Origin of the sequence: Shewanella sp. S23-S33 (assembly GCF_043359565.1) — a bacterium.
Lineage (GTDB): Bacteria > Pseudomonadota > Gammaproteobacteria > Enterobacterales > Shewanellaceae > Shewanella > Shewanella oncorhynchi.
In genome coordinates this window covers 57,672-109,534 of sequence record NZ_JBHFFD010000038.1, presented here as the reverse complement: position 1 = coordinate 109,534, position 51,863 = coordinate 57,672, and the positions used below count along the sequence as shown (strand labels likewise).

The window sequence follows — 51,863 nt, the reverse complement described above, 5'->3', positions numbered from 1 at the left end:
AAACGTAAGAAACCTAAGCAAATCATCAAGCCGGTTTCTGTCGATGATTTCATTGAAGATGCCAATAACTACGCTTTAGGTAAGGCGAGTTTATTAGCTGCGCCCACCACACACACCATAGTTAAGGGCTTAGATAAAAAATCGACTAAGATTTATCGCCACGCGACCTTTACCCTCACTGAAAACAGCATTTCCCAGCTTGACGCCCTATCGAAATCCACCAATATTGCAAAATCTCGATTACTGCGTATTTTGATCAATGAATTTACCCAACTCACTCCCGCACAGCAGGAGCAAATTGCAAATAAGCGCCACGATGAGACCTGAGCTTCAACAAAACGATTACACGTCTAGGCGGCTAAAAACTAATCAATAAAATACAAAAAAATAAAATGAGTACGCTATGGCACTGTGTATTATACCAATAATATTAAATGGTTAGTCAGTTCAGAGCCTCACTGGCATCTCAATCCAAGGCGCATTGACGCAGAAATGGTCATTCCCTATTAAGTCAATGCAACACCAGAGTGGAATGCCTGTGTGGCTCCCGAAGGGCGGCTGATGTTAACTACATGGCAACGCCCTTTATACTGCGTTTAAGGCTTTTGACAGAGCACCACTATGCCTTCAAGCCTTCGCCTTGTCTAAAGCGCTTTGAGCTCCCGCTGAATGAACAGATATTTAATACGATGGGTATTAATGCCCACACTTTCGCCCAGCTACAAGTTGAATACCTTGGGACGTTTCGTAAAACTTACCTTTACCTATGAGTAACTCAATTAATGCTTCGGCACTCAAATCAGTTGCACTACAAGTATGGTATCGAGCCGCCGAGCCAAACTTTTGCTCCATCATGGAAATTAATTCAGGCTTTATAATAGCGGCCCCTTGAGCTACCATCAGCGCCATAACATCATGACCGTGAACAGAATTGGACATATGTCCTCCTAAAGATGCAATATTATTGTTCTTTATATCCTAACGGTTAAATTCGAACCCTGATCTCGCGCACAAACTTTCAAATGAGGACGACTGCGCCGACATCTGTGACGATAATGTGAGCCATTATGTCTTTGATCCTATTACTGACCCAACAGATGTCGCTGTACTTAGTGATCGTTTACTTAGTCAGTAAAACGCCACTGTTTAAACTGTTTGCCGAAACGTCTCCTCGTCTGCCACATAAGATTTTTATGTATCTGATTTTTTCGAGTTTCTGCATCATGGCCACTTATTTTGGTGAGCAAACCTCAGGAGCGATTGCCAACACTCGTGCTATGGGCGCCGTTTTAGGCGGATTATTAGGAGGACCGGTTACTGGTTTTCTGGTGGGGCTGACTGGTGGGCTACACCGCTACAGTATGGGAGGCTTTACTGATATAGCCTGCGCCATCTCCACCACCTTAGAAGGCTTATCCGCAGGGATGATAAGCTTCTACTTAAGACGCGCAGATAAAAGTGAGCTCATCTACAATCCATTACTCGTTTGCCTAGTGACTTTTTATGCTGAAATGATGCAAATGAGCATCATACTTTTGGTTGCACGCCCCTTCGATGATGCATGGGAATTAGTACGTCAAATCGCGCCGCCCATGTTATTAGTCAATTCCGTGGGAGCGGCACTTTTTATGAGCATGATCCGTGACCAAAAAACCATGTTTGATAAACTCTCATCGAGCTTTTCGACTAAGGCATTAAAAATTGCCGAACGCAGTGTCGGATTACTATCCAAAGGATTTAACGAAGAAAGTAGTAGTCACGTCGCCCAAATCGTCATCGAAGAAACCAATGTTGGTGCAGTGGCCATCACGGACAGGGAAAAACTGTTAGCCTTTATTGGCATAGGCGCCGATCACCATCTCCCAGGTACACCGATTTCGTCCAAAATCACCTTAGAAGCCATCAATCAAAATAAGGTCATGTTCGCCGATGGCGTTGAAACGCCCTATGCATGCTCTATTTCTTCTCATTGCCGTCTAGGGTCAAGTCTAGTGATCCCGCTGCGCAGTGATACCGAAGTCATTGGCACGATTAAACTCTATGAGCCTAAGAATAAACTTTTTTTGAATATCAACCGTACTTTAGGTGAAGGTATTGCCCGTCTGTTATCAAACCAAATTCTTTATGGGCGTTTTGAGCAACAGCAAAATCTACTGACTCAAGCCGAACTTAAATTACTGCAGGCTCAAGTCAATCCGCACTTTTTATTTAATGCACTGAATACCATTAGCGCGATTATCAAACGTGATCCTGATATGTCTAAGCAGCTACTGCAGCAGTTATCGCAATTTTTACGGATCAATTTAAAGCGAACGACAGGCTTAGTGACGCTTGGGGACGAGCTAGATCACATAGCGTCCTATCTCACCATTGAAAAAGCGCGTTTTATTGATAAATTACAAGTCAGTATCGCGATACCTGAATCACTCTACCACTGCAAAGTACCAGCCTTTACCCTGCAGCCGATTATTGAGAATGCCGTAAAGCACGGCACTTCGCACATGATTGAGCAAGGGCAGATTAAAGTGACTGGCAAGCTCGAAAATGATGTGCTGGAGCTAGAAGTCACAGACAATGCAGGGTTGTATCAGCCCATTAAGGGCTCAGAAGGCCTAGGGATGAACTTAGTGCATAAGCGAATTCAAAATATTTTTGGCGAACAATACGGCGTGACAGTGGAGTGCGAGCCGGATCAATTGACTCGTGTCACCATAAGATTGCCCATAGAAAGCCCTGAAACATCAAATATGGATAACCGCACGTGATCACTTGTTTAATTGTCGATGATGAGCTGTTTGCTCGTGAAGAATTAGCTGACCTTTTGGGGCAAGAACACGACATCCAAATCGTCGGTCAATGCGCCAATGCTATTGAGGCATTACAGAGCATAACCAAAGAAAAACCTCAGTTAATCTTTCTTGATATCCAAATGCCACGCATTTCGGGCATGGAACTTATTGCAATGCTCGACCCCGATGACATGCCGAAAATCGTGTTTGTCACCGCCTACGACGAGTTTGCCGTCAAAGCCTTCGACAATCATGCCTTCGATTATTTACTCAAACCCATAGATGCCGACAGACTCAGTAAAACCCTCACTCGCGTACGTAAAAATCTAACGCCTCAGGCTATGGACTCCATTACCCCAAAGAGTCTTGAACATATTCCCTGCTACAGCGGCAATAAACTCAAAGTCATTGCAATCCAAGATGTGGAATATGTGTTCAGTGACTTAAGCGGCATCCATGTGGCCAGCACGAAAGGCAAAGTCCATACCCAGTTGACCTTGAAAGTGTTCGAAGAAAAAACCCCACTGGTGCGCTGCCATCGGCAGTATTTGATTTCACCTAAGGCGATTGCTGAAATTGAGCTGTTAGATACAGGGGCTGAAGTCACCACTCATTTAGGCGATAAAGTCCCCGTATCACGCCGCTATCTTAAAAGCCTTAAACAGCTATTTGGCTTTCAATAAACACAATCCAAAAGTCATCTTAGCGACGTATTTTTAGCCATAAGATGGCCAACAACACTCACAGTTAACATACAATGGTAACCACTTAAGCTCGCCTATTGCCGCTCACACTGCATTTTCGACCACTCATTTAGATTACAAAGTTTTATATCAACAACTTGTTTACACTCGCCAGAACTCAAATGGGGAGATAACAAAAATGATGTGGTTCCTACTCTGCGTCGGTCTACTGATCGGCGGCTACTTTATCTACGGCGCTTTTGTCGAGAAAGTCTTCGGCATTAACGCTAATCGTCAAACACCCGCTTTCAGTCAAACTGATGGCGTCGACTTTGTGCCTATGTCTAAAGGCAAAGTCTATCTAATTCAATTATTAAACATTGCAGGCGTAGGCCCAATCTTTGGTCCTATCTTAGGTGCACTCTATGGTCCTGCAGCCATGTTGTGGATTGTGGTTGGCTGTATCTTTGCAGGTGCAGTACATGACTACTTCTCCGGTATGTTGTCAGTGCGCAATGGCGGTCAATCCGTGCCAAACCTTGCGGGTAAGTATTTAGGTAAGAGCGCCAAACACTTCATGAACGTGTTTGCTATTGTGCTGTTACTGCTCGTCGGTGTGGTCTTTATCTCTGCGCCTGCTGGCTTACTTGGCAAGCTTACTGGCTGGGATGTCAGTATCTTCGTTGGTATAATCTTCGTCTATTACCTGATTGCAACTGTGGTACCTGTCGATAAAATTATCGGTCGTCTGTACCCCTTCTTTGGCGCTTTATTGTTCTTCATGTCGTTTGGTTTAGCTTTCGCAATTATGCTATCAAGCGAGCATACCTTACTGCCTAACGTACAAGCGGGCGATTTCTTCCAAAACTTAAATCCGAACGACATGCCACTTTGGCCTGCCCTATTCATCACTATTGCCTGTGGCGCAGTATCAGGTTTCCATGCTACTCAATCACCGTTAATGGCCCGTTGCGTTGAAAACGAGACTAATGGTCGCTTCGTCTTCTTTGGCGCCATGATTGGCGAAGGCATTATCGCATTGCTTTGGTGTGCCATCGCGTTGTCTTACTTTGGCGGAGTAGAAGGGTTAAGTGCGGGTATGTCAGGTAACCCTGCCAACGTCGTCTATGAGGCCTCTACTGGTCTGTTAGGCGCTATTGGTGGCTTTATGGCTATCCTAGGAGTGATTATTCTGCCGATTACCTCAGGCGATACGGCTTTTCGTTCTGCGCGTTTGATTCTGGCTGAATTTTTCAATATGCCACAAATCTCACTACCAAAGCGCTTAGTGCTAGCTCTCCCACTGTTTGTTATCGGCGGCATATTGACCCAAGTGGACTTTGGTGTGATTTGGCGCTACTTCGGTGTAGCAAACCAAGCCACTGCAGTATTAATGCTGTGGACGGCTTCGGCTTACCTGCTACGACATAACAAACTACATTGGATTGCGACAATTCCAGCGATGTTTATGACCACTGTGGTTATCACCTTCCTACTGAACTCGTCAACCTTAGGTGCCGGTTTACCTATGACGGTATCAACCATAGCGGGCATAGTCACAACCTTAGTGATTACAGCACTCTTGATTGTGAAAACCAAAGGTAAAGGCGAAATTGATTTACCGGTTGAAACTGAGCTTAAAGAGCCAGTCAAAGACTAGTCAAACAATCCAAATGACCAACCTAAAACAGGCGCTTTATTGCGCCTGTTTTGATCATACTGCTCCACCAATAACAGCTATCGCAGGTTTGAGCTAGCAAGGTATTCAAACTTGACTCAATACCATTCCACACTGTATCAGGCATACAAAACTGCTATACTTCCGCCATAGCACACTGCAACATGCATAATATGAATCAATCGAATAACCCGCTCCACGGCATTAAACTGGAAACGATCATCACTTATTTAGTCGAGAAATACGGCTGGGAAGAATTAGGTGAAAGAATTAATATCCGCTGTTTTACCCACGATCCCAGCATCAAATCCAGTTTACGTTTTTTGAGAAAAACAGAGTGGGCGCGGGATAAAGTTGAATATCTTTATTTAAGAGCCAATAAATTACCGTTACCGCCACCTAAAGCGGAAGCGAGTCAAACCGCTAAGAAGCCTGCGGCAAAAATTGCGACGAAGAAAACCAATCAAACTCCCCCTGACAAGTCAGCTAAAAGCGATAAACCTAGCACAGATGACAAAGTAAATAGCCATATTTGGGGTAACAGTTAATCTTCGCCCTCTGCAGCCATAAAACGTGAACAGTCCTCACTTGAGGGCTGTATTGTCATCAGCAATATCGCGCTTTTTGCCAAATAAGCCAAAAATTAGCTTCAGTTTTCCAATTAATGGCCGATAGCGATTTGAGTATCAACACAGTTTGCATCTAATGGAGTATGGAATGAGCATTAATGGAATAAACAGTGCCACAATCGGCTCAACTTTCACTCCGGTATCGAGCGCATATATCGCAGCAACTCCTGCCACAACAAAAACGGCGACTAATGAATCGACAGCAGATGCGCAGGATACTCAAGACACAGTCTCCATTTCTTCAGCCGGTCGCGCCGCATTGTCCGCAGATGTAGGAGCCCCTTTAAGAGACAATGCTGCAGCAAAAAAAGATGGAACAGAAAATGATGCGTCAGAAGAGCCCATGACGTTAATCGACCAACAGATCCAGAAAATAAAAGAGCAGATCAAAGCACTACAAAAAATGCTGGCCAAACTTAAAGGAGATGACTCTGAGGTTGCGGAGCAACAGCGTAAGTTAATCCAAGAACAAATAATGCAGCTAAGTAGTCAAATAGCGACCTTGACTGATAAGAAGATGCGCGACGCGCAAAAGTCAGCTTAGACAAAATAACTGACCAATAGTCTTTGTAATACAGCCCGTAATGGATGATAACCTAGATAGGAAAGCTAAACATTAAACGCCAAACATTGAGCCCATCGCCACGACGATAACTGAATCCGATGCGATCAACACTCAATAATTCACCGCCTAACGGCTTAGAAAAGGCAAGGGAGAAGCCTGCCTCATAGCTGCCAGAAACAATAGTATCTTGCTCTATCTCGCTAATAAATCTAAGTTCATTGAAATACCAATAGCCTACGGCAAAGATCCTTGGTTGCACCTGCAGATCCCACCATTGCCAGCGTGGTGCTAACCCTAAATCAACACCTGTTTGTAGTACTGCAAATTGATCAGAAAACTTACCATAGTGCTCGCTGTACCCAGCAAAGCGTAATCTCGATACCCACACAGCATCCTGCCCTGCTAAGGTAAAGTCATACAAGCTACTGATCCCTGAGGCGATAATAGCAACGTTATCGTTTTTATCGAAATTAGTGCCAAAACCGATATCTAAATACCCTTCCATTCGAGTATTTTCGCTCGCCTGCCAATGATGCTCAAAACCTGGGGTAACTGTCATAGTACCTATCGACGACGGCAACTCACCTTCAGTGATATCTTTGGCTAAATAATCAAAAAAGCCAAAGGAGATAGGTAACCGTAACCAAGTTTGGCTACCGCTATCTTTCTTCAAATCAAAGCTTAACGGAATGCTAACGACGGTGGCATTTTGGTTTGCAGCGCGGTAAACGCCAGTGCCAAGATAACTACCAAAGGCGTAAACAGAATTTGGATTAGTGCTAGTTTCTATCGGATTACTACCATTAGCATTACTATTCGGTGCATGATTGATAGAAAAGCCGGGATCATCCGCTTGAGATGCAGATATGAATGTATTTGTAGCGGAAATACTATCGGCAAAGGTAGTAGGAATAACGCTCAGTAATGCCAAGCACATTAGCGACAAGCTTAATAGCAACCGACTGAAACAATGGCTCAATTGACTTAAACCTTCCTCATTTTTAACTCAATCGGTCGACTCATCATGATGACAAAACTACTTATTTTCATCCATAAAATGATATTCAGACATCATGTGTCCAAGCTCAGTGGATTTAGTTTTTAAGTACGCTTCGTTATAACGATTTTTACCAACTTGCAGTGGTACGCGCTCAACCACTTCGATGCCAAACTCCTTCATCGCTTTCACTTTACGCGGATTATTGGTCATCAAACGCACATGCTTCACCCCTATCTGTTCCAGCATAGGCTTGATCATGTCGTATTTACGCATATCCGCTTCGAAACCGAGTTGCTCGTTGGCTTCAACCGTGTTAGCGCCTTTATCTTGCAGCTCATAGGCGCGAATTTTATTCAGCAAACCAATGCCACGGCCTTCTTGGCGTAAATAGAGGATAAAGCCACTGCCCGTTTCCGCAATATTTTGCATGGCTGCTTGTAACTGAAAACCACAGTCACAACGCAAGCTAAATAAAGCATCGCCGGTTAAACACTCGGAATGAATACGGCCCAACACAGGTTCATCCGCACTGAGCGTACCGAATGTGAGCGCAACATGCTCTTTACCTGATTCGGTATCTTCAAAACCATGCATGGCAAACACGCCCCAAGGAGTGGGTAACTTTGACGTCGCGACATATTTTATCGACATACTTAACCTTAACGACAACTCTCATTCCATGAGACGAATAAGATCCCTAGAAACAAAACGAGGATTAGGCACTTAGCCAACTAAGCTCACTATTCTAAAGTGTTTTCGAACAATCCAGAAATACTTTAGTGTTTTAATCAACTAAACCAAACATGAATGTCTTTTCGATGGGCAGCACGAAGGAATGGATTAAAACGAAGCAGTGCATAAAATACAAGGAGCACAAACACGCGATCGACACTCGATCCCGTGCCAGTGACATCCTATCCCACATTAAAATTTTGCGGGAGCGTATCCAGTAACTTCCGTTAGCCCCATTTCACGGCCGATAGCCGTCATAGGGTGGATTACCACAAGCCCTTTGACAGACTTTTTCAGTTTGCCCATGTCTGCTTGTTCCGCTTTTGTCAAAGCACGATGGAAAGGCAAACCTTTGATATCTGACCCTTGCTTATTCAATAAGCGGGTTTGTTGCCCTTTCACACTGCCGATTTGCTTAGTGACCGCAGCGATTTCGCGTTTGAACTGGGCAATAATGACGTCATCGCCTCTTTGTTCAGCCGCAGCAAGTTTACGACGAAATTTATCTAATTTATCGTTAAGCTGCTGCAGTTCTTGCTTTAAATTCATTCTGTTACCTTAAATTACCTAAGTTAGCCACAGTAAAATCTTAGCCTGATTATGCTAGCGTCTGTGTCAAGGCCTGAGATTATAGCAGCAAGTTACAGATCCTCGTTACCGCTTTTATAACAAACGAATGATCTGATTGCTGCTACCGCGAAACACGAGACTCGGATCGGCAAGACTTTGTTCAAATTTTCCGTCCACCAGCACATCAATATAGGCCAACACGGCGCGCTGTTCATCACTCAACTCATCGAGCACATAACCTGTCCACAGCCAAATATCTTTACCCGAACACTCAGTCTTGACTCGTTTGACGAGCGTCAAAATGGCACTGAGATTGACAGGCAATAAAGGATCTCCGCCCGAAAGCGATAAACCACGGCGCACAATCCGCTTATCATTAAGATCGGCAATAATCCTATCTTCCATCGTCCTATCAAATACATGCCCAGAACGGGGATCCCACGTGCTTTGGTTGTAACAACCGCGGCACTGGTGCTCACAGCCAGAGACAAACAAGGTCGCACGGGTACCAGGGCCATTGACCACATCGATAGGGAAATACTGATGGTAATTCATTGATGGTCACTCACAGTGCATTTCATCTTTTAACATTGGTACTTACCACATGACACCATTGATGCCACGGAATAAGTCTAACAGGCAGAATAAGGTAATAGTGTTACAAGTGTTTGATCCTGCGTTTTACTTCTTCTTGCTTGCCATAATTAAAGGGCCGCGCATCAGGACTGCCTAAGTAACCGCACACACGGCGCGTCACAGAAACCCGACTAGGCTCATGATTGCCACACTTAGGGCAAGTGAACCCTTTACTGGTACAACTAAATTCACCGGTAAAGCCACAGTCGTAGCATTCATCAATTGGCGTGTTAGTGCCATAGTAAGGCACGCGGCTGTAGCTATAATCCCAGACGTTTTCCAGCGCTTCGAGGTTATGCTGCATATTGGGATATTCGCCATAACAAATAAAGCCGCCGTTCGCGATAGCGGGATATGGCTGTTCAAAATCAATTTTATCGTAAGGATTTACGCTTTTTTCCACATCGAGGTGGAAACTATTAGTGTAATAGCCCTTGTCCGTCACCCCTGTGACTAGGCCAAATTGCTTCGCATCCAGTTTACAAAAACGGCTGCAAAGACTCTCACTTGGCGTGCTATACAGACTAAAGCCATAACCTGTTTCGGCCTTCCACGCATCGGTAGCCGCTTTAAGATAAGCAACAATAGCGACGGCTTTGTCCCTTAATTGTGCATCGTCAAATACATGGGTTTGGGTGCCATAGAGTGCATTCATGGTTTCATGCAGGCCAATGTAACCGAGTGAAATCGAAGCGCGACCATTTTTAAAGATTTGCGCCACATCATCATCAGCGCGCAAGCGTACACCACAGGCGCCTTCCATATAGAGGATAGGTGCCACGCGGGCTTTAACACCGTTCAGTCGCTCAATACGGGTATCCAGTGCTTTACGGGCTATTACTAATCTGTCATCTAAAATGCGATAAAATTCAGCCTCATCGCCATTGGCTTCTAAGGCAATCCGCGGCAGGTTTAAACTGACCACTCCCAAATTATTACGCCCTTCATGCACAAGCTCGCCATTTTCTTCATAGGTGCCTAAAAAGCTACGGCAGCCCATTGGGGTTTTAAATGAACCGGTAACTTTCTCGACTTGCTCGTAATTGAGGATGTCGGGATACATACGCATTGTCGCGCATTTGAGCGCCATCTGTTTTACATCGTAATTGCAATCGCCCGCTTTATGATTAATACCATCACGAATCGCAAACACTAGCTTAGGGAATACTGCAGTCTTGCGATTTTTACCCAATCCCGCCATCCGCACTTTGAGCATTGATTGCTGAATTAAGCGTGATTCCCATGACGTGCCTAAACCAAACCCGAAGGTCACGAACGGTGTTTGGCCATTGGCAGTGTGTAAGGTATTGACCTCATATTCCAAAGACTGGAATGCATCGTGACATTCTTTTTCAGTTTGCGCCGTGGCAAAGGCTTTGGCGTCGGTGATCTTCCAATTCAGTGCAATTTGGTAATGCTTGTCGTAGCTCTTAGCGACAAATGGCGCTAACACTTCATCGATACGGTTGATAGTAGTGCCGCCATAGATATGGCTCGCCACTTGGGCAATGATCTGCGCGGTCACCGCTGTCGCTGTTGAAATAGACTTAGGGGTTTCAATTTCGGCATTACCCATTTTAAAGCCGTGGGTCAACATGCCAGCTAAATCAATCAACATGCAGTTAAACATCGGGAAAAACGGCGAGTAATCTAGGTCGTGGTAATGGATCTCGCCCGCTTCATGGGCAGCGACCACATCCTTTGGCAAAATATGACTCTTGGCGTAATGTTTCGCGACTATGCCCGCGAGTAAATCCCGCTGAGTAGGAATGACTTTTGAATCTTTATTAGCATTTTCATTGAGTAAAGCCGCATTGCTTTGCTCAACTAAACCACGGATTTCGAGGTTGAGTTTACTGGTCGCTTCACGGCACACATCTCTGTCGTGACGGTATTCGATATACACCCGCGCCAGGGACTTGTACGGCCCTTCCATCAGTAAATTCTCAACCGCATCTTGTAGATGGTGGATATCGACTTCTGCTAATGGCGCGACGCTCTGACTGATACACGCTGCCACTGTCGCTGCATAGTCGCCATCCTCTATTCCAACTGAGTTTGCAGCGGCATTCACTGCATCCCGTATCCTTGTTTCATCAAAAGGTGTGCGGCAACCATCACGCTTAATTACGACTGGCATTGTTCAGTTCCTCTCCATCTCGCCTAAAAATTAACACTACATCTAGTGATTTTAAAAGCACAAAACACAATATGTAGAGCATTAGGCTACAATGACGGTAAGGAGTCCATGATCCAGATCATAGTTTTTAGGATGAAATAAAAGAACAAACAAGAACTGCAGCTAGGCCCAATTATCTGAAAATTGCGCCTTGACCTGCTGATTAAACCCAGCTAGTTGAATGCGTGACAATTTGCGTTTATCACGCACTATGGATGTGAATTAACGTTTAGCAAGCGCAAGATAACTACTGAGTTGGCCCGATGCAGATTGATGTGCCCCCATAGATGAAGCAAGTTGCATCATAGATTTTAGCCCCTGCCACTGCTGCTTTTGAGCATCCGTAAGCGGAGGTTCAGAATTCAAATAATCCGTCAATTGGCTAAGGACTTTCGTGGCCTTCTGGGCTAGCACCGGCGACTGAGCATCATCCATATTGGTTAAGACGCTCTTAGCATCAACTAAGGTATTGATAAGAGGATTATTGGGTGATTTTTTAGCTAATGATTTGATTTCATCATCTAAAAAATCTTGCAACGATTGTTTAGTCGGCGTTGTTGTGCTCGGCACTGTAATACCGTTTTTCGATAAACGCTCGAGTTGCACATCCGATAAAATGCCATCTTTTTGTAAGCGCGACACCAATGCGGGAATATCGGCGACGCCAAATTGACCATCGGCAAAAAAATCCTTCGCCATCGATTGAATTTTCTGTGCGCGTTGCGCCCGTGGCGACAGCGCTATCTCATCGGTTTTACCTTTATCGGGTTTGGTAGCATCCGTCTGCGTTTTATTTGTTTCTGTCGTAGTATCGGTTTTAGCCGTGCTCGTCTTTTGGCTATTTGCACCATAGGCATCGGCGATACTGGCACTGCTGCGATTAAGATTAAAGGCATTTAAAATAGAATTCATCGTCAAAAATTCGGCGTCTAAGACTCAATGACGGTTTTAAAGCAAAAACTAAGCCAATCAAGTATTAATCAGTGCAGATCCTGAATTTTCGGGTAGCGAACAGCACCAGTAGATTTATCTCTAGGACTGTAAATCTTCAATAAGGGCAAGACATTGCCGCCTCAGTAAATCGAGTGCCTCGGCATCCATCTGCACTTTATTCAGCAAGGTTTGCTTCAAGGCAAGAGCTTCGTGCCTGATACCCTCTCCTTGACTTGTCAGAGTGATCAGCTTTTTCCGCTCATCTTCAACGCAGGCTAATCGCGTAATCAACCCCTTCAACTCTAACCGCTTGACGATGGGCGTTAAGGTTCCCATATCGAGTTTAGTCGCCATTGATAGCTGGGTTTGGCTACAGCCGTTTTGACGCCACAGGGTTTGCATCACTAAATATTGAGGGAAAGTTAACTCGTATGCCTCGAGTAGAGGCCGATAAGCACGCACTAATGCATTGCTCGCAGAATATAACGCGAAACACACATTATCGGATAAACAGAGTGGATCGCTAGAAGCTTGGCTATGAGTCTGTTTTGTAGCGTCTAGCTCATGTTGAGGTAAGCAATTCTGCACGTTTAAGCGCCTGTCATTTAAACATAACGCTATCTTATCCGATCTGTCCCACCCCATCTAGTTTGCGCGCAAACTATTTGCATTCAATCTTAAAGCCACGTAGAGTTAACATCATTAGTTTGCGCACAAACAAAAGGTGAGTTTTTATGAAGAGTATGACTGAAACCCGTGAAATCCATCTAGCTAGTCGCCCAGAAGGCATGCCTACAACACAGAACTTTACTTTAGTAAATAAAGCGTTAGCACCGCTCGCTGATGGACAAGTACTGATTAAAAATCTATGGATGTCGGTTGACCCTTACATGCGCGGGCGCATGGTTGATCGCAAGAGTTATGTTCCGCCCTTCGCCTTAAATCAAGTCTTAGAAGGCGGTGCGATTGGTGAAGTTATCGCGTCAAAAAACACCGAGTTCCCGGTTGGTACTAAAGTCAGCAGCATGCTAGGTTGGCGTGAACACGCAGTCACAGATACCGCAGGACTAACAGCTTTACCACTAACTACGCTTGATAGTTCACATTTCCTCGGCGTACTCGGCATGCCAGGCATGACAGCTTGGACAGGACTGGCTCGCATTACAGATTTAAAAGCGGGTGAGACATTGTTTGTTTCCGCCGCCTCTGGCGCAGTAGGTAGTGTGGCTTGCCAAATTGGTAAACTAATAGGTGCCCGTGTTATAGCCTCTGTCGGTTCAGATGAAAAAGCTGAATTATTAAAAAGTTATGGTGTTGATGCGGTCATCAATTACAAGACTTGTGGCAATCTTACCCAAGCGTTGACAAAAGCTGCGCCAGAAGGGGTTGACGTGTATTTTGAGAACGTCGGTGGCGAGCATTTAGCCGCAGCGCTGAGCAATATGAAAGATCATGGACGTATCGCTGTTTGCGGTATGATTTCGCAATATAACAACACAACTCCAACACCTGGCCCTGACAACTTAGCCCTAATTGTAATGCAAAAACTCAAGTTAGAAGGTTTTATCGTATCCGAACATTGGGCGCATTATCCTGAGTTCACCGCAAAAATGGCTCAATGGTTAGCGGAAGGCAAAGTAAAAGCAGAACAAACAATTTATCAAGGGCTTGAACAAGCACCTGATGCTTTTATCGGTCTATTTGAAGGTAAGAATCGCGGTAAAATGTTGGTCAAACTAGCCTAAGTCACCAACAAAGCGGTATAAACATCTCAATATGAGATAGCAAATAGTCGGTATCGCAAAAGTGATACCGACTTTTGTTTATCTGGCAATCAAACGCTATCTATATAAAGCTTTTGACTCTACATTTTGCATCATCAGCCTTTCCAGAGCGCAGCTTCAATCAAGTGGGCGACTTTCTCCACCGCAGCTTCGCCGGCGGCAATCGCCTCATCAGCACGGTGAAACTCCATAGTGCCGATATTTCCCACCTCTGGCACAATACAAATATCTGGTGGATCGCCCATCAACCGCGCCCGCTTATGTCTTTGCTCTAAAATACCCATAGATTGCGACATCACAGCAATCATCCCCGGATTCGATTTAGTGCCGAGTGAAAACTTATCGGTTAGGTTGCTGACATAATCTCGGCCACGGGCGAATAAATCCATAAAGCCCGTTTCTTGTCGCGCTGGCATATCCATTTCAGCTTGGACAGTCCTTTGGCTGGTCATATTCACGGGTAACACTTGGATACGCCCAGAATGATAGCCATATAAATCCACTGCAATCACTACATCAACGCCCATGGCACGGCTGACCGAAACAGGAACAGGATTCACCACAGCACCATCGACTAACCAGCGATCTCCTTGTCTGACAGGGGCTAAAATCCCCGGCATGGAGCAAGAGGCCCGTACCGCTTGCCGTAAATCCCCTTCAGTAAACCAAATTTCCTGACCAGAGTATAAGTCAGTCGCGACGGCTGCAAAGGGACGATTGAGATTTTCAATATTCACATCTCCTATACGTGCATGCAGCACATCGAACACTTTGTCTCCGCCGATAAGCCCGCCCTTACGCCATCGAATATCCATCAAGCCAAGCACGTCCCAACTAGAAAAACCGCGCACCCATTTTTCTAACTCGGGTAAATGATCATGGGCGTAAGCGGCCCCCACTAAAGCCCCTACCGAACATCCAGCCACTTTATCGGGCTTAATACCCATGGCAGCTAAACCATTCAATACACCTATATGTGCCCAACCTTTCGCCGCCCCACTACCCAAGGCAATACCTACCGAAGGGGTTGTTCCGTTAGCCATAAATCATTTCTCCTGTAACTCAATGCAGTACACGATAACGTAAAATCCTGCCATATCCACTGTCAATCGGTAAAAACGACACAATTAAGAGGTTGTAATACCAATGTAAATAAATACAATCAACAGAGCATAAATGGCACTCTTTCTACATCAATCCGTGCATGAAGCAGAGATAATCACCGATGTGGATAGCTGAGCAAGGATGATTAAGGCTATAATCTGCCCTTACTAAGATTTAGGGGATATACCTTTGCAATTTACCGATTTTTCTCTGGACCAGCGTCTGCTTCAAAGCATAAAACATATGGGGATCACAGAACCCACCGCCATCCAGGAACAAGCACTGCCTATCGCATTGGCAGGTAAAGATTTAATGGCGTCATCAAAAACGGGCTCAGGTAAAACCTTAGCGTTTTTGTTACCCGCATTGCAAAGAGTCATTTCTACCCGCTCACTGTCGAAACGTGATCCTAGAGTCTTGATTTTATTACCGACCCGCGAACTAGCGCATCAGGTTTATAGTCAGCTTCGCCTCCTTGTCGCCAACACCCAATACAAGGCCATCAGCGTACTGGGCGGGGAAAACTTTAATGACCAAGCCAAAGCTCTAGCGAAAGAACCGCATTTCATTGTCGCGACTCCAGGCCGTATCGCCGATCATTTAGAACAGAAGCATCTTTTTCTCAATGGCTTAGAGTTATTAGTCCTCGATGAAGCCGACCGCATGTTGGATTTAGGCTTTGCACCGCAGCTAAAAGCGATCAACGATGCAGCCGATCATAAACGTCGTCAAACTCTGATGTTTTCGGCCACGTTAGATCACGATGAAATCAATGATATCGCAACAACATTACTAAAAAATCCAGCGCACGTGGCGATTGGCGCAGCTCACTCTGAGCATAACGATATTCATCAACGTATCTTTTTATGTGACCACTTAGACCATAAAGAAGCGTTATTAGCCCGTTTGCTCAAAGATGAAACCCATAAACAAGTGATTATTTTTACCGCGACGCGTCCAGATACTGAGCGCTTAGCCGCTAAATTAACCACGCAAGGTTTTGCAACCGCCGCACTCAGCGGTGATTTAAAGCAGGCCGCACGAAACCAAATCATGGACCAATTTGCCCGTGGCCAACAACAAGTACTAGTGACAACCGATGTCGCCTCTCGCGGCCTGGATTTGCTCAATGTGTCCTTGGTCGTTAACTTCGACATGCCTAAATTTGCCGAAGAATACGTGCATCGTATCGGCCGTACTGGTCGTGCAGGCGCAAAAGGTGATGCGATATCGCTCGTCGGGCCAAAAGATTGGGACAACTTTAAGAAAGTCCAAGTCTTCCTCAGAAAAACCTTTGAGATCAGCACAATTCCAGGCCTAGAAGCTAAATTTAGTGGTCTAAAAAGCAAAGCTAAACAAACGCCAGTAAAACGTGTTGCTAAAGCGGAGCTTGCTAAAGGTAAGAGCAAAAGAACCAAAGCAACCACACCAGCTCCGTCGCGGGATAAGCGTTTCATCACGGGCGTGGATGTCGGCGATGCTCCTATGCGTAGAAAACCTGCTGCGGCACAATTACTACAAGATAATGATACTGAAGAAGTTTAAAACTAATTTATGCATAAAGGCCGGTGGATTTAACATCAGATATTATCTCTGATACAAATCACATAGGCATGATCTAATACTGGAAATTGACATACTAAAATTATCAGTCTGTCGCCAAGCGAATCAAAAGCGCATGGTAAACACTGATCCTCATGTCATTTCCAGCTACAATAGCGCTATTATCGATATTTTGAAGGTGTAACATGAGAGTTTGTGGTGTTGAATTAAAAGGTGGCGAAGCCATTATCAGTTTATTGAGCTATGAAGGTGAAACCTTCAATGTGCCAGAATGCCGTAAGGTGTCTTTCACCGTTTCCCAATCTGCTACCACAGAAGCTATTCGTGAGTTTCACTTCGCTTTTCATAAGCTTATGCAAGATTATCGCGTTGATGAAGTTGTCATCATAGAACGTGAGCAAAAAGGTAAACTCGCGGGTTCAGCGACAAGCTTTAAACTTGAAGCAGCCATTCAATTAGGGGAATTACCTGTCAGTCTATTGTCTCCTGTCACTATCAAAGAGCAAAACAAGCGCAATCCACCCCAAGTTGATTTCGATAGTTTAGATCTTAAAAAAGTACAGCAGTTAGCTTTCGAAGCCGCTTATGCCCATCAAAATCGCCGAATTTTTGGCAAAGTATAAGTAATGTGATGAACTCAGGCTCCGAAGTCATTCGGAGCTAAATCCTCTATGAATCCATTAAAGTACTTAAACGGTTACAGCCTTGATATTCAACAGCAGGTACAGCAACATCTCGATGCTGGCACATTACCCAAGCTATTGCTGAAACGTCATCCTGTCATACATAGCGTTCGTAGCGATAAAGCGCTGTACGACTATACTCAGACGATTAAAAATCAATTTTTACGCCAGTCCTCCCCGCTCTCAAAAGTGATATTTGATGACAAAATTAATATTAGCCATCATGCACTTGGCTTGCATTCTTACGTAGCACGAGTTCAAGGCAATAAAATCAAAGCGAAGAACGAAATTCGCATTTCTTCGCGTTTAAAGCGTGTGCCAGAACCTTTGTTGCGTATGGTCGTAGTACATGAATTAGCCCATTTAAAAGAAAAAGATCACAACAAAGCTTTCTATAATTTGTGTACCCACATGGAGCCGGATTATCACCAGTTTGAATTTGATTTGCGCTTATTATTGACTTGCATCGACGCTAACATATCCCCTTATTCTACAGATAAAGTCGACACCTAACCTTCGTATATTTTTCACCCAAAACTTGACTGATAATAGTTTTCATTTAGAATGCTGAAGTATCTCACGCAGGAGAACTCAGTAATGACAATGACGAAACAGAATATCGATAAACTTTTGAGCAAATGGTGTAAAAAACAAGCTAAAAAGTTACTCAAAACACAGGCGAAATCTGTTTCAAGTTCAGGAAAAGTGATTCCATCCTTATCTCGTCTGAACACCCTGACTGATAAATCTTTGACGAATAAAAAGGCTCAACGAAAGCACCTCACCCAATTACTCTCTAAGCATATTGCTCAGCAAGAATTTGCCCATAGCAATAAGTCAACACTCAAAAAACAATTAAAACTCGCGAAAGCTAATTTTATTGCCGCAAATGATGCGACATTTTCATCGACTATTATTACTCGACTTTCTCCTTTACCCACGGAACACAGCTTTGCATTACGTCCCTTTAAAAAATCACCCTGTGGTGGCTGTCCCGCATTAAAAGGTAAATTGTGCAAGTGCGCATTAAAAGTAATGCAAAGGCGCCACGCAAGCTGATAGGCACGATTTAGCACTGCATATTGGGTTCTCTGTTCAGTCCTTAATAAAAAACGTTATAAGCTCTTCAGCCGCACAATTTTCCTCTTCACAACCTTTTGAATGACTCGCTATAACACTTCTAACTGAAGATCCTATCTATTTTATCCCATTATGTTTTATCGCCACGACTTCGAGTCGAACAAATTTTAAGCTTTTATACAACTCGAACAGTACTCGTGATAGCAGGAAAATGTCTACCATAATAAGTATTGTGGAAACAAAAATGCCGATGAAATTTTCATTTCATCGGCATTGATAAACTCTTCTAGAAAGTCAGTGCTATTGTTTATTCAAACTTTGATACTATAAATTCTATTAGCTTAGGTTTAGCTAACCTAAGTTCATTATAGCTTCACGACTCTTCACCATATTAGTGAATGTGCGTAAATCTTGATTTGCTAACTTGCTCGACATAGGAATATCGGCTTTCAACGGATCAACAGGTTTACCATTGATATGGAATTCATAATGCAAATGTGGACCAGTCGAACGACCTGTATTACCAGATAAAGCAATCACTTGACCGCGAGTTACACGTTGACCTTTACGCACTAACGCCTTAGACAAATGTAGGTAACGGGTACGGTACTTACCACCATGTTCAATCACAATATACTTACCGGCAAACTGATGGTCCGTCACTAAACTGACAATTCCATCACCAGGTGCAATAACTTTAGTCCCGATTGGCACGGAAAAATCTGTTCCATTATGGGGAGAAATACGCCCTGTGATTGGGTGTTTGCGATGGCTGTTAAAACGTGAACTCATACGCGGTTGTTTAGCTAACGGATAACGTTGGAATGCCCGAACTAAACTCTGGCCTTTAGCATCATAATAACTACCATCAGAATATTGATATGCACTAATTTCAGAACGACCACTTTTAATACTGACGCCTAAAATTTGGCTACTTCCCGTCGGTTCACCTTCAACATATTGATCATTTACCAAAACTGAGAATTTGTCGCCAACTCGTAAATCACGGGCAAAATTCAATTTTTCTTTGAGTAAATCTTCAATTCGCTGAATATCTGCAGCGGCTAAGCCCATTTTTTGGGCTGAAACGTAGAAAGAACCTTTAATATCGCCAGTCAAAATTCGATTTTGCCAAACACCTTCAACGTTCACTTCTTCAACATTAAAACTACCGTCTTCATAACGCGTAAAAACCACTTGGCGGGCAGCGTTAAAATAAAGTTCTAATTTTTGTAACTGGCCTTCACTATCAAGCCAAAATTGCATTCTGTTACCAGGTAACAGGGTATCAAGTGCCAAAATGTTTAAATCAGCTTCTAAAACCTTATACATAGTCTGCTGATCAACACCCGCCTTGGAAAATAACCCACTTAAGGTATCACCGGAAACGATAATTCGCTCAAACTGGGGAGCATTATTAATGAGTGCAGCTTGATCTAGGACTTCAGGTTCAGAAACTTGAGGGAGAATATTTTCAATATCGAGAACAACAGGGATACGCTGAGCAGTTGGCGTAACATGGTTATTATTCGGCATCAACATAGCAGCACCCATCAACAAACTACCCATTAATAGAATGTTCTTTTGGGTCGATGATAAGTTCTGCAAACGGGTTTGCGATAAGTTGATAAAGTTGGGTTTGCCTGTTTGCAACGCTTTTCACCTTTCGTTAACTTTGCGTTCTATTTTTGACCAGTCCCTTTGAGGGAAGCCCGAATTTTTCCCAACTTATATCAAAAAACCGATTATGACAAACGCTATTTCACTCTTTTGTTGCACCATTAATGAAAAACATGCGCTAGTTGGCATTTCCAACTCACTTTGCGTGTATTATCCGAATGTTAAACACACTGGAGATACAATAAATAACACTTATAAAACAATTTGTTATTTATCGCACTCTGTGAGAATGAGCAACTAAGGCAAAACTATCGTCATTTCGCTCCCATGTGAGGTTTTATTGATGTCGATGCGGGTATTTATCTGCTCTTTCATTTCCGACACGTGCGAGATCACCCCTATCATGCGGCCAGAGGATTGCAAATCCATCAGGGTCCGAATGGCCAGTTCTAAAGAATCTTGATCTAAACTGCCAAAGCCTTCGTCAATAAATAAGGTATCGAGTTTAATACCACCGGCATAGGCTTGCACCACATCGGATAAACCAAGCGCCATCGATAATGCAGCCATAAAACTTTCACCACCGCTTAAGGTGGCCACAGGACGCACTTTGGAGGTATAAGCATCTTCTACTTCCAATTCGAGCCCAGAAGCTTTGTTACCCTTGGCCCTATCTTCCTTACGTAGTAAACGATAACGCCCTTTGCTCATTAGGTGTAGCCTGTGGCTTGCCTCTAACAACACATCGTCAAGCAGTACGCTTAACACAAAACGTTGCAGACTGATCTTATTACCTGTATTTCCATTAGCGACATCTGCAAGGGTGCCGATAACCGCATATTCATCTTCCAAAACCTTAGCTTTTGCATCGGCAATACTCAGCTGGGTTTGGGTTTGCATCAGTAATACTGTGCGAGTGTGAAGCAACTGCCATGCCTGCTCGGCAGCGTGTAATGCTTGCTGCGCGAACTCAAGCTCAGCAGCCAGCTTAATGCTATCTGGTAGTACTTTATCCTTAAGCTTAAGCGCTAACTGCTCGCACTGTGCCTTGGTCAAAGAACTGCGCTGCTGATAAGCCTCAATCTCGTTGGCTAATGCACGCTGTTGTTCTTCATCCAGCATGGCCTCAAATAAGGCCTGTTGATCGGCAAAACCTGCTGCGACTAATTGCTGATTGAGTTGCTGCTGTGCACGCGTTTGCTGGGCTAATGCCGCCTCAGCAGCATTTTCAGCACCATTAAGTGCCGCTTTAGCCGCAACAAAAGATTGGCCAGTTTGTTGTTGGAGATCCCTAACACTAGTAATCTGTTGCTTAATTTGGCTGATACTTTGCTGATTTTGCGCGATTGCTGCGGTTAAGGCCTCAAGCGTTGCAAGTGCAGATGGAACACTTTGCTGCATGTGCGCTAACTGCCCCTGCAATATATCCACTTTAGATTGCAGTGCACTGTCGTGTGTTTGTCCTTGCTCTAACTTTTGTTGTAGATGCGTTTCCTGTGCGTGCAACAATGCAATCTCTTGCTGTAACAGCTGTAACTGCTGATGGGCTTGCTCCGCTTGAGTGAGTGAGAAAGCGTATTGCGACAAAGTATGTGTATGTTCGTCTAAAGGAATATCAACCGCAGTGCCCAATTGAACCGCGAGATCTTGTGCTTGCTGTTGCAAGGTTTCTAACTGCGTTTGTAGCCCACGATATTCCGCTCTGGCTTTACTCAAGACTTCTTGAGCATTCGTTTCAACCTCTAGTGCTAATTGCAGCGTTTCATCACTTGGGAGTGGCTCTTGGCTTTGTGCTGGCTGTGGATGTGTTTGGCTGCCACAAACGGGGCAAGGTTCATCTTGCTGTAATTGCTGCGCTAAAATAGCAGCCTGTCCTTGGTGCCAAGTTAACAATAAGGCTTTATATGCAACCTGTGCTTGCTGATGCTGAGCACTGAATTGTTGCCCTTTGACTTTAGCCTCAACAAGTTTTGCCTGTGTCGACGATACCCTTGCCGCCACTTGTTGCCATTGCTGATAGGTAGACAATAACTGCTGTTGCTGCTGATGCGCTTGTTGCAATGAGAGGCGAGTTTCGCTGTTGGCCTGTAGTTGCGGCAGAGCAGATTCCAATTCACGGCGTTTTTGGACTACGGTGGTTAACTCATTTTTGCTGTTCTGAAGTTGTGTTTTCGCGCTAATGAGCTGCGCTTGCTCTTGTTCAAGGGTTTTATTAAGCCTATCCAATTCCCTGAGCTGCGGCCCTAAGGCATTCAGTTGCTGTTTGACCTGTTCCTGTTCGAGTAACGACGCTTCCAACACGGGCAAATCAGCGGCCTTAAGCTCTGCGTTATCGAAGGCTTGTTTAGCATTGATTAATGCTGTTTTCGCATGTTCAAGGGAAAGACTTGCCGCCTTGGCTTCCTGCTCACGGGCCACAAACACCTCAAGCATGGGTGCCAAGTGCTGCGCCTGTTTGGCCAAATTCAGTTTATAGGTTTGCGCAGCCATGTTTTCTTGCTGTGCATCAAGCGCTACTGCCATTTGAGTTAAGGCATCAAACTGCGCAAATTCGGCCAATAAATGCTGGGCGGCATCGCTGGTTTTTATCACCCATTGTTGCTGCTGTAATGCTTGTTCTTTCGCACTTTGGGCAGTTTCAAGTTCTAGCGTGAGCTTGGCTAATTCACAGCTAAGCTCGTCATCGGATGCTAAACCCGCACTTTGTAAAATGCCATCACGGCGGCTACGTTGATCTTTCACTAAGGCGCGGATATCTGCAGCCTTACTTTTTAAGGAATCTTCAATACGTCGGTATATATGCGTTTGAAATAGCTGACTAAATATCAGTTCTCTGGCTTTAGAGTCTGCCATTAACAATTCGCGAAATTTTCCCTGCGGCAACACCATCACTTGGCGAAACTGCTCCACATCGAGGCCAGTTAAGGCTTCAATCTCAGCGGTTGCCTCAGAGACTTTGCTCGCTACAAGCAAACTTTCATTACCCTCGGCGTCTATCTTATATAACTGAGCTTCGGGCTTCTGCACCGTTGAGCCGTCACCGCTTTTTTTAACCCTGTCTTGCTCTGGCACACGGCGAATACGATAACTGCTATTACCCAACTGAAAACTAAAAGTGACTTCTGTTAGCAGACTATCATCGGCCATATCGCAGCGCATCTGGCTGCCTTCACGCTCATTACCCGTGGTTTTGCCATAGAGAGCAAAGCAAATACCATCGAGCAAGGTCGTCTTACCCGCACCAGTGGGTCCATTAATCAAAAATAACGGATTAGTGCCTAAGGCCGTAAAATCAAGTTCTTGAGTCGATGCAAAGGGGCCAAAGGCTGACATGGAAAGGCTAAGTGGTCTCATGCTTGGCGCTCCTCATTGTGTAGCTTAGTCAGGAGTTCATCCATCACGGCTTGCTGTGCTTGTGTTAATGACTCGCCGGACACTTGAGAGAAAAAGTCACGGAACATGTCCATCTCGCCTTTTTTGATATGATCTCGGCTCAAGGTGACTTGTTGCTGCCCCGCCATCAGACCAGTCCGCTCTAAATGCAGCACATTAGGGTAAACGGCTCTCAATTTACCCATAGCATCTAAAATGGCATGTTTATCAAGGAGTCTGACCATAAGGTAGTCCTCACGCTTGATATCCGTTTTACCTTGGGCGAGTAATGTGGCTAACTCCCCTTCTAAGATACGGACATCGCGTATCGACGTTAATGGCAATAAACTAATTTTAATCGGCGTTTGCGCGCTAAGTTCGACTAAGGTCACCGACTTATGTTGATGTTGTTCGCTAAAGGAATACTTCAAAATCGATCCTGAGTAGCGCACATGCTCTGCACCTTTGTATTGCGGTCCGTGCAAATGCCCAAGGGCGACATAATCAAACTCAGTAAATAGCGTTGGCGATATTTTATCGGCGCCACCAATGCTCAGTGGCCGCTCAGATTCTGACTCGCTACCACCATCCAAAAAACAATGGCTTATCACCACTTTCGGCAAACCTTGGCTATCGTGCTGGCGTACTTGTTCAAGCAATAGCGTCATTGCGGCCTCATGGCTTGCCGCCTCACACTCAAAAACTTGGCGCACTGTGGCAGGTTCGGCATAGGGCAAGGGATAAAACACCACATCACCGCTTGAACTCGATAAAGTAATGGGATGAATGTCAGCAATCAAAGGCCCAATAATATGTAACCCACTTGCCGCCATTTGTTTTGCTGCAAAACCTAAGCGCTCGTGACCATCGTGATTACCCGCAATCATAATGACTTGCAGGCCTAAATCATGTACTAAGCGGTTAAGCACATCATCTAACAGCGCGACCGCATTCGCAGGCGGAATCGATCTGTCATAAATATCCCCCGCCACAATCACGGCATCCACTTTGTGTTCATCCGCTAGAGCAATAATTTGCTCGAGCACAAAAGCTTGATCATCCAGTAGTGATTGATTGTGTAATTGACGACCTATGTGCCAGTCCGAGGTGTGGATAAATTTCATAATCGCTCTTTTAAAGAAGTGGTGGCGCTAAACCCGAGCGCACATGCCGCCCGTCGATGCAAAATAAGACTGGCAAGATAGACACTGCACTTATATCAATCGGATTAAATATGTACACAATATTTAAAATACACACCAAAACAATAAGAAGCCTAAAAAGTGTATTAAAAATGACAGGTAATACTATTCAAAAAACTTGAAAGAGTACACCTAACTCAAAGTAGGATGAGACGTTTTAAGTCGTCATTTGGCGGATCTTTTGGGTGATATCCACCTCGGCTTAACTTTTGAGCCAAGATGGACGCCACTAAGATACACTCATGCGCAGCTTAAAGAGCGTCTATTGATGAGTGAGTTTTATAAAATGCTTAATATCAAATAGTTTACGAAAATAAATTATATTGGCTCGCCAAAAGTTTAAAACTCATAGCAAGGGACATAGTCACCACCAATGGCTTGATAATCTTTGTACCTTTAGTGACCACGAGACGAGAACCCAAGGTTGCACCAATCGCTTGCCCTGCCAGCATGACTAATCCTAATAACCAAATCACTTTTCCGCCCAAGGCAAAGAAGATCAGCGAAGCAATGTTAGTGGAGAAATTAAGTAGTTTTGCGTGGGCAGTTGCCTTCGCCAAACCAAACCCCGCTAGCGATACAAAGGCCAGCGCAAAAAAGCTCCCAGTACCAGGGCCAAAAAAGCCATCGTATAATCCCACGCCCAATGCTGCAGTAAAGGCAAATGCGGTAGGTGTCAGCACTTGATGTTTATCATCTTCAGAAATCTTTTTCGAAAATAAAAAGTAACAACCAATAGCCAAAATCAAAAAAGGTAACATCAACTCCAGCACTTCAGTATCGACGAGTTGAACTAGAATCGTACCCAATGCCGCACCGATAAATGCACAAATCAAGGCTAACTTAACGGATTTAAGATCAACCAGCCCTTTACGGACAAAGTACAAACTCGCAAAAAAACTGCCGCCACAGGCCTGCAGCTTATTTGTCCCTAAGGCAACCGCAGGCGGCAAGCCTGCCCACATAAGTGCAGGAATGGTCAGCAAGCCTCCGCCACCAGCGATTGAGTCAATAAAACCAGCCACCATAGCGACGGCAAAAAGTATCGCTGCGATTTGTAGAGTCAGTTCAAATTCCATGATGATTTATTATTCTTCTGATAAAAAAGAGAGTGATTGCCGAACATTAGACTGCGTTTGCCAAATAAACGCAAAGGAGTTATTGTCGGCACAGCGTGAGATAAACTCACACAAAACCCCGAGTCCTGTTCTGATTTTCTAGCAGTAGGAAATAAAATGTTTGCCGAACTACCGCCCCTCAATTCTCTCCGTGCCTTCGAAGCCGCAGCACGTTTACAGAGCATGACATTAGCCAGCAAGGAGTTGCATGTCACCCATGGCGCAGTCAGCAAACAAATCAGAGTATTGGAGGATTATTTAGGTTTTGCGCTCTTTGTACGTTTACACAAAAAAGTTGGTTTAACCGATGAAGCCAAACGCTATTTACCCCATGTTCAAGCCGCTCTGCAAACATTATCTAGTGCTACCAGTGACTTGCGCCGTCAGCCCACTAAGCCGCAAACCTTAGCCATCAATGTGCTGCCAAGCTTAACCATCAATTGGCTGATTCCAAGAATGGAGCAGTTTAAATCCCGCCATCCACACTTGTATGTCGACTTATCCATTGGCGACTTTGCCGTGGATTTTAGCCAAGGTCGTTATGATATTGCGATCCGTAGTAGCACAGTCATCCCTAAGGGCGCGAATTATATCAAGCTAATGGATGAGGATTTATGCTTAGTTTGCGCGCCTTCGTTAGCCCCGAAACTCCAGCGTATCGAAGATATTAATCATGTCACTTTACTGAAACACACCACAAGACCAGAACTTTGGGAGTATTGGGCGGAAAAGGTGGATTTAACACTCACCCAAGCACAAACCTTTGGTGTCGAGCATTTTTATATGTTGAGTCAAGCGGCTGCGAGTGGTATGGGCGCAGCACTTATTCCGCGATTCTTCATCGAAGAACAACTGGCAAACGGCAGCTTAGTCATCCCCTTCGACGCCCCCTTTACCAGTCCCTATCGATATTATTTACTCACCCCAAAATCCCCAAGCCTGCCGTTAAAAGCTCAAGCTTTTATCGAATGGTTATTAGAGATTTTTGCGCCCTATCGTCATTAATCTGCATTAAACGTATCTCAGTTCAAGCGAGGCACAATAACGCTATAAATGCCAAACGAGGCTATTGAGATCACTAACTGAGCGCAGAAAAACACCAATAAAAAACCACCCAAAAGGTGGTTTATTAGATTCAAGGCTTAAAGCGCATCAAAATTAGTGATTGCAATGCTCACCGTGAACATGGTCATGGTCATCATCGTCCATAAACTCATCGTCACCGTCTTGATGTTGCATTACGCCCCAACCGTCGGTCATGCCGCCGAATTCGGCAGCAAAATCATTTAGCATGACTTCTTGTTCAACCAATGTATCGTACTCAGGCACCATATTGAGACAAACAATGATTTCCCACTTACCAAGCTCATCATTCAGATTCAGCTCAAGCTCGCCTTCCAAGTCAGAATTTGTTAATTCTTCTAACGCAGTTTCAGCATCGCGTTGGTCATCAAAAACCAAAAAGAAATCAACATCTAACTCTTTAGTTAAATCGATTCCCGCTTCAGCCATTGCGGCCAGCATTTTACCATTGTCATCATCTGGAAATTGCATTTCTTGCTCCACTGTTTCAGGCTTATTCTGCCGCAATGATTTGAACTGATTCACCATTAAAGCTGACGATGTCGCCCGCGATAATTTTTTTACGTTTACGAGTTTCAACTTCACCATTCACAGTGACTTGACCTTCGTCGATAAAATGTTTGGCTTCACCACCCGCATTGCTCATGCCTTGCACTTTTAATACTTTGTACAATTCAATGAAATCTTCGCCAGAATGCAAAGCCAATTGATTAATTTGCGCCACTTAATACACGCCTTCTAAAAATAAACCTGCGGCATTATACCAGCACAGTACAAAATTCGCTGAAGATAATTTGGCTAGAGACGTCTTTCATCGGCGAGTAGGCCAAAGGCTGATTCATCGAGCCAGTTTTCACCTATTTTGAATTGCTGCCTGAGTAAACCTTCAAGCCGAAAGCCACACTTTTCGAGTACTCGTGCCGATGCGTGATTATCTTTAGCACAATGCCCAACAAATTTATGTACATTAAAACTTAAACAGGCCCAATCAATGACCGCCATTAAACTCTCAGTCGCATAACCTTTACCGTGCCCCTCGGCCGCCAGTAAATAACCCACTTCGGCACGCTGTTCCTCGAAACTTTGACAATAGAGGCCCGTTAAACCGATAAACTGCCCAGTATCAACGGTCTCAATCACTAAGGTCAGCCAATCGCCAGAACCGTAGAACCAAGTATCGGAACGCTGCTGAAACTTACTGCGGATCACCTCTTGCGACTCTGGAACGCGTACAAAACGATTAATCTCAGGATCGTTATGCAGTGCATAAAAATGTTCCCAATCACTATCTTGTAAGCTCCTGAGTTTCAATCTATCAGTGTAGAGTTCCAGCATAGTGACTCCGTGATGAGCATATAAAACAAAACGGCAGCAAACGCTGCCGTATCAAACAAGCTGTATTAGATAAGCGGCAAAACTTACGCGCGGCTGGTCACTTCAAGTAAATGAAAGCCAAATTGCGTTTTCACGGGGCCTTGTACTTCGTTTAATGGTGCACTAAAAACAACTTCATCAAACTCTCTGACCATCATGCCAGGACCAAATGACCCCAATTCGCCGCCTTGGGCACCTGATGGGCAAGAAGAGTGTGCGCGAGCAATTTGAGCAAAATCTGCGCCTTCCATTATTTGCTGTTTCAGCGCTTGACACTGCTCTTCACTGCTAACTAACAAATGTCTTGCTGTTGCCTGGACCATAGTAAAACTCCTGTAAGGATCATGAGACATTTGCCCCAAATATCATTGAGTTCCCACTAAAACATTCGTTTTAACAGGTTTTGAATCAACAGTATAAAAACTTTCTGTTGAATAAAAAAGTCTTAAAATGCCGTCACTGACAACAAAGTCAAGTAACGGCACCTTACACAGCTAAGCTTGTTTCGACGCAATCCAACGATCGATCTTGTTTTCCATGACCGCCATGGGTAATGAACCTGAGGTGAGGATTTGATCGTGGAATGCTTTTAAATCAAATTTATCACCCAAGGCTTTTTCTGCGCGGGCACGCAGTGCCAAAATCTTCAACTGACCGACCTTGTAAGACAAAGCTTGACCAGGGATCGCCATATAGCGCTCCACTTCAGCGACTATGTCACTCTCAGCCATAGGCGAGTTGTCTTTCATGTACTGAATCGCCTGTTCACGACTCCAACCTTTAGAATGAAGGCCAGTATCAACCACTAAGCGCATTGCACGCAGCATTTCATCGGAAAGCTTACCAAAATACTGGTAAGGATCGGTAAATAGCCCCATCTCAATACCTAAGTATTCAGCATAAAGTGCCCAACCTTCCTCGAAAGCGGTATAACCGCTAAAACGCTGAAACTCAGGCACACCGGTCAGCTCTTGTTTGATCGCGATTTGGAAGTGATGCCCAGGAGCGGCCTCGTGCAAAGATAAAGTCGTCATCCCCCACTTAGGCTGTGCTTTGAGGTTATAAGTGTTGATATAAAACACCCCTGGACGGCTGCCATCCACCGCTGGCGCTTCATAAGAGGCTCCCGCTGCTGATTGTTCTCTAAAACTTTCAACCGGCTTAACCACGTAATCAGCCTTTGGCATCACATTAAAGTAGTTAGGTAAGACATGATTGATTTTATCTTTCAACACCATATAACCATCAATCAAACCTTGGCGATCGCTATAGAAATACTGCGGCTCTGAAGATAAAGACGCAAAAAACGCCTTCAAATCGCCCTTAAAACCGACCTGCTCACGCACCTTATCCATCTCAGATAAAATTCGCGCCACTTCACTTAAACCAATTTGATGAATTTCATCCACAGACATAGTGGTGGTCGTATGTGAGTTCGCCAGATGCTGATACCAAGCTTTACCGTTAGGCAAACCTGACCAACCATCAGTCGCCCGCGATTTAGGTAAATAGGTTTGCTTAAAATAATCGCGTAAGTTCGTTAACGCTGGCACGATACGTTCGGCTATCATGGCTTGATAACGGGTGGTCAATTCCGCTTTATCTTGCTCTGAAAAACTCTCGGGGAAATGCTGGATTGGCGAGTAAAAAATACTCTGAGTCGCATCCGTCGTTAACATAGCATCTAACTGAGGAATAATGCGCTCTACCAACACTCGAGGTAGTACCACTTTACTTTCAATACCTTGATTCATACGATTTTCAGCAAGTGCGACCCACTTGATGAAACCATCGACTCTCTGTTCCCAATTACGATAATCTTGGACAGTCTTAAAAGGTTGTGCACTTTCGCCACTTCCCAGCTGCACCATAGTAATGACAGTGCTATAGAACTGGCTTATCGGCATAAAGCGTGAAGGGAAAGTTTCGTCTACTAACGCCATATCACGGTCATAGACGAACAGGTCATAACTCAACTGTAGATCCGCAGGCAGTTGCTTTGGATCTATCGCACGCACCTGAGCTAAATAGTGAGTGTTAAGATCATGACGAGCCTTAAGGTAATCCTCAGTTAAATCTCCGCCGAAATCGGCGTTATAGTCATTAACTCCGACAAAAGTGGCGTAGATGGGCTCAAGCTTTAGGTAATCTTTAAAATAAGCATCCACAAGCGCTAAGTAACGCTGCTCTGCCGTTTGTGTTTCGCCCTGCACTGCTGGCGTATTGGCCGAGCTATTTTCTTGAACTGCAGTGACTTCAGGTTTAGAACAACCTTGAAGGGTGAAGATTAACGCTATCGAACCTGCCAATAAACCCAATTTCATTTTAATATTTCTCCTTTTTGGCCCGCTATTGCAGAACTGTTTCTATACTTAGTTCAAGGTCTGCTATCGGAGTTAATCTATGATCTACTCGTTCCGCAACTCAGGTTTCAGGGATCCAGAAACTGGAGTCTATAACCAAACCTATTTCATGGAAGTATTCAACCGAGAATGGCATCGTCACATGAGAGACCACCAAAGCTTGGCACTATTGTATCTGTGCCCTCACATTCATGAAACCGTCAAACAACCCCATTTACTCGAATTCTTTACCAAACAAGTGCAAGAAGCGCTATTAAGAGCAACAGATATGATAGCTAGGCTAGATCACAATCACTTTGCACTGGGTTTATTCAACATAGATGAAGTGGGGACGGAAGTAGTGTTAAAGCGAATAGAACAGCAAATATCTGACTTTAACCAAGATTTTGGTAAACATCATAAACTGACAATCGACTATAAACTGGCTGCCTGTATTTGCCTACCTACACAGGAAAGTAAAATAGAGTCACTCTTCAGTAATGTCAGCCAACTTTCACAACAACTTGAAAAAAATCATGATCAATCCCAAGCCTTAATCCGCTTACAGTAAATAGGCTTATTGATACCAAAGAAAAAGCCCCTTGCGGGGCTTTCGATTCAAACACTAAACTGCGAAGTAATTACAGCGTGATATTATGCATACGTGCTTTCTCTTTAATATAAGAGATATAGCTATTTGCACTCTTCTGTGTCTTCTTATCATTCGCAGCTAATACTGCACGGTTATAAGCCGACTTATACTGTTTCAAACTTAAATGAGCCAAAGCTAATTCAAAGTTTGCTTCACCAGGATGATCAATACCCATTGATATGGCTTTTTCAAGCACAGGGATCGCAGCTGTATATTGTTCATTCAAGTTTAATAAGCGACCTTGTTTCAAGTAAGTCTTGCCATCATTGGTGATGGCTGCAGCTTTACCGTAATACTCAGCAGCTTGCTTAAACTCTTTCGCATTTTGATAGAAACCCGCCAAAATCTCTAAAGACTTAGCGTCCTCAGCGATCATGCCTGATTTCATATGTTTCTGATAAATTTTAGCGGCTTGATAAGGAGCACCTTTTTGTGCCATTAACTGCGCTAAACGCGTAATGTTGCCCGCGCTATCTAAGAAACCATTTCTATAAGCCAAATCGTAAGTTGCAAGAGACTTGTCATAGTCTTCAACCATCAAATAAAACTGTGCTAATTGAACCCACAATCTGCCATCATCCGGGAATAAAGGCACCATGACTTCTAACACGCCAACAGCTTTCTTGTACTTCTTCTGATTGAAGTAAGCAGTCAGTTTCATTTGATACAGACCTTTATCAGGAGCTTCAGCTAATGAAAGACCTTTGTCGGCCACTTCAATCACTTTATCCCACTGCTTAAGTTCTGAATGCGCAATACCAATACGGCGATACATTTGAGAATCGGATTTACAAGTAAATTCCATCCACTTGTAATAATAAGGAATCGCTTCCTTAAACTTTTTCTCTTGTAATAGCAAATCAGCATAAAGACGCATAGTTGCAGCATGATCTGTACCACCTAAAATATCAGCTTCAACAGCTTGTTTTAGGTACTTGATCGCGGTATCCATTTTGCCTTTCTCGGCATAAAAGTTACCCAACATACGTGCAACATAGGCTTTATCGAAGTCGTTCTTGGCATTTGCCTCTAGCAAAATAGCAATAGCTTCATCGACCTGACCATTGGTATAAGCTTCAAATGACTTCTGAACTTTCTTCGCCGCACCTTCGCCCACGGCTTTAGATTGACGTTTGTCGATAGCACACTTTTCTTCTGCGACTGCAGATGAAAGAGTTAATGAACCTCCACAAACAGAAAGCAATAATAGAACTGCGATTTTATTAACATTACGCATTATTGGTTGCCTCCTTTATCTAAGGTGAAGTCTAGTTGTACTGTCATACCAGGTTGTTTCAATGGCTTGCCATCAACAATCTTAGGCTTGTACTTCCACTTCTTCAGTGCACGAATAGCTTCTTTATCAAATAAGCGTTTTGGTTCTGCTTGAATAACTTCAACGTCGTCGATACCACCGAGTTCGTTAATGGTAAAACGAAGTTGTACCCAACCTTCTTTACCATCACGCGCCGCAGCAATTGGATACTGAGGTTCGATACGAACGATAGGTGTAGCATCACCATCGCGAGTCATCATATTGCCTAATTTAAAACCGGTACTTGGACCTCCAGCTTCTACACCACCCATATTGAACGACATTGCTGTGTCAATATTGCTCGAAGATTCTGGCGGCGTTGCCTCAGGCTTCTGTGGCTGTTCTGGCGGTGGTGGCGGCTTAGGCACTACCCTTGGCTTATTCTGTGCTTTTGAATCCTGTCTATCCATAGTGATTTCAATTACAGGGGTCTCGGCCGATGTTTCGCCGCGCTGTGCGCCGCCACCGACCAAGAACGCCATAAAAGCGAACAGACCAAAAGTCACAGCAGCACCAATAATGATCGATACTAGTGCTCTTAGCATATTAATCGTTCCCCGCAGATACCGAAATTTTATCTATACCAGCCGCTTTGACTTGGTCTAGAACTTTAACAACTAAGCCGTGCATTGCGTCTTTATCAGCCTGAATCAATACCGCAGCTTCAGGAGCTTCAGCCAGCATGCGCTCAACGTTTGCCGTTACACGTTCGATATCAACCTGACGGTTTTCCATCATGATCACGCCTGTTTTACTGACGCCGATAAAGATGTTAGCCGAAGGCTTTGAAGTCGCTTGCGAAGCTTTTGGTTTGTTATAATCCAAACCAGAAGGTTTCACAAATGACGTTGTTACAATGAAGAAGATCAACATGATAAACACGATGTCGAGCATCGGTGTCATATCAATTTGCGCTTCCTCGTCTACACTGGAATGCTTTTTACGTGCCATGTTCAATCTCTCTCTAGTGGTGCGGCATGCTGTCTTTTAGCTTTTCTAAACTGATTTTCATTTTTACATCCAGACGAGTACTAAAGAATACTCCCGATAATGCTGCAACCATCCCCGCCATCGTGGGCATAGTCGCCATTGAAATACCAGCCGCCATTAAACGAGCATTACTCGTCCCCTGAACTGCCATCACATCAAACACTGAAATCATACCGGTTACGGTACCTAACAAACCTATCATAGGACAAATAGCTACTAAGGTTTTAATCATCAGCATACGTGCATTCAAATCTTGCTTCGCTTGGGACAGCCAAGCTTCACGGATACGGTGTGCGTACCAAGAGGTTGTTTCCTCTCTAGCATCCCACGCAGATATGATAGCTTTATGTTGCTTTGGTGATATCCAATTAAGATACCAATAACGCTCAAGCATCAATACCCACATGAAGAACAATACAAACGCAACCAACCAAAGGACGTTTCCTCCAGCGGCCATGAAGCCCCTGACGGAATCCCATATGTCCATCAGGTATAGCATCATTAGTTAGCCCTCTTCTCAGCATGTGCTGCGATAATGCCCGCACTTTGCTCTTCCAAAATTTGGGTGATTGATTTGCTACGCGCAACGAGTATTGCATGTAGTAACATCAGTGGCAGAGCTGCAACCAGACCTTGTACTGTAGTAACCAGAGCCATAGAGATACCACCCGCCATCAGTTTAGGATCGCCAGTACCGAACAGTTGGATACTTTGGAAGGTCGCAATCATACCAGTTACTGTACCTAGCAGACCTAACATTGGGCCGATAGCTGCAATGACTTTCAAAATTGAAATTCGAGCTTCTAATGCAGGCGTTTCTTTCAGAATAGCTTCATCCAGCTTCAACTCTAATGTTTCAACATCAACATCTTTGTTTTCATGGTAAACCTTCAAGATACGACCAAGGGCATTGTTACCTGGGTTATCAACATTCTTAGCTTGGCGTTTAACTTTTGCACCGATAGCTGCCAGCACAATGAAACGCTCAACCGCAATTAATAAACCAATAGCAAGTAATATCAGAATAATATAACCAATGGTACCGCCTGACTCGATACGATCTTCCATGCTAGCTTTGTTCGTAAAGATGTTTAACAGTACGCCACGTGCAGGGTCGATATAGAAAGGTGATGTACCAGAAGCCGTTTCTTCCCATTTTGCAACAGCGCTAACTTGATAGCCTTCAGGTTGTTGAGATAACTGCTGAATTAAACCTAATTCAGGGTTATATACAACGTATTTACCGTCAGCCGTTAAGTTATAAGCACCAATACGATGAATAGTCGTCGTTTTCACGTTACCATCAATTTCGGTAACAGAACCTTCAAACTTAACCACTTTGCCAGATTGCGCCATTTCAAATAGCTGCTCTTGCCAAAATTGTTCTAACTCTTCAATTTTTGGCAATTGCTTACGGGCACCTAAATCAGCGATGAATTTATCGCGATTTGGGAATTGAGCACTGATGTTTGAGCTTGCCAGTTTACCAGCGAAATCACCGGCTTCACCTTTAACTACACCAAACATTTCACCCAAGTCACCTTGAGCCGTTTTTAGATCCTCTTCTAACTGAGCAATTTTACGCTCGTTATCTAAGAACGCTTGGTTTAAATCTTTACCACGTTGCTTTTCAGCAGCTAAAGCATCTTTTTCACGCTTTAATAATGCAGCTTTGTCGCCACGTTCTGCTTGGAATTCTTGCTCACGCTTACTGTTGACTTTACCTTCTGCAGCGCGTTCAACTTTAACTTGTTGCAATAATTGGTCAATTGACTTAGGCGCATCAGCAGCGCTCGCCATACCAGCAGTTAAAGAGAAACTTGCAGCCAACACAGCTGTAGTAATTAACTTCTTCATTATTGTGCAGTCTCCGCAGCAGGAATTGGTAACGCGAATAGATCTAGAGCGCCTTGTTTACGGGCAATGCGGATACCTTTGGTCAGTTCACGCAAATAGCTGTCATCTAACTTATCCCAACCCTTAGATTCTGGGTTGTACATCCAGCCAGTCTTTTGATCTAAACTCTGTGCATAAAGAGCAACACGACCTAAGTTAAAGAAGTCAACCAACACTTCTTTACCATCTAGGTTTAACTTACCTTGGTTAACAGCAACAGCACTACCGTATTCACGCTCAATACTATAAGCATCAAGAATTAGACGGTATTTTTCTGCTAGTGTGACTTCGGCAGTATTAAGAAGTTTTTTCAGTTCATTAACACGATTAGTGCGTATTTCAGAATTAAAAGGTAAATCTAATTGAACAAACTGTTCTAATGACTCAACCATTTTAAACATTAATGGCACAACACCTTGGCGAAGTTTATCAACACCATTGATGTCACCCTGCACTGAATCCATTGTCTTTTGTTGATCAGCGACTAAGCTTGCAACGTAATCGTTATATGATTTTAGTGATTCGCGCTCATCTGCGACAGAACCATACTCAAAAAGCATGTCTTGTGCTTGATCGAAATACTTATCAACGTTCTTTTGCGACGCAGCAGCATCAGCATGGATCATACTATCCGCTTTCTGCACGTCGGTAAGAGGATCTGCAACTACTAAGTTGCTGCTCGCTAATGCCAGCACGCCAACAAGTGCAGTAGCGATTTTTGTTCTATTGCTTACCTTGGACATAGTTCCCAACCAATTTGAAGTGAATAAAAAGGTTTAACTTACCAGCAACATAACGACAAGGGATAAATACTTGCCGAAAAAATTTCTGTAAGTTCGTCTTTCTCTTGTGATTCTTAGTTTTTTCTTCCCTTTCCTACGCCCTTACAGGCATAGACCCGCTGGCATCATTTCACAAAATGTTGACCTGTGTCAACATTTCAGACGACTAAAAACTAGTGTAAAGAAGCGCTAATAATGAAATTTTTTACGAAAGGTGTTTTTTTAGACAAAAATGAATCTTTAGGGTTATTACTTTTTGTTCCAAAAAATAATAAATTAATTTAAAACCTATAAAATCATAACGATAGCTAACGACCAACTTTGTGTATCCTGTTTATTAAAATTAACATTTTTTAACATAATGGCGACTCAAGTAGATGCTCTTTACTCATATCCTACTCCTCTCAATAAAAAATTTACTTAAGGATTAGGATTGAAACAGTATTAAAGAAATCGAAGACCCCGTTTTTTCGAGAAATGTTAATAGTTGAAGAATTTAGAGGAAGCATTCATTAATTTGACTCATCCGAACTGCGGATAAAAGCGAACAAAAACCAATCACAATTTGATTATTTGTCGAAATGCATTAACAAATAGATAAGACTAACCTGTACTGGTCAACCCAGATTGGACACTTTTACTTGAGAATTCTCAAACTCTACAGGTGACAGATCGTCATTAGCAAAATGAAGCCGCTCCAAGTTATAATATTTCATGTAAGCCGTCACATCTTGCTTCATAAACTCCCTTGTTGGTTGATTAACTTTAAAAATCCAATCGTGTTTCAAGCTATCAAAGAAACGCTCAACAACGGCATTATCCCAACACGCACCCACATCACCCATGCTGGCTCGGATACCATAGCTCAATAGCAGCTTACCGAATTGCTTACTGGTATATTGCGAGCCTCGCTCACTGTGAAATACCAACCCTCTGGCCAGTTGGCGTAGGTTGTAGGCTTTCATTAATGCCTTAGATATCAAATCCGAGGTCATGCGTTTGTCTATGTGCCATCCCACAATCCTGCGTGAATATAAATCCATCACCACTGCCAAATACATCCAGCCTTCACCCGTCTTTAAATAGGTCACGTCACCCGCTCAAACCTGATTAGCCGATACTGGTTTAAAGTTCATGTTTAACAGGTTATCAGCCACTGCATCTGAGTGTTTTCGTTGTGTCGTCGCCTTGTAAGCACGTCGCTGGCTTGCTTTGAGTCTAAGGCGGTGCATAATTTTACGAACGAGATAGTGACCAACCTAGTAGCCTTCCTTGCGCAATTTCTTCACCATTTCACGATTCCCTAAGCTGCCTCGACTTTGCTTAAATAGCTGTCGAACAAGGCGATAAAGCTTCAGTGTTTCAAGGCTTATCACGTTTGCAGGGCGCTTATGCCAATCGTAATAGCCTGATTTACTTACACTCATTACTCGACATAACAGTACTATGGGAAAAAGGTGAGATTGCAGTTTGATGAAACGAAATCTTACTTCATTTCTCTCGCAAAGAAGGCGCTGGCCTCGGCGTGCCCCTTGGGTATTTTTAGAATTTCTTTCTCCATTCGTAATTCTTTGTTTTCTTTACGTAATCGCTTTAGCTCATCACGCTCAGACTCTTCTAAGGTGATGCATTGTTTTAGAGCTTCTTAGGGCTTCGTGTTTTTCCTTCCAGTTGTAAAGCAGGCTCACGCTAACTCCAAGAGACTTTGCCGCATCGGCACTATAACCTTGTTCTAACACCATCAAGACGGCTTCATCTTTAAATACCTGCGGATAACTCTTATGTGATTTCTTCAGACTCATATAGACCTCTTAATTTATTGACCATACTGTCTCAAAATTAAGTGTCCGATGGGATTAGATCAGAACACCACCACCGTGATTTCAAGAACTTCTTCATCGGCTATCTGGCTCATTTCTACAAATCCGCTTTTCCTAATTTACTCAGCTATGCCCGCTTTCTTAAGGTGATGCCCAACGCTTTAGTGCCGCTTTGCAGCTACTTTGCCAGCCTCAAGAGTGACCCCACTGGTATCGAATTTGTTGATTCAACTAGCATCAAAGTGTGTCATAACCTACATATTCATCGCCATAAAACCTTGGCGGGACTGGCGTGCAGAGGTAAAGGCACTATGGGGTGGTTCTATGGCTTTAAGCTGCATTTGATTGTGAATCATCAAGGCGGAATAGTGGCGGCCAAAGTGACCCCTGCGAATGTACATGATACACAACCTATGAACGAGATGGTGCGAAGTGATATGAATAAACTCTATGCAGATAAAGGAGATATCAGTAAAGTGCTGTCCAGTGAATTGCAGGAGAAAGGCGTGAAGTTGATGACGAACGTGCGTAAGAATATGAAAGCGAAGGCGATGTCATTGTGGGATAGAGCGATGCTGTCGAGACGTTTTATCATAGAAACCATCAACTGCTAGTTAAAAAATATATCACAAATAGAGCAATCCAGACACCGCAGCGAGCATGGATTTATGCTCAATATAATTGTGGACTTATCGCCAATCAATTGAAAGACAATAAACCACAACTGAACATCACTAACGCGGAGTTTAATGCTATTGCAGTTATGATTTGTTAAACCGAACTCAGGTTTTTAATGTTTGGTAAAAAATACTGATTATTACGTAATAATTACATACCATCAAAAAAAATGACAAACCCGTTAATTTGGATTTGTCATTTTATTTTCAATAAGTTATAAATTTTTAGCTTTCTAGAACTTGTAATCTACTGAAACATAGAAAGTACGTCCTAATGAATCAGTATATCTTGGATCATAGCCAACTTGGTGACCTGCACCACTAGAACGTAAAGATAATGGCGGAGCCACGTCAAACAAGTTATTGATACCAAATGACAGTTTTAAATCGTCAATAATAGTGTATTGAGATTGAAAATTTACCGTTGTATAAGACGGTACCGCTAACTGGATTAATTTATCTTCGCCCGTAATACTTCCTTCGCGAACATAGTTCTCTTGGTCTGCATAACCTGAACGATAACGAATTGTAACTGAGTTATCAAAATCACCAGTTTTCAGAGTACTAACAAACTGTGCTGTTGTACGGAAGACGACTGCGTCATCATCGCCAAATCGACCTAAGCTAGAAATCCAATCACTATCTGTTCCTGGACGGGTATATTCGCTATCAGTAATGTAAGTTCCTGATAATGTGTTATTCAAACGACCGAATGAAAGGTCATGTCCTAATGTTAAATTCCAGTCATAACCAGCATTTTTGGATTTACCGACGTTAATATCTGAGTAAACAATTGCAATCTCCTCTTCACCTGTTCCTTTGTTTAACTTAGTTGTAAACAAATCTCTATAACGAGTAGGATCTGACATAATTTGAGATTCAGTCACACTTGTGACCATATCACTTAATTCAATATTCCAGTAATCTAATGAGAAACTGAAATCAGAATCAGGAGCATATACAAAACCAACAGAATACTGTTTAGAAGTCTCAGGCTTTAATTTAGCATTACCTTCACTAAATGCTTCATACTGCTGTGCACTTGTAGGGCATAGTGTTGCTAGAGGATCTGATGTTCCCGCGAAAGGACAATCATACGAACCACTTGTTACGCCAAAATCAACTCTAGGGTTAGCAATTGACAACATTGAAGGTACTTTGAAACCGGTTCCAGTTGAAGCTCTTAATAAAAGATCTTCTGTTGCCTGATATCGTAAAGATATTTTATAAGTAACAGCACTTTCAGAATCATTTACTGTACTTGAACCAGGAATAGCAACTCCAGCAGCATCATAAGCAAAATCATTGGTTATAGCGCCAACATTATCATAACGTAGTGAGCCTGTAAGCTCTAAGTCAGTAATAACAGGAACAATTAACTCTACGAATGCACCATAGCTATCACGCGCTAAATCATATTCAGTACCAGTATTAGAACCCAATAACAAATCTTGCTTATTTGCTTCTGCTATTGAAGACACATAATGAGTATTACGGAACTCTGCACCAGTACCTAAATATGCAGTACCTGCAGATGTTTCAAAAACAGGCATAGAAGCTTTAGCATCTAACGCTTTTACTTCTGTTGTATCATTACTCCAGTTGCCATTAAATTGTGTCTGACTAAGCAGATCTTTACCTTCTTGACTTATTTGATCTGGTGTTGCAAAAATATCTACTTTACCCGTTCCCATCAGTGTCATAAATTCATCAAAAAGAGGGTATCCACCAGCCACATTTTCATCAGTATCATTTTTAGAGTAAGTAAAAGCAGCTGAATAATCAATTTCACCCGCGAGCCCCTCAATGCCCGTCACTAAATGCGTAGACTTTGTATTCCATTCAGTTGCACGCCCCCCAAGTGGTAATGCTCGCCACTGTGCATCTACCCGTACTAAATTATCACGTTGGGCTTGAGTCAAATTTGGAGTAACCCATTTATCAACTAACGGCGAATCTGTGGGTATGGTAAAGAAGCCTGTTGCATTGGGTGCAATACGAGTTGTTTGAGAAAAATCTGAATACATCATATTTGCAAAGAGCTTGATGTCATCAGTTAAGGCAAAATCAGCACCTAGAATTACAGAGTCACGAGAGCTTTCTGGCAAAATTTCAACTGTTGTAGTGTAGTCAAATTGACATAAGTCCCCAACTTGGAAATTGTCAGGAGCACAATCGCCATTTGTTTTCAAATATGGGTTGAAAACAACGTTCTTTCTTACACCATTCTCCATGTAGTAGGCTCTAGCGTTACCAGGAATAGCATTTGGAGAACCCTTAACGTAATAATATTCCTGATTATTACGATTAAAATTAATAATACCAGTCTTAGCAAAATCACGATCGGTTGCTTTTAGTTGCTCTTGCTCATCATGCCCAACAGAGAATAAAATGTTAAAGCCATCTTTTTCATAATCACCAAAGCCACCAGTGAATGAAAGATTACTGCTAGTACCACCTGATTCCTGTGGTTTATTGTAACGAGCTGCTACGTTAAAACCTTGAAGATCTTTTTTGGTAATAAAGTTAACAACCCCTGCAATAGCATCTGAACCATACAACGCAGAAGCACCATCAGTTAATACCTCAACACGCTCAATTGCAGCTAAAGGAATACTATTTAAATCAATTGTTGAACCCGAACCGCGGGGCGCCATTCTGCGCCCATTCATCAATACTAGTGTGTAACTAGCACCTAAACCACGTAAGGAAGCCGATTTGACACCACCACCACCACCACCAACAGAATCTGCGTCAGTTGTAAATCCTTGCATTGATGGTAAAGATTGAACTAAATCACCAGCGCTAGTCAGGCCAGTTCTATCAATATCCTCTCTTGAAATTACAGTAATAGGCAGTGAACCTTCCATATCAGTGCGCTTGATACTTGAACCAGTAACCTCAATACGCTCGATCTTCTCTCCCTGCGCCTCTGCAGAAATAGCCGGTACTGATGTAAATGCTAACGCAGCAACTCCACCAACAAGAGCCAAACGTACTGAGCTTGCTAAAAAATTATTCTTATACATTGTCTATCTCCCTTGATAAATCATGTTTTTCTTATATTCTGCATCTACATTTATGCATAGATAGCGTAAATTGCTCTAGCGCAACCTTAGTTGCTAACACGTCAATTTCAAGAGCAATAAAATCACATGTGAAACAATAAATCAACAAATAACAAACAAATAACACATTATTACCCTAACAAAGGTACATGTGGACACGTGGATGATGATTATTTATACAGCAAGTGATTTTAGGGGATGGAGATAGCACAACTTAGATCATAATTGACATGAGTTTGTTGTAAGGAGAGAAAATGCTAAAACTTAAACCATTTAAGACGATATTATTGAGTTTAATAACCTTTTTGAATGAAAAAGCCCAAAGTTTTACACTTTGGGCTTTGGAGCAACACTTACAACTGGCACAATTCTAAACAATTGTAATAGATAAGGTCGAACTTAGAGCGTGTAACGGATACCGATTGCAACGCCGTCAGATTCTGAAAGCGACATTCTGGCTTCATGTTCTCCAGAAAAATCACTGTAATCTTTACGTGCTTCTACATATAGAACTGTGTTTGGGTCCCATACAAAATGCAAACCAACCACGACAAACTGACGTTTGAACTCATCGTTAGGATCGGCATTAAAGTTAGGTTGAATGACATAGTCTTTACCGGCATCAAGCACGTTGTAAGAAATGAATGGGCGTAATCCATTGTCAAACTTGTATGAAACTAAACTTTCAATACCATAAGCGTCTTTAATCAAACGACCAATATTGTCTGTGTCATGATTTTCTTGTCTGTTAACGTTTGCAGCAGCGTATAAGCCATTGCTATCGAAGTTACCCCAAGTGATACCCGCACCGTAGATAAGATCAACCGCTGTGGTTTGTTCGCCGTTACCAAAACTCACATCAAACTCACCGCGGTTAACACCCGCAGTTAAGGTCAGCATATCAGTGGCTTTATAGGTCAGCGCGCCACCATAAGTATAATTGTATTCTACTTGTTGAGCTGCTTTATCACCGCTTTCCCAGTTCTCTTGACACTGAGCTTGTGAAATATCATCCGTTGTATCACAGGTATAGAAGCTGCTGTTTTTCAACTGTGCTTGAACTGCAAAGCTTACATCGCCAAATGCATTGCGATATTGAACTGTTTTATCACCACGACCAACACCGTTTACCGCGCCATCATCTTTATTATAAGTGTAAACACCTGCAGTGTTACCGTCCCACACAAAACCGTAGTTAGTGTTGTAAACGACATCGTACCAAGCGCCCCACTGCTTACCAATAGTCAGTGTTCCATAAGTGTCATGGGACAGACCAGCGTAACCTAAACGGTTATAAAAGAACTCTTCTTGAACAGATTCGAAGCGATTGTTATAGACGATGTCGCTACTACCTACAGGGTTCACACCCCATTCCAATTTAGCAAATGCTTTCCAACCGTCAGTCAACTCACGATTAAAACCAAAATTAATGCGAGATGCGCCGTTAACAACCTCTGTTTCCCCTTGAGTGTTGATCACGCGTGCATCAATAAAACCACCGATTTCTACGGCATTTTTATTATCTTTATAGATCTCGATAGCTGAGACTGATGGAACTAAAAAAATTGCTGCAAGCGCAGTTGCTACTAACGTCTTGTTCATTTGGTGCTTAACCTTTTTTGTTTATGTTCTGTCAACGTCATTCCGTTGTTATATTTCCTTACAATTTCCTCTTAAAGGGTAGCAAACTTTCAATATTCCCTCAAAGCTAAACCTAAAGAATATGTCGATTAACATCACAAAAACAAACCAGTTAACCTCTACAAAACAGGTTAAAACGCTACATTCGCCACCCTGCGCAACACATAAAGAACATTAAAAACACTATATTAACAGCAACTGCTTTGACGCAATATCCATGTAGTTTAGTTTCATTATCGAAAAAACAGGCTCGGCAATAGGGCCAATTTGCTTATCAATGTAGTATTGGTAATCAATTGGTGACGTTCTGTACAGTAAGGATTCCGGTCCATTTACAGTAATCAGATAATCAATCTGCGCCCCACGCTTGCCAAAAGAGGCATCTCCTGTTAAGTCGCATAATTGTTGAGCGACTTTAACATGGGGAGAAGATTTAGCCGTGTAATCTTCAATATTGCGTCGCATACGTTTGCGAAATACCAAATCATCATCCAACTCACCATCAAGCAGCTTTTCAAACACACTGGCCAAATAAACACTAATATCCCTTTGGTTAAACATCCGTTCATAGAGTGACTCTTGAACTTTGCGCGCTAAAGGGCTCCAATCACTGCGCACTTGCTCCATACCTTTAAAAGTAAGCTCAAGTTCATCGCTCGCATTGCGCCACGCGCCAACATAACGTTTTTTACTGCCTTCTAACGACCCCCTTAAGGTCGGCATAAAAAACTGCTCATAGTGGCGTTCAAACTGTAACTCGAGAAAACTCTCAACTTGATGATCTTCAGCGATCTTAGCCTGCCACTTAGCATTAATTTCCCGCGCCAGAGTGTTACCTAAGGCGTTAATGTCTGAGAGATCAGGCTCGCTGCCAAGCCAGACAAAGGTCGAATCCGTATCGCCGTAAATCACTTGATAGCCCATCTCTTCTATCCATGCGCGGGTTTGTTTCATGATTTGATGGCCACGCATAGTGATCGAACTTGCTAACTTTGCATCGTGGAAAACACAACCTTGAGAACCTAAAACCCCATACAACGAGTTCATGATAATTTTTATCGCTTGGGATAAAGGCGCATTGTGCTCACGTTTGGCCTTTTCGCGCTGCTCAGATAATGTTTGGATAAGCTTAGGTAAAATGGGCTGTTGCCGACTGAAACGCCCACCGAGAAACCCCGCAACACAGTCAGACTCGGGCAATCGCAAACCTTCAATTAATCCCTTAGGGTCAATCAAAAAGGTACGAATAATGGAGGGATACAGACTTTTAAAATCGAACACTAAGATGTGCTTATAAAGTCCCGGTACAGAATCCATCACATAGCCGCCGGGGCTTTCGATCCCATCACTCGCAGGAGCATAGGGTGCGACGTAACCTGCTCGATGTAGATGGGGTAAATACAAATGATTAAATGCCGCCACCGAAGCCCCAACTCGCCCCAACTCTAAACCTGTTAGTTCAGCTCGCGCGAGGGCGAACTCCCATAATTGAGTATGACTAAAAATATCCCACACCAGACGGCTGTCAGTAAGATTGTAATGTGCTAATGCTTGTTTATTGGCCTTAAACAACTGATCAATTTCTTCAACGCGATTATCCACGTTATGAATGGCCTTGCCTTCACCCAATAATTTCCGTGATACAAATTCCAACGAGAACCGCTCAAAATGATAGAAAGCGGCTTTGAGCCAATCGATACCATCGAGTACCACACGGCCCGGTAAAACTAAGGTTTCTGGCCGAAATTTATTATCGACTTTCCACTCAAGCTTTGCCCCTCCGCGGCCAATGGTGAGCGGAATACGGTGTAATAATGCCCGGCGTGACAAGAGTGCGAGGTCAAAACTCACCACTGACCAACCTATGACAAAGTCAGGATCAAACTCATGGAACCACGCGATTAATCGATGAATGAGTGCAGCCTCATCGGCCACCCATTCAATATATTCGGGAGAGTTTGATTCAGCCTCACCCACCATAATCACTTTTTCATAAGTCTGCTTGAGACTGTCTTGCTCTTCGTCTCGGCCACTGTATTGACCATATAGTGCAACTGAATAGAGTAAACCTTCAAAGCTGCATTCAAAATCCAGTGAAATACAGCGCAAATGTACAGCCGTTAAAGGGGCAATACTCTTAGCCCGCTCGGCGATAAACACGGGCAGCGAGTTAGCCTCAAGACTGTCGCTAGTCGGCGCGTGTATGTTACTCGTCGCAGAGAAATGCCCTAAAAATGCCACATCCAGCGCCACAAACCGCTCGATTAAATAACGCTGTTCGGGGCGAATGTCGGCTTCAAATAAAGGGATGTCGGCATCTTTAGCGATGCGCTGTAAGGTACGTAAACTATTGCTAGATTTAGCATAAACACCACTAACCGCGCCGCCTTTAAAGCTTTTGAGTGCTAACGGTACAAACCGCAATGCTTGACCCGGCGTTTGCAACTGCAAAGCCGTGACATCAGTTTGATGACAAAAACAAATGTGTTCAGTGCCTTGCACTTCCACCAGCACAGGGCCTTGGGCGGTAGCCAGATAATACTGCAACACTAAAATCCCATGACGATGAATCGCATGGCGTGTTAAGACTCGACCTTGTACACTAACGGCCGCGGTAGCCTCTGACTTCATCGCATGGTTTCCCAAATCGCATAGCTAGTCAATTTAGATGGTTCCTCAATTTAAATGCCGCCAAATGGCAGAAAAGTTTCTTAGGCTATGCAATCACTGTTATTATGTACAGCATTAATTCGATAAAGTAGTGACGCATGTTACCTGACAATGTAAAAACCCAGATCCGCGCCATCTATAAGGATATCGCTACCGCCTTGCCTAATTTTAGGCCGCGCCGCGAACAAAACTATATGGTGGCGGAAATCTCTAAGACCCTCGCCGGCGACTATGACAAAGATAGGCGCATCATAGTGGTCGAAGCAGGCACTGGTATCGGTAAATCATTGTCTTATATTCTCGGTACCATTCCACTGGCATTAGCGAGCAAGAAAAAAGTCTGTATCGCCACCGCGACCGTCGCCCTGCAAGAACAATTACTGCATAAAGACTTGCCCTTCTTCCTTGAGCAATCCGGCTTAAATTTCCGCTTTGGCCTAGTCAAAGGTCGACAACGTTATGTGTGTCTATCGAAACTGGCGATGCTCATCGGTGACGACAACAGTACACAAATGGCCATGTGGCAAACTAAGCCTGACAATAGCCAAGTAGCTATGATGCATGGCCTGTTAAAAGACTATAACGAAGGTCGCTGGAACGGCGAAATCGACACCTTAGCCGTGCCGCTGCCCGATCACCTGTGGCAACAAATCGCCTGCGACAAACACAGCTGTCATCGCCAAGTCGCCAGCCACAGAAATTGCCCGTTCCATAAAGCCCGTGAAGATGTCGATACCTGGGATGTACTCATCGCCAACCACAGCTTGTTATTCGCCGATTTAGAGCTAGGTGGCGGCGTGATTTTGCCCGATCCAGAAGACGTATTTTATGTTATCGATGAGGCACATCACTTACCGATTGTGGCGCGGGATTTCTCCAGTGCACAGGCCACGTTGAGGGGCGCATGCGACTGGCTCGAAAAAATTGGTAAAACCTGCGCCAAGTTACAAAACCAAATAAAGAGCAACAATATCATTGCCCCCGCGCAGGCGATGCAAGATCATTTAGGCGATCTTATCGCCCAGCTCAATCAAGTGGCCCACTACTGCGATACCCAGACCAAACACTTTGCCAATCCTGAAAACCGTCTGCGTTTTGAGCACGGCAAACTACCAGAGTCATTACTCATTCTCGCCGAAAACCTCGCTGTTACCTCTAATCTAGCCCTCAAACAGTTTAATAAAATGCTGTCACTGCTGGCCGAGGCGATTAAAGATGGCGATATTCCTAAACATCAATCCGAAGCGCTATTGGCCGAAACCGGATTTATGCTGCAAAGGCTCGAAAACCTGCAGAAATTGTGGAGGATGATGGCCAAGGAAGATAAGCACAAAGGTGCACCTATGGCGCGCTGGGTCGAACTCATCACAGGTAAACAAGTGGATTATCTGTTTAGCGCCTCACCTATCGAAGTCGGCTTTATGCTGGAATCCATGCTGTGGCAAAAGGCCGCAGGCGTAGTCTTATGTAGCGCCACGCTGCGCGCACTCAATAACTTCGACCATTTCGTACATCAGGTGGGGTTATCACTCAACGATGGCAGCCGTTATTTAGCCTTACAATCGCCCTTCGATTACCCCAATAATGCGACACTTTATTTACCCAAAATGCGCACTGAGCCGACGGATGATGCCTATACGGCTGAACTTGCCGAACAAATCATCACCCTTATTGAAGGCGAAATGGCAACCTTAGTGCTATTCGCCTCCTACTGGCAGATGGAAAAAGTGGTTGAATTACTTGAAGGTAAACTCACCACTGAGCTACTTATCCAAGGCAATGCGCCACGGCAACAATTATTAGAAAATCATAAAGCTAAATGCGATAAGGGCGAACCAAGCATCTTGTTTGGCACCGGCAGTTTTTCTGAAGGTCTCGACTTGCCCGGCGATTATCTGACTAACTTGATCGTCACTAAACTGCCCTTTGCCGTACCAACCTCGCCCGTTGAGCAAGCGCATGCAGAATATGTCAAAGTCAAAGGCGGTAATCCCTTCTTACAACTAACGATTCCAGATGCTTCACGTAAGCTTATTCAAAGTTGTGGTAGATTACTGCGTAAAGAGCAAGATTATGGCCGAGTGACCATTTTAGATAGGCGGTTAGTCACTAAACGCTATGGCAAGTCCTTACTGGATGCCTTACCGCCCTTTAGACGTGTTATAGAGTAGGATTAAAATTTGGAGTTGTTACTCGAGCCCAGTCATTGGGCCCTGTTGGCAGTCATAGGTCTTATCGCTGGATTCATTGATGCCGTCGTGGGTGGCGGTGGCCTATTGTCGATCCCCGCACTGTTAACCTTAGGCATTGCACCCCATACCGTATTAGGCACCAATAAGTTAGCCGCAAGCTTTGGCTCTTTTATGGCGGCTTGGACCTATTATCGCAAGCACCTCTTTAAACCCTCGTTTTGGTACATGGCTTTTATCGCCACCTTTATCGGCGCGGCATTGGGCAGTTTCTTAGTCTATTTAGTCAATACTCAATGGCTCGAAAAGGTCCTACCCTTGCTGATCATTGGCATCGCCATTTACAGTTTAATCAGCCCCAATGCGATGTCAGACGTTAACTGCCAAGTACCAACCAGCAAGCCGCCAGCCAAGCAACAATGGCTACAGGGACTGGCTTTAGGCACTTATGATGGTTTTGCAGGCCCAGGCATTGGCGCATTTTGGACCGTCACATCTGGCTCTTTGTATAAACTGCCTTTACTGCACAGTTGTGGCCTTGCCCGTGCGATGACTTTTACCAGCAACTTGACCGCACTGACTATCTTTGGCTGGCTTGGGCAGGTAGAGTGGCAAATAGGTTTGTGGATGGGATTGTGCATGATGTTAGGCTCATTTATCGGCGCCCGCTGCGCGATTAAATTTGGCATGCCCTTTATTCGTCCACTGTTTATTTTGATCGTGCTAATGATTGCAGCGAATTTGGCATGGAGCGCATGGTTGTGAACACCCAACAATTACTGGTGATGCTAAAAAATCAGCTCAAAGCCCTAGAGCAAGAAGTACTGCAACACGATAATCGACTCGCGCCGCCACAGCGCAAACTCCTGCAAGAAACAGAGCGTTTTAATCACTCGCTGTTTGTCCAACACGGCGCCCAACTCGGCCCCTGTATTGAACAAATTCGTAACAGTATTATGCAGCTCGAAAAACAAATTAAGCTTAAACTCGCCCCCCAGACCATTGCCCTGAGCTGTGAGCGGATCCAAGATAGATTCACCGCAGTCAAACGAGCCTTGCTGACCACTTCTATTGACATTAAGTCTAAAACTCAGCAGCGTGCCAGTAGCCGTGCCCGTTTTGCACAGCACCAGAATCAGTCTCACCAAGCCAGTGGTTTCGATTGGATCGCCAATAACGTGATGCAAAATAGTCATGAGATCTACGAAGAATTGAACAAACATCTTAATTGGGCGAAAAAATTTGAACAAAAAATTGAAGAAATGGAATCAAAACTTGAAAACTGTCATAGTGCTGACAAAATAAAATTGCAAAATGACATCCTTTTGATGCATCGTCGTCTAGGAAAATGCAGGCAAGCTATTAGTTATATAGAAGATCGCATTCAAATATTCGAACGCCCGTATCAGAGTAATAACCGTTAAGGAGTAACAATGAAATCACTTTTGCCAATTAGCAGCCTGCTAGTATTACTCGGATCTGCCTCAGCCTTCGCTGCAGATCTGAACATTCCTATGTCATTTGAGTATCTTGCTCTTGATGGTAAAAAAGTCGAGTCGAGCGTATTCAACCATAAAAGCAGCTTAGAATTGGCCCCCGGCACTCACAAAATCGCCATTCGTTATCATGAAATGGTAGAGGATGATTTTAGTGACAGCCAAACCTTTGTTAAGTCAGCACCTTTCATCGTTACTTTAGATGTTGATGGCGACCATCAATATTACCTGCAAGCGGCCGAAGGTGAAGTCGTTAAAAAGCCTAAAGTTTACGCGCAAAACCCACAAATCAAATTAACCCGTAGTGACAAAGGCAACGTCAATTACCAAGTAGTGAATACCAATTTAGAAGAAGAAAGCTTCGTCTCTCGCCTTTTCAGTGGTAATCAAGCCGTTGACGTATCCGGTACTGCCGCAGCAGCAACTGGTGCCGCTGGTGCAGTAGTAGCCGTTGCACCTGCACCGGTGACAACATCGGCGACCGTTAACGCAACATCACTCACCGCCCCCGTAGACACCTCTAAAGCAGCAGGAGCCAACCCACAACAAATGTTGCAATACTGGTGGCTACAAGCGGATGAAAAAACCCGTAAAGAATTTATGAGCTGGGCAATTTCACAGCTATAACAACTTGCGATAACGAGGTTTAGTCAATATTGACTCTGATCCCACTGGTTTATCACGCCAGCTATTCCAAGCTGGCGCTTCCTCCCCATCACAGATTTCCCACCACTAAATACGCACATTTACGGCAGTACTTACTCGATAACCACATTGCCACGACTGCACAGTTCCACGCACCAACGGCCATGAATGCAGAAGATGTAATACAAGTGCATCAACGCGAATATGTAGAGCAATTTATCGCGGGTACCTTGCCAACAGCGGCGCTAAGACGGATTGGTTTCCCGTGGAGTGAAGCCTTAGTTGAGCGTACCTTGCATTCAGTAGCAGGCACCACACTCACAGCTTCATTAGCCATAAATCAGGGTATTGCCCTGCACCTCACGGGGGGCTACCATCACGCCCATTACAATTTTGGCAGCGGCTATTGTATTTTCAACGACCTTATCCTCGCGGCCAGAAATGCCATCGCAAGCCATCAAGTACACAAGGTACTGATTTTTGATTGCGATGTGCATCAAGGTGACGGCAGTGCAACCCTTAGCCACCAATATCAAGGGATCATCAGTTGCTCGATTCACTGCAAAGAGAATTTCCCGAGTCGTAAGCAGCATTCCCACCATGATATTGAGCTAACCAAAGGCAGCGACGACAATCTGTATCTCGAAACTGTGGAGCAGACACTCGCCCTCCTTATCCGAATCCATCAACCAGATCTGATTCTTTATGATGCTGGGGTCGATATTCATCAAAATGATGATCTTGGCTTGCTCAATACCAGCCAAGAAGGACTGTTCAGACGGGATTTAACTGTGTTATCAATGGCAAAATCGGAAAATATTCCAATTGCAGCCGTGATAGGCGGCGGCTACAGCAGAGACGCACTACAATTAAGCCAAAGACACAGCCAACTTTTTATTGCGGCAAATCATTTGTGGTAGCAAACTCAATGAAAACCGTCATGGAGCATAACAATGCAACTCGAAATCCGTAATTACTACGAAGTTCTTTTAATGGAAATATTGTCAGATGAAGGACTTATGGACGAACTTCCTGAGGACTATCTCGCCGACTTATGTTGCGTGACCTTAAATCAACTGCCTGTGCGCTACATACGCCACCTCGTCGATACTTACTTCTTTGAAGACTATAACGAGCTGCAGGAATTAAAGCGTGAGATCCAAACCGCACTCGAAAAGTCCCGCGCCTTTCTTAAACAAAATCTGCAAAAAAGATTACAGGAAGAAGCCGAAGCAAATCGCTAATCTTGCTAAGAGTTACTATTGAGAGCATTTTTAGCCGTTGCAGTGGCAAGAACAGAGGC

47 protein-coding genes and 2 pseudogenes are annotated in these 51,863 nt (G+C 43.8%); 21 read left to right on the top strand and 28 right to left on the bottom strand.

Going from position 1 to position 51,863, the window contains the following annotated elements:
- Positions 1–327 (top strand): replication protein RepA (locus tag ACHA99_RS10385; RefSeq protein ID WP_393942575.1); only part of this gene is annotated, 327 nt, incomplete at its 5' end.
- Positions 328–572: 245 nt separating this feature from the next.
- Positions 573–770 (top strand): hypothetical protein, encoded by a 198-nt coding sequence (locus ACHA99_RS10380; RefSeq protein ID WP_105252896.1) that lies wholly within the window; start codon positions 573–575, stop codon positions 768–770.
- Here ACHA99_RS10380 and ACHA99_RS10375 read toward each other — a convergent pair.
- Positions 697–939 carry a YecH family metal-binding protein gene (locus ACHA99_RS10375; protein ID WP_105252897.1) on the bottom strand — a complete coding sequence of 81 codons (243 nt, stop codon included), beginning with the start codon at positions 937–939 and terminating at the stop codon, positions 697–699. The two genes, ACHA99_RS10380 and ACHA99_RS10375, sit on opposite strands and share 74 nt — an antisense overlap.
- A 128-nt stretch (positions 940–1,067) precedes the next feature.
- Here ACHA99_RS10375 and ACHA99_RS10370 point away from each other — a divergent pair, with 128 nt between their 5' ends.
- The 5 genes from ACHA99_RS10370 (at position 1,068) to ACHA99_RS10350 (ending at position 6,323) form a co-directional block, all read left to right on the top strand.
- Positions 1,068–2,765 (top strand): LytS/YhcK type 5TM receptor domain-containing protein, encoded by a 1,698-nt coding sequence (locus ACHA99_RS10370; RefSeq protein WP_393942573.1) that lies wholly within the window; start codon positions 1,068–1,070, stop codon positions 2,763–2,765.
- On the top strand, positions 2,762–3,472 hold the full coding sequence (gene btsR, locus ACHA99_RS10365; protein WP_028760409.1) for a two-component system response regulator BtsR: 711 nt from the start codon (positions 2,762–2,764) through the stop codon (positions 3,470–3,472). The genes ACHA99_RS10370 and btsR overlap by 4 nt, the downstream gene beginning before the upstream one ends.
- Before the next feature lie 199 nt (positions 3,473–3,671).
- A complete protein-coding gene (locus tag ACHA99_RS10360; protein ID WP_219252841.1) occupies positions 3,672–5,132 on the top strand; it encodes a carbon starvation protein A in 1,461 nt (486 codons plus the stop codon).
- Between the two features lie 182 nt (positions 5,133–5,314).
- A complete protein-coding gene (locus tag ACHA99_RS10355) occupies positions 5,315–5,698 on the top strand; it encodes a VF530 family DNA-binding protein (protein ID WP_168823693.1) in 384 nt (127 codons plus the stop codon).
- Positions 5,699–5,867: 169 nt separating this feature from the next.
- Positions 5,868–6,323 (top strand): FlxA-like family protein, encoded by a 456-nt coding sequence (locus ACHA99_RS10350; protein ID WP_028760412.1) that lies wholly within the window; start codon positions 5,868–5,870, stop codon positions 6,321–6,323.
- 52 nt (positions 6,324–6,375) lie between these two features.
- Here the strand turns inward: ACHA99_RS10350 and ACHA99_RS10345 are convergent, their stop codons facing one another.
- The 7 genes from ACHA99_RS10345 to ACHA99_RS10315 form a co-directional block, all read right to left on the bottom strand.
- Positions 6,376–7,323, bottom strand: a complete 948-nt coding sequence (locus ACHA99_RS10345) for a hypothetical protein (RefSeq protein ID WP_263171090.1) — start codon at positions 7,321–7,323, stop codon at positions 6,376–6,378.
- Positions 7,324–7,380: 57 nt separating this feature from the next.
- Positions 7,381–7,995 (bottom strand): GTP cyclohydrolase II, encoded by a 615-nt coding sequence (gene ribA, locus ACHA99_RS10340; RefSeq protein WP_006087423.1) that lies wholly within the window; start codon positions 7,993–7,995, stop codon positions 7,381–7,383.
- A gap of 273 nt (positions 7,996–8,268) precedes the next feature.
- Positions 8,269–8,625: a YibL family ribosome-associated protein gene (locus ACHA99_RS10335; RefSeq protein ID WP_028760414.1), complete on the bottom strand. Its 357-nt coding sequence runs from the start codon at positions 8,623–8,625 to the stop codon at positions 8,269–8,271.
- A 114-nt stretch (positions 8,626–8,739) separates the two neighbouring features.
- Complete coding sequence (gene nrdG / locus ACHA99_RS10330; RefSeq protein WP_393942568.1) at positions 8,740–9,201, bottom strand: anaerobic ribonucleoside-triphosphate reductase-activating protein; 462 nt, start codon at positions 9,199–9,201, stop codon at positions 8,740–8,742.
- A gap of 103 nt (positions 9,202–9,304) precedes the next feature.
- Positions 9,305–11,422, bottom strand: coding sequence for an anaerobic ribonucleoside-triphosphate reductase (gene nrdD / locus ACHA99_RS10325; RefSeq protein WP_393942566.1), 2,118 nt, complete (start codon positions 11,420–11,422; stop codon positions 9,305–9,307).
- Positions 11,423–11,683: 261 nt separating this feature from the next.
- Complete coding sequence (locus tag ACHA99_RS10320) at positions 11,684–12,373, bottom strand: hypothetical protein (protein ID WP_393942564.1); 690 nt, start codon at positions 12,371–12,373, stop codon at positions 11,684–11,686.
- Positions 12,374–12,493: 120 nt separating this feature from the next.
- Positions 12,494–12,982: a MarR family winged helix-turn-helix transcriptional regulator gene (locus ACHA99_RS10315; RefSeq protein ID WP_393942562.1), complete on the bottom strand. Its 489-nt coding sequence runs from the start codon at positions 12,980–12,982 to the stop codon at positions 12,494–12,496.
- A 146-nt stretch (positions 12,983–13,128) separates the two neighbouring features.
- Between ACHA99_RS10315 and ACHA99_RS10310 the strand changes: the two genes are divergently transcribed.
- Entirely contained in the window at positions 13,129–14,139 is a 1,011-nt protein-coding gene (locus ACHA99_RS10310; protein WP_393942560.1) for an NADP-dependent oxidoreductase, read from the top strand.
- 134 nt (positions 14,140–14,273) lie between these two features.
- Here ACHA99_RS10310 and rssA read toward each other — a convergent pair whose 3' ends face one another.
- Positions 14,274–15,221 carry a patatin-like phospholipase RssA gene (gene rssA, locus ACHA99_RS10305; protein WP_028760420.1) on the bottom strand — a complete coding sequence of 316 codons (948 nt, stop codon included), beginning with the start codon at positions 15,219–15,221 and terminating at the stop codon, positions 14,274–14,276.
- 250 nt (positions 15,222–15,471) lie between these two features.
- Between rssA and ACHA99_RS10300 the strand changes: the two genes are divergently transcribed.
- The 4 genes from ACHA99_RS10300 (at position 15,472) to ACHA99_RS10285 (ending at position 18,587) form a co-directional block, all read left to right on the top strand.
- Complete coding sequence (locus ACHA99_RS10300; protein ID WP_173245574.1) at positions 15,472–16,827, top strand: DEAD/DEAH box helicase; 1,356 nt, start codon at positions 15,472–15,474, stop codon at positions 16,825–16,827.
- A 203-nt stretch (positions 16,828–17,030) separates the two neighbouring features.
- On the top strand, positions 17,031–17,468 hold the full coding sequence (locus ACHA99_RS10295; RefSeq protein WP_028760422.1) for a DUF3010 family protein: 438 nt from the start codon (positions 17,031–17,033) through the stop codon (positions 17,466–17,468).
- Positions 17,469–17,516: 48 nt separating this feature from the next.
- Positions 17,517–18,041, top strand: coding sequence for a M48 family metallopeptidase (locus ACHA99_RS10290; protein ID WP_105252910.1), 525 nt, complete (start codon positions 17,517–17,519; stop codon positions 18,039–18,041).
- A 90-nt stretch (positions 18,042–18,131) separates the two neighbouring features.
- Entirely contained in the window at positions 18,132–18,587 is a 456-nt protein-coding gene (locus ACHA99_RS10285; RefSeq protein ID WP_173497885.1) for a hypothetical protein, read from the top strand.
- Positions 18,588–18,959: 372 nt separating this feature from the next.
- Here the strand turns inward: ACHA99_RS10285 and ACHA99_RS10280 are convergent, their stop codons facing one another.
- From ACHA99_RS10280 to ACHA99_RS10265, 4 genes are all read right to left on the bottom strand, one after another.
- Positions 18,960–20,261 carry a peptidoglycan DD-metalloendopeptidase family protein gene (locus ACHA99_RS10280; protein WP_263175939.1) on the bottom strand — a complete coding sequence of 434 codons (1,302 nt, stop codon included), beginning with the start codon at positions 20,259–20,261 and terminating at the stop codon, positions 18,960–18,962.
- A 264-nt stretch (positions 20,262–20,525) separates the two neighbouring features.
- Positions 20,526–23,582 carry an AAA family ATPase gene (locus ACHA99_RS10275; protein ID WP_393942556.1) on the bottom strand — a complete coding sequence of 1,019 codons (3,057 nt, stop codon included), beginning with the start codon at positions 23,580–23,582 and terminating at the stop codon, positions 20,526–20,528.
- A complete protein-coding gene (locus ACHA99_RS10270; protein ID WP_393942554.1) occupies positions 23,579–24,724 on the bottom strand; it encodes an exonuclease SbcCD subunit D in 1,146 nt (381 codons plus the stop codon). Before ACHA99_RS10270 ends, ACHA99_RS10275 begins: the two co-directional genes overlap by 4 nt.
- A gap of 383 nt (positions 24,725–25,107) precedes the next feature.
- Positions 25,108–25,881 carry a TSUP family transporter gene (locus tag ACHA99_RS10265; protein ID WP_028760428.1) on the bottom strand — a complete coding sequence of 258 codons (774 nt, stop codon included), beginning with the start codon at positions 25,879–25,881 and terminating at the stop codon, positions 25,108–25,110.
- Between the two features lie 156 nt (positions 25,882–26,037).
- Here ACHA99_RS10265 and ACHA99_RS10260 point away from each other — a divergent pair, with 156 nt between their 5' ends.
- Entirely contained in the window at positions 26,038–26,925 is an 888-nt protein-coding gene (locus tag ACHA99_RS10260) for a LysR family transcriptional regulator (protein WP_263138193.1), read from the top strand.
- Between the two features lie 153 nt (positions 26,926–27,078).
- Here the strand turns inward: ACHA99_RS10260 and ACHA99_RS10255 are convergent, their stop codons facing one another.
- The 5 genes from ACHA99_RS10255 to ACHA99_RS10235 form a co-directional block, all read right to left on the bottom strand.
- A complete protein-coding gene (locus tag ACHA99_RS10255; RefSeq protein ID WP_105252914.1) occupies positions 27,079–27,474 on the bottom strand; it encodes a ribonuclease E inhibitor RraB in 396 nt (131 codons plus the stop codon).
- A gap of 22 nt (positions 27,475–27,496) precedes the next feature.
- Positions 27,497–27,727: an RNA-binding S4 domain-containing protein gene (locus ACHA99_RS10250; RefSeq protein WP_028760431.1), complete on the bottom strand. Its 231-nt coding sequence runs from the start codon at positions 27,725–27,727 to the stop codon at positions 27,497–27,499.
- Between the two features lie 74 nt (positions 27,728–27,801).
- The gene (locus ACHA99_RS10245; protein WP_028760432.1) at positions 27,802–28,338 is read right to left on the bottom strand and encodes a GNAT family N-acetyltransferase; all 537 of its coding nucleotides are present in this window, start codon (positions 28,336–28,338) and stop codon (positions 27,802–27,804) included.
- 83 nt (positions 28,339–28,421) lie between these two features.
- A complete protein-coding gene (locus ACHA99_RS10240; protein ID WP_028760433.1) occupies positions 28,422–28,700 on the bottom strand; it encodes a peptidylprolyl isomerase in 279 nt (92 codons plus the stop codon).
- A gap of 171 nt (positions 28,701–28,871) precedes the next feature.
- On the bottom strand, positions 28,872–30,701 hold the full coding sequence (locus ACHA99_RS10235) for a DUF885 family protein (protein ID WP_263171075.1): 1,830 nt from the start codon (positions 30,699–30,701) through the stop codon (positions 28,872–28,874).
- Positions 30,702–30,780: 79 nt separating this feature from the next.
- On the opposite strand from ACHA99_RS10235, the gene ACHA99_RS10230 reads away from it, so the two are divergent.
- Positions 30,781–31,290, top strand: coding sequence for a diguanylate cyclase domain-containing protein (locus ACHA99_RS10230; protein WP_028760435.1), 510 nt, complete (start codon positions 30,781–30,783; stop codon positions 31,288–31,290).
- Between the two features lie 70 nt (positions 31,291–31,360).
- Here ACHA99_RS10230 and ACHA99_RS10225 read toward each other — a convergent pair whose 3' ends face one another.
- From ACHA99_RS10225 to ACHA99_RS10195, 7 genes and pseudogenes are all read right to left on the bottom strand, one after another.
- The gene (locus tag ACHA99_RS10225; protein WP_212599897.1) at positions 31,361–32,608 is read right to left on the bottom strand and encodes a tetratricopeptide repeat protein; all 1,248 of its coding nucleotides are present in this window, start codon (positions 32,606–32,608) and stop codon (positions 31,361–31,363) included.
- Positions 32,608–33,231, bottom strand: coding sequence for an energy transducer TonB (locus ACHA99_RS10220; protein ID WP_131524316.1), 624 nt, complete (start codon positions 33,229–33,231; stop codon positions 32,608–32,610). The genes ACHA99_RS10225 and ACHA99_RS10220 overlap by 1 nt, the downstream gene beginning before the upstream one ends.
- Before the next feature lies 1 nt (position 33,232).
- Positions 33,233–33,637, bottom strand: coding sequence for a biopolymer transporter ExbD (locus ACHA99_RS10215; protein ID WP_037428129.1), 405 nt, complete (start codon positions 33,635–33,637; stop codon positions 33,233–33,235).
- A gap of 13 nt (positions 33,638–33,650) precedes the next feature.
- A complete protein-coding gene (locus tag ACHA99_RS10210) occupies positions 33,651–34,178 on the bottom strand; it encodes a MotA/TolQ/ExbB proton channel family protein (protein WP_113938836.1) in 528 nt (175 codons plus the stop codon).
- Positions 34,178–35,533, bottom strand: coding sequence for a MotA/TolQ/ExbB proton channel family protein (locus tag ACHA99_RS10205; RefSeq protein WP_263171072.1), 1,356 nt, complete (start codon positions 35,531–35,533; stop codon positions 34,178–34,180). Before ACHA99_RS10205 ends, ACHA99_RS10210 begins: the two co-directional genes overlap by 1 nt.
- Positions 35,533–36,315 (bottom strand): DUF3450 domain-containing protein, encoded by a 783-nt coding sequence (locus ACHA99_RS10200; protein WP_113938838.1) that lies wholly within the window; start codon positions 36,313–36,315, stop codon positions 35,533–35,535. Before ACHA99_RS10200 ends, ACHA99_RS10205 begins: the two co-directional genes overlap by 1 nt.
- 656 nt (positions 36,316–36,971) lie before the next feature.
- Positions 36,972–38,156 (bottom strand): annotated as a pseudogene (locus ACHA99_RS10195) (IS3 family transposase).
- A 68-nt stretch (positions 38,157–38,224) separates the two neighbouring features.
- Here ACHA99_RS10195 and ACHA99_RS10190 point away from each other — a divergent pair.
- Positions 38,225–38,949: pseudogene (locus ACHA99_RS10190) on the top strand (IS982 family transposase); the annotation flags it as partial.
- 135 nt (positions 38,950–39,084) lie between these two features.
- On the opposite strand, the gene ACHA99_RS10185 reads toward ACHA99_RS10190, so the two are convergent.
- The 3 genes from ACHA99_RS10185 to ACHA99_RS10175 form a co-directional block, all read right to left on the bottom strand.
- Positions 39,085–41,880, bottom strand: coding sequence for a TonB-dependent receptor (locus ACHA99_RS10185; RefSeq protein WP_393942547.1), 2,796 nt, complete (start codon positions 41,878–41,880; stop codon positions 39,085–39,087).
- A gap of 438 nt (positions 41,881–42,318) precedes the next feature.
- Positions 42,319–43,521 (bottom strand): porin, encoded by a 1,203-nt coding sequence (locus ACHA99_RS10180; RefSeq protein WP_393942545.1) that lies wholly within the window; start codon positions 43,519–43,521, stop codon positions 42,319–42,321.
- A gap of 222 nt (positions 43,522–43,743) precedes the next feature.
- On the bottom strand, positions 43,744–46,191 hold the full coding sequence (locus tag ACHA99_RS10175; RefSeq protein WP_393942543.1) for a DNA polymerase II: 2,448 nt from the start codon (positions 46,189–46,191) through the stop codon (positions 43,744–43,746).
- 137 nt (positions 46,192–46,328) lie between these two features.
- On the opposite strand from ACHA99_RS10175, the gene dinG reads away from it, so the two are divergent.
- From dinG to ACHA99_RS10145, 6 genes are read left to right on the top strand one after another with little or no spacing between them, the layout of a single operon-like run.
- Positions 46,329–48,401, top strand: coding sequence for an ATP-dependent DNA helicase DinG (gene dinG, locus ACHA99_RS10170; protein WP_173245594.1), 2,073 nt, complete (start codon positions 46,329–46,331; stop codon positions 48,399–48,401).
- Positions 48,402–48,410: 9 nt separating this feature from the next.
- Positions 48,411–49,184, top strand: coding sequence for a sulfite exporter TauE/SafE family protein (locus ACHA99_RS10165; protein WP_393942541.1), 774 nt, complete (start codon positions 48,411–48,413; stop codon positions 49,182–49,184).
- The gene (locus ACHA99_RS10160; protein ID WP_393942539.1) at positions 49,175–49,843 is read left to right on the top strand and encodes a primosomal replication protein; all 669 of its coding nucleotides are present in this window, start codon (positions 49,175–49,177) and stop codon (positions 49,841–49,843) included. Before ACHA99_RS10165 ends, ACHA99_RS10160 begins: the two co-directional genes overlap by 10 nt.
- A 9-nt stretch (positions 49,844–49,852) precedes the next feature.
- Positions 49,853–50,542 carry a DUF2057 domain-containing protein gene (locus ACHA99_RS10155; protein ID WP_131524308.1) on the top strand — a complete coding sequence of 230 codons (690 nt, stop codon included), beginning with the start codon at positions 49,853–49,855 and terminating at the stop codon, positions 50,540–50,542.
- A 29-nt stretch (positions 50,543–50,571) separates the two neighbouring features.
- Complete coding sequence (locus ACHA99_RS10150; RefSeq protein ID WP_393942536.1) at positions 50,572–51,480, top strand: histone deacetylase; 909 nt, start codon at positions 50,572–50,574, stop codon at positions 51,478–51,480.
- Between the two features lie 33 nt (positions 51,481–51,513).
- Positions 51,514–51,804, top strand: coding sequence for a late competence development ComFB family protein (locus tag ACHA99_RS10145; protein WP_028760452.1), 291 nt, complete (start codon positions 51,514–51,516; stop codon positions 51,802–51,804).
- The last annotated feature ends 59 nt before the right edge of the window (positions 51,805–51,863 follow it).

Coding starts and splice junctions, on each gene's coding strand:
- ACHA99_RS10350 (WP_028760412.1), top strand. CDS start 5,868: ATGAGCATTAATGGAATAAACAGTGCCACAATCGGCTCAACTTTCACT.
- ACHA99_RS10275 (WP_393942556.1), bottom strand. CDS start 23,582: ATGAGACCACTTAGCCTTTCCATGTCAGCCTTTGGCCCCTTTGCATCG.
- ACHA99_RS10175 (WP_393942543.1), bottom strand. CDS start 46,191: ATGAAGTCAGAGGCTACCGCGGCCGTTAGTGTACAAGGTCGAGTCTTA.
- ACHA99_RS10355 (WP_168823693.1), top strand. CDS start 5,315: ATGCATAATATGAATCAATCGAATAACCCGCTCCACGGCATTAAACTG.
- ACHA99_RS10145 (WP_028760452.1), top strand. CDS start 51,514: ATGCAACTCGAAATCCGTAATTACTACGAAGTTCTTTTAATGGAAATA.
- ACHA99_RS10215 (WP_037428129.1), bottom strand. CDS start 33,637: ATGGCACGTAAAAAGCATTCCAGTGTAGACGAGGAAGCGCAAATTGAT.
- ACHA99_RS10180 (WP_393942545.1), bottom strand. CDS start 43,521: ATGAACAAGACGTTAGTAGCAACTGCGCTTGCAGCAATTTTTTTAGTT.
- ACHA99_RS10200 (WP_113938838.1), bottom strand. CDS start 36,315: ATGTCCAAGGTAAGCAATAGAACAAAAATCGCTACTGCACTTGTTGGC.
- ACHA99_RS10265 (WP_028760428.1), bottom strand. CDS start 25,881: ATGGAATTTGAACTGACTCTACAAATCGCAGCGATACTTTTTGCCGTC.
- ACHA99_RS10375 (WP_105252897.1), bottom strand. CDS start 939: ATGTCCAATTCTGTTCACGGTCATGATGTTATGGCGCTGATGGTAGCT.
- ACHA99_RS10185 (WP_393942547.1), bottom strand. CDS start 41,880: ATGTATAAGAATAATTTTTTAGCAAGCTCAGTACGTTTGGCTCTTGTT.
- ACHA99_RS10295 (WP_028760422.1), top strand. CDS start 17,031: ATGAGAGTTTGTGGTGTTGAATTAAAAGGTGGCGAAGCCATTATCAGT.
- ACHA99_RS10285 (WP_173497885.1), top strand. CDS start 18,132: ATGACGAAACAGAATATCGATAAACTTTTGAGCAAATGGTGTAAAAAA.
- ACHA99_RS10235 (WP_263171075.1), bottom strand. CDS start 30,701: ATGAAATTGGGTTTATTGGCAGGTTCGATAGCGTTAATCTTCACCCTT.
- ACHA99_RS10380 (WP_105252896.1), top strand. CDS start 573: ATGGCAACGCCCTTTATACTGCGTTTAAGGCTTTTGACAGAGCACCAC.
- rssA (WP_028760420.1), bottom strand. CDS start 15,221: ATGGCTAACGGAACAACCCCTTCGGTAGGTATTGCCTTGGGTAGTGGG.
- ACHA99_RS10260 (WP_263138193.1), top strand. CDS start 26,038: ATGTTTGCCGAACTACCGCCCCTCAATTCTCTCCGTGCCTTCGAAGCC.
- ACHA99_RS10155 (WP_131524308.1), top strand. CDS start 49,853: ATGAAATCACTTTTGCCAATTAGCAGCCTGCTAGTATTACTCGGATCT.
- ACHA99_RS10225 (WP_212599897.1), bottom strand. CDS start 32,608: ATGCGTAATGTTAATAAAATCGCAGTTCTATTATTGCTTTCTGTTTGT.
- ACHA99_RS10210 (WP_113938836.1), bottom strand. CDS start 34,178: ATGATGCTATACCTGATGGACATATGGGATTCCGTCAGGGGCTTCATG.
- nrdG (WP_393942568.1), bottom strand. CDS start 9,201: ATGAATTACCATCAGTATTTCCCTATCGATGTGGTCAATGGCCCTGGT.
- nrdD (WP_393942566.1), bottom strand. CDS start 11,422: ATGCCAGTCGTAATTAAGCGTGATGGTTGCCGCACACCTTTTGATGAA.
- ACHA99_RS10220 (WP_131524316.1), bottom strand. CDS start 33,231: ATGCTAAGAGCACTAGTATCGATCATTATTGGTGCTGCTGTGACTTTT.
- ACHA99_RS10240 (WP_028760433.1), bottom strand. CDS start 28,700: ATGGTCCAGGCAACAGCAAGACATTTGTTAGTTAGCAGTGAAGAGCAG.
- ACHA99_RS10320 (WP_393942564.1), bottom strand. CDS start 12,373: ATGAATTCTATTTTAAATGCCTTTAATCTTAATCGCAGCAGTGCCAGT.
- ACHA99_RS10160 (WP_393942539.1), top strand. CDS start 49,175: ATGGTTGTGAACACCCAACAATTACTGGTGATGCTAAAAAATCAGCTC.
- ACHA99_RS10370 (WP_393942573.1), top strand. CDS start 1,068: ATGTCTTTGATCCTATTACTGACCCAACAGATGTCGCTGTACTTAGTG.
- ACHA99_RS10310 (WP_393942560.1), top strand. CDS start 13,129: ATGAAGAGTATGACTGAAACCCGTGAAATCCATCTAGCTAGTCGCCCA.
- ACHA99_RS10255 (WP_105252914.1), bottom strand. CDS start 27,474: ATGCAATTTCCAGATGATGACAATGGTAAAATGCTGGCCGCAATGGCT.
- ACHA99_RS10205 (WP_263171072.1), bottom strand. CDS start 35,533: ATGAAGAAGTTAATTACTACAGCTGTGTTGGCTGCAAGTTTCTCTTTA.
- ACHA99_RS10270 (WP_393942554.1), bottom strand. CDS start 24,724: ATGAAATTTATCCACACCTCGGACTGGCACATAGGTCGTCAATTACAC.
- ACHA99_RS10290 (WP_105252910.1), top strand. CDS start 17,517: ATGAATCCATTAAAGTACTTAAACGGTTACAGCCTTGATATTCAACAG.
- ribA (WP_006087423.1), bottom strand. CDS start 7,995: ATGTCGATAAAATATGTCGCGACGTCAAAGTTACCCACTCCTTGGGGC.
- dinG (WP_173245594.1), top strand. CDS start 46,329: ATGTTACCTGACAATGTAAAAACCCAGATCCGCGCCATCTATAAGGAT.
- ACHA99_RS10335 (WP_028760414.1), bottom strand. CDS start 8,625: ATGAATTTAAAGCAAGAACTGCAGCAGCTTAACGATAAATTAGATAAA.
- ACHA99_RS10360 (WP_219252841.1), top strand. CDS start 3,672: ATGATGTGGTTCCTACTCTGCGTCGGTCTACTGATCGGCGGCTACTTT.
- ACHA99_RS10245 (WP_028760432.1), bottom strand. CDS start 28,338: ATGCTGGAACTCTACACTGATAGATTGAAACTCAGGAGCTTACAAGAT.
- ACHA99_RS10230 (WP_028760435.1), top strand. CDS start 30,781: ATGATCTACTCGTTCCGCAACTCAGGTTTCAGGGATCCAGAAACTGGA.